Source organism: Ruminococcus sp., from assembly GCF_017650195.1.
Classification (GTDB): domain Bacteria; phylum Bacillota; class Clostridia; order Oscillospirales; family Ruminococcaceae; genus Ruminococcus.
Window position 1 is genome coordinate 1 of the sequence record NZ_JAGCFH010000102.1, and the last position, 57671, is coordinate 57671.

Below are 57671 nucleotides of genomic sequence, written 5' to 3' on the forward strand. Positions count from 1 at the left end.
CGGAGCAGCCAATAAAAATACTGTTCCCAATCTCTATGAATTCAAGTATGACAGTATACTCAATACCGTGAAGACCCATCAGCCAAAACGCTTCCGAGCAACAGTGGGACTTCCCCTTGCACTGGGATTCTACGAGCAGCTTCCCTTCTGGCATACTCTCTTCACCTCTCTTGGTTTCAGGACGGTCATTTCCGATGAGAGTTCAAGAGATATGTACTATCTTGGACAGCATACCATACCCTCAGATACGGTATGCTACCCTGCAAAGCTTGCTCATGGACATATAGAGGATCTACTCGACAAGAGAGTGGATTTCATATTCTACCCATGCATGAGCTACAACCTTGACGAGGGTGGCAGCGACAATCACTTCAACTGCCCTGTGGTCGCCTATTATCCTGAGCTTCTCAAAGCCAATAATCCCCGCCTCAGCAGTGAAAACTTTATACACCCATATCTTGACCTCAATATCAGAAAGAACGTCATAAAGGTACTGGGACAGGCTTTGGGCAGGTACAATATAAAGGGCAGGCTCCCAGAGGCTGTAGACAGGGCTTATGAAGCCCTTGAGACCTATCACAATACCGTGACTCGTAAAGCAATGGAGATAATAAATCAGGCAAGAGCAGAGGGGAGGAAGATAATAGTCATTGCCGGCAGGCCATATCACATCGACAAGGAAATAAACCACGGCATACACAAGCTTGTGTCAAGCCTCGGCATGGCTGTTATCACTGAGGACAGCATCGCAGGTCTTGCGGAAACCCCGAAGTTGGGAGTGCTCAATCAGTGGACCTATCATTCACGCCTTTACCGTGCAGCGAAGTACGTGACTACTCAGCCTGATATGCAGCTCATACAGCTGGTATCCTTCGGTTGCGGAATAGATGCCGTCACCGGAGACGAGGTGAGAAGTATACTGGAAAGTCGCGGAAAGCTCTATACACAGCTCAAAATAGACGAGATAAACAACCTCGGCGCAGCAAGGATAAGACTCAGGAGCCTTGTTGCAGCTATGGAGCAGACAGAGAAAAAGCCTGCCATGAAGCGCGAGGTGCAGCCTGTGTGATACCGCAGGCTCCAAGCATTTATTATACGGAGGTCACTATGCCCGAATATGCAAAGTTTACCGAGGATATGATAAAGACCCATACTATCCTCGTTCCAGATATGCTGCCTATACACTTCAAAATGCTCATATCCATATTTGAAGCCAAGGGCTATAAGCTGGAGTTGCTACGGAACGATTCACGAGCCGTAGTTGACGAAGGTCTTAAAAACGTACACAACGACGCCTGCTATCCTGCACTGCTGGTAATAGGCCAGTTCATGGACGCGCTGAAAAGTGGGAAATATGACCCTGACAGGACAGCACTGCTCATAACACAGACAGGCGGCGGCTGCCGTGCCTCGAACTATATCCACCTGCTGAGAAAGGCTGTGGCAAAGAACTATCCCCAGATACCCGTGGTGTCTCTCAATTTCAGTGGACTTGAAAAGGACAGTGCTTTCAGGATAACAGCATCCATGTTCCTGAAAATGCTGTACGCCGTGTTATACGGCGACCTTCTCATGACATGCTATAACAAGTGCAGAGCCTACGAGATAAACAAGGGCGATTCTAAGAAAATGCTGGACAAATGGCACAGGAGACTGTGCAATATCTTCCTTAAGGGCAGCAGGATGTTTCTGAAAACCAAGAAGATATACAGGGATATACTGGACGATTTCGCATCTATTCCTCTCAGCAGCGAAAAGAAAATTAGGGTCGGCATAGTGGGAGAGATATACGTAAAATATTCTCCCCTTGCAAACAATCATCTTGAGGATTTCCTCATTTCAGAGGGTTGTGAGCCAGTAGTGCCGTCCTTGTTGGAGTTCGTGATGTACTGCGCTGCAGGAACATTCAACGACGCGAAGATATATGACCATACCACAAAGCAGTCTATATTCAATAAGATAGGCTATGAGCTTATATACGCAAAGCAGAAGGAACTCATCAAGGTCATGAAGGAGCAGGGCAGCTTTGAGCCCCTCCACGATTTCGAGCACCTTAGAAAGCTTGCCGACAAGTACATAAATCAGGGCGTAGTAATGGGCGAGGGCTGGCTGATACCTGCAGAAATGGCAGCTCTTGCAAAGTCCGGCGTCGAGAACATAATCTGCACCCAGCCTTTCGGCTGTCTGCCGAACCATATAGTTGCAAAGGGCATGTCTAGAGCCATAAAGCAGGACAACCCTAATGCAAATATAGTTGCTATAGACTATGACCCCGGAGCAACAAGAGTAAATCAGGAGAACCGTATAAAGCTCATGCTTGCCAACGCACGCCTTTGATATCCAATATATACCGTAAAACAAGGAGCTTGATATGATAAAGACAAGAACAGGTCAGGTCGTGGTATCGAACGAAAAACAGAATATGCTGCTGAAAAGGCTTTACGGTAGCATATTCGGAAGGGCTTTGTTGAAAGCGCTTACCGCTCCTGTTGTCTCGCGGGCAGCTGGCTGCTTCATGGATTCGGCGCTTTCAAAGCCATTGATAAAGCCATTTATCAGGAAAAGCAGCATAGATACGTCTGAGTATATTATGAAAGGGATAAATTCCTATAACGACTTCTTCACGCGCATGATAAAGCCGGGAAAACGTCCCGTAGATACTATCCCGGAGCATCTTGTAAGCCCCTGTGACTCGAAGCTGACTGTTCACAAGATAAGCAGCCGGAGCTTTTTCTGCATAAAGGGCTCACGTTACCGGGTATCCGATCTGCTCAGCAACGAGTCCCTTGCAAAGCGCTTCTGCGGTGGGTACTGCTGCATATTCCGCCTTGAGGTGAACGACTATCACCGTTACTGCTATATAGACGACGGCGTGAAAAGTGAGAATACCTTTATCCCCGGAGAGCTCCACACGGTCAATCCCATAGCTCTTGAAAGATACAATATTTACAAGCGCAACAGCAGGGAGTACACCGTGCTCCATACCGAGAATTTCGGCGACGTTGTGCAGATAGAGGTGGGAGCTATGCTGGTGGGCAGGATAGTGAACCTTCACGGCGAGAGCACCTTCAAGAGGGGCGACGAAAAGGGAAGATTCGAGTTTGGCGGGTCTACAGTAGTGCTGCTCTTTGAAAAGGGCAGGATAGCTCCGGACATGGATATACTGAGGAATTCGGCGGAGAACATAGAGACTGTCGTTAAGTACGGTGAAAAAATAGGTATAAAAGCGTAATCTCAGGAGAAATGATATGAAAAAGCTATACATACTGCTGCTTTGCGTTGCAATGCTCACGGCTGTGGGCTGTCTTGAAAAGAAGGAGCCTATCCCTGTGAACAGACCGGCGGTGGAGGTGCCGCCTACAGTGGAGCCATATACTGTGGAGGACGGAGTGTTCGACGTAGAAGCTGTCAGAAGCAATATAAATATTAAGGGGCAGCATTTCAACATGCCGGTGAAGCTTTCAGCCCTTGGTGAAGGTTGGGAGTACCGCCTATACAACAGAAAGGAATACGGTCTGAAAGAGGGCAGCGGCTACGCAAAGCTGTACTATAAGGGTGTTGAAATGGGTACTGCCTCGCTGGAGAACTGCTATACCGGAGCGGAGGCTGAAAGCTTGATATACAGCATTTCCGTACAGTCCAGCGACTGCGATATCTACGGTATAGTGCCTTTTGTGTCCACGGCTGCGGACGTTGAAAGGCTTCTTGGCAAGCCCGATGACGAGCAATATATGCAGGAGCCCTTCATGCACTGCTATAACTACGGTATTCTTAACGGAGCTGACGCAAACGGCATAGAAAGAGCCCATTCCCTTACGGTGGATCTCGATCCGGATGGTGTTGTCGATTATCTCAGCATAACCTATTCTCAGCTAGAGGAATAAGCTCAGAGCTGTCTGTAAGGGCGGCTCTGAAATTTTTTCGTATTTTCCTATTGACAAAAGGAAAAAAGTATAGTATAATGTGTAAAGTGATTTTGCATTACACCCTGATGAGGTACGCGAAAAATGGCTAAGGAACTGAAATTTGTAATGCTCCTTGACTGCTATGGAGACTTGCTCACAGAGCACCAGCGCAGCATAATGGAGATGTATTACTGTGAGGACCTTTCTCTTGCGGAGATAGGTCAGCCGCTGGATATCACAAGACAGGCAGTGCGCAGTATAATAAAGCGTACAGAGGATATACTACTCAACTACGAGGAAAAGCTTGGTTTCGCTGAAAGGCTCGACAAAATGCGGGTATACTTCGGCAGGATAGAGTCTTCCGCTGAGCATATCACCGACGAGGACATAAAAAAAGAAATAACAGAAGATATAAAAAAGGTGAGGGAGCTCCTGTGAGCTGTCTGCCTATTCCATAAACAGGAGGCTTAACAATGGCATTCGAGGGACTTTCCGAAAAACTTAACAACGTCTTCAAAAAACTTAAATCAAGAGGAAAGCTCACAGAGTCCGATGTTAAAGAGGCTATGCGCGAGGTCCGACTTGCACTCCTTGAAGCCGACGTAAGCTATAAGGTAGTAAAGGACTTCGTAAAGAATGTTACGGAGCGTGCTGTGGGCGAAGAAGTGCTTTCCAGCCTTACTCCTGCTCAACAGGTAATAAAGATAGTTAACGATGAGCTAGTAGCTCTCATGGGCAATAGCAACGCCCGTATAAATATGGCTTCAAAGCCGCCAACGGTAGTTATGATGTGCGGTTTGCAGGGTTCAGGTAAGACCACCCATGCCGCAAAGCTTGCGAAGCTGCTCAAAAAAGAGGGGCACCGTCCCCTGTTAGCAGCCTGCGATATATATCGTCCTGCCGCTATAAATCAGTTACAAGTAGTTGGTGCAAAGGCTGATGTAAAGGTCTTTGAAATGGGTCAGACAGATCCTGTCATCATTGCAAAGAAGGCTCTTGCCTACGCTAAGGACTACGGTCACGATATCCTTATCATAGATACCGCAGGTCGTCTTCATATAGATGAGACCCTCATGGACGAGCTGGTAAACATCAAGAATGAGACCCAGCCTGATGAGATAATGCTGGTAGTTGACGCTATGACAGGTCAGGACGCAGTAAACGTTGCAAAGGCGTTTGACGACGCCGTAGGCATCACAGGCGTGCTCATGTCAAAGCTCGATTCAGATACAAGAGGCGGAGCGGCACTGTCCGTACTTTCCGTTACAGGCAAGCCTATCAAGTTCGTGGGTATGGGTGAAAAGCTCGACGATTTCGAACAGTTCCACCCCGAGAGAATGGCTTCGAGGATACTTGGCATGGGCGATGTGCTCACCCTTATCGAAAAGGCTGAGAATGTCATGTCCCAGAAAGATGCCGAAAAGCTTACAAAGAAGTTCAAGGAGAACAAGTTCGATATGGACGACCTCCTCGACCAGATGAAGCAGATAAAGCGTATGGGATCAATGAAGTCCATACTCGGAATGCTCCCAGGAGTTGGAGATAAAATCAAGGACGCTGATATCGATGAGAGCCAGCTTGGAAGAGTAGAGGCTATGATAACCTCTATGACGAAGGCTGAAAGAGCTAAGCCCTCTATCATCAATCCCTCCCGCAAAAAGCGTATCGCAAATGGCTCGGGAACAAAGGTGGAGGACGTGAACAGACTTCTAAAGCAGTTTGAGCAGATGCAGTCTGTAATGAAGAAGTTTACTGGCAAGGGTGGCAAGATGTCACTTCGCAAGGCAAGAAAGAACCTTGCAGGCATGAACTTTGACAAGTTCACAGGCAAGGGCGGCGGCAATCTGCCTTTCTGATGTGTTTTCAATGCGGTCTCCCGCCGCTTGAATATATTATTTCCAAATACGGAGGTGAATACAATGGCAGTAAAGATCAGACTCAGAAGAATGGGCGCTAAGAAGGCTCCTTTCTATCGTGTAGTTGTTGCTGACGCAAGATACCCCAGAGACGGTCGTTTCGTTGAGGAAATCGGTTTCTATGATCCTACAAAGGAGCCCTCTGTTGTTAAGATAGACGCAGATAAGGCTAAGGAGTGGATCGCAAAGGGTGCTCAGCCTACAGACACAGTAAAGGCTATCCTCAAGAAAGAGGGAGTTCTTTGATCATAAGCTAAATGGAAGAGGAGAGGCTTGAGCGTCTCTGCCTCTGTCCGTCAGCTTTACGGAGGTTTTTACAATGAAAGATTTACTTTATGCCATCGCAGCAGGTCTCGTAGAAGATAAAACTGCCATAAATATTACCGAGGACGCACCCGACGAGGAGGGCGTTATAGTTTTTCATCTTAACGTTGCTCCGGATGATATGGGTCGAGTTATAGGCAAACAGGGCAGGATAGCAAAGGCTCTCCGTACGATCATGCGTGCAGGTGCAGCTAAGAAAGACCAGAAGGTCTCTGTTACGATCGAATAAGTAGGAGCTCCCCTATCCGGGAGCTTTTTATTTATATATGTTTGTTTATATTTACAAAAAATATATTGACAAAAAACGTTAATTCTGATAGAATAATTCTATCATGATTAAGGAGGAAAAACCATGAAATGCAAATACTGCAATTATGAAAACAAGCCTGGAGACAAGTACTGTGAGAATTGCGGTGCTTCTCTCGAAACATCGTCAGGGGCAATGGACGATATTTCCATGGCTGCGATACCGACTGCGGCATCGTCGTCATCAGGCACACAGTCAAATACTTACGGACAGCCAAGCGGCTACGGTCAGTCAAGCAGTTACGGACAGACAGGCAGCAGCAACGCCCAGTCAAATACTTATGGACAGTCCGGCTACGGTCAGTCAAATAGCTACGGACAGACAGGCAGCAGCAATGCTCAGACTAATGCTTATGGACAGTCCGGCTACGGTCAGACAAACAGCTACGGACAGACAGGCAGCAGCAGTGCTCAGTCCAATTCTTATGGACAGACAAGCTACGGTCAGACAAACAGCTACGGACAGACAGGCAGCAGCAATGCTCAGTCCAATGCTTACGGACAGTCAGGCTATGGACAGTCAAATAGCTACGGACAGACAGGCAGCAGCAATGCTCAGTCCAACGCTTACGGACAGTCAGGCTACGGTCAGTCAAACAGCTACGGACAGCCTAGCGGTTACGGTCAGGCAGGCGGCTATAAACAGAACAATTCCTACGGTTCAGGCGGCTATGGAATGCCTTATGATACCGGTTCATACAATATGAGCGACGAAAGCCCCAAAAACGTTGATATGACGGGAGCTTTAAAGCTTTTCTTCAAGAACTATACAAATTTCAGCGGACGCTCAACACGAAGCGAATACTGGTATGTCTATCTGTGGACCTTCATATTCAATATGGTGGTAAGATTTATAGGCAATATCGGCGGAACAAGCCTTGCAAATACCCTGTCGATCGTCGTTGGTGTTGCTATTTTCGTACCCAGCTTAGCAGTATCAGTAAGAAGACTTCATGACGCAGGCAAAACAGGCTGGTGGGCAGGAATTCAGTATATTATCTTAGCTTTAATGCTCGTTTTTGTGATCATTGCCGGAATCAACGGATCATACCAAGGAATGATCGGAATCCTTGGTATAGGTTTAATAGCTTTGTTGGTCATTTCGATCATTATGCTTATTTTCCTTTGCAGACCGAGCGACGGACCTAATCAGTGGGGATTGCCCGCAGCTCCAAAATTCAGAAATTAAATTCAAAAAGGCTTCCGAAATGGAAGCCTTTTTTGAATTATTTATCCTCGTCACTGCTGCCGAAGTAGAGCTCTGTTATATGCTCTAAGCCGAACTTTTCCGCAAAGTGCTCAAAGTCCTTTTTAGCCATTATAAGGCTGTAGCCGTTATCATCAAAGAAATCATCGTCCATATCGCTGAGCTGGGCATAGAATTCAAGACCTATCATCAGGTTTTCCTTGGTGTTGTTATCAGAGAGCCGGTCAAGCTCCTCAACAGCACCTTTCGGCTCGCCGCTGCGCATTTGCTCTATAAGGGCGAACGCCTTCTGTCTTTCGACTTCCTGAAGCATTTCAAAGGATCTCTCGACCTTTGCACCAAAGACCACCTTTGCGATAACAGCGGTCATCTCTTTTATCTGCCGCATGATATAATCCTGTTCAAACATAAACAGCCTCCTTTCGGTATAAAAAGCGGACCTGCCGCTTATGGCACGACAGGTCTGTATTGGTTGTCAAAAATCAAGCTTTGAGCGGAGCTTCTCAAAGAAACTCTGGCGCTTTGCGTAGTTTTTTTCGTTGAGTGAAGCCTCGAACTCTTTCAGGAGATCCTTCTGCTTCTTTGTGAGATTCTTTGGTACTTCTACGTATATCTTTACGTACTGGTTTCCGCGGTCAGTGCGGTGAAGACGTGTAACACCCTTGCCCTTGAGGCGGAAAATAGTGCCTGTCTGAGTGCCCTCGCCGATTGTGTATTTTACGTCTCCGTCGATAGTGGGAACTGTTATCTCCGCGCCGAGAACAGCTTCCATATAAGTAACAGGGATATCGCAGTGTATGTCGTAGCCCTCACGTCTGAATATGGGGTGGGACTTTACGTTGATGCCAACGAGAAGATCGCCACTGGGACCGCCGTTAACGCCGCAGTCGCCCTGACCGCCGATACGCAGTGTCTGTCCGTCATCAATACCGGCCGGAATATCCACGGATACGGTCTTTTGCACTCTTATACGTCCTACGCCGCGGCACTTGCTGCACGGGTTCTTGATTATCTTGCCCTTGCCTCCGCAGTGTGGACATGGCTTTGTTGAGGAAATAGCGCCGAAGGGAGTGCGCTGAGTAGCCTTGATAGTACCTCTTCCTTGACAGTCCGGACAAATATCTGGAGTTGAGCCTGCCTCTGCGCCAGAGCCCTTACAGGATTCGCATACACACATGCGGTTTATTTTGAGATCCTGTTTTTTGCCATTGCAGGCGTCCATAAAGCTGATAGAAACAGTCTCCTGAATATCCGCGCCTCTTCTCGGAGCGTTTACGTTTGACCGCTTTGAGCCGCCGCCGAAGCCGAAGCCGCCGAAGATACTGCCGAGGATATCGTCCATATCGGCAAAGCCGCCGAAGCCGCCCATGCCGTCAGCGCCGCCGTAGCTCGGGTCAACTCCGGCATGACCGTACTGGTCGTAACGGGCACGCTTTTCCGGGTCTGAGAGCACCTCATTAGCCTCGTTTATCTCCTGAAACTTTTCAACATAGGAAGGATCGTCGGGGTGAAGGTCGGGGTGGTTCTCTCTTGCCTTTTTACGGAAGGCCTTTTTTATCTCATCCTCGGAAGCACCCTTCTGTATACCGAGGACTTCATAATAATCTCTTTTTTCAGCCATATCTATTCTCCTTATTAGTGAGTAGTGAAGTAGAGAGTAGAGAGTAGTATGAAGAAGCTGAAACTACTTTCTACTTACTACTTTCTACTTACTAATTTGCGTGTCTGTAAATACACCTTTAGGGCGAAGTAATTCCCCGCCCTAAAAGCCTTATCAACTGTTCTCAATTGAATCCTCAAATTTGCCTCTGCCGCCGTCGTAGCCCGAAAACTCGTCGTTCGCAAGTTTATAGAAGCCCTTAAAGCCAAGATAAGCCAATGCGATAAGTGCGGCAATTATCAAAACAGTCTTCAATTTTTTATTCATAGATCAAACCTCTGTGAAGTCTGCGTCAACTACTCCGTCATCATTTCCGCCCTGAGCACCTGCGTCAGCCGCACCGCCCATATTAGCAAACTGTGATGGGTCTATGCCCTGTCCGCCGTTGGGAGCTGCCTGCTGGTATATCTTAGCGGAGAGGTCGTAGAATGCCTTCTGGAGATCTTCCTTAAGTGACTTTATCTCATCGTTGTTGTCAGCTGCGATAGCGGACTTAAGAGCTGTGCATTTAGCCTCGATATTGGACTTCTCATCAGCGGATACCTTGTCACCGAAGTCTGTGAGAGCCTTCTCGCACTGGAATACAAGGTTTTCAGCCTCGTTCTTGTTGTCAACAGCTTCACGGCGCTTCTTGTCCTCAGCAGCGTACTGCTCAGCTTCCTTTACAGCCTTGTCGATGTCATCCTTGGACATATTTGTAGAAGCTGTGATAGAGATGTTCTGCTCCTTACCTGTGCCGAGGTCCTTAGCGGATACGTGAACGATGCCGTTCTGGTCGATATCGAAGGTAACCTCAATCTGAGGGATTCCTCTCGGAGCGGGAGCGATACCGTCAAGACGGAAGGTACCAAGCTGCTTGTTGTCTCTTGCAAATTCACGCTCACCCTGAAGTACGTTGATATCAACAGCAGGCTGGTTGTCAGCATAAGTTGAGAATACCTGTGACTTCTTTGTAGGGATAGTCGTATTTCTTTCAATCATTCTTGTGCATACTCCTCCTGCTGTCTCGATACCGAGTGAGAGAGGAGTAACATCGAGAAGGAGAAGACCGTTCTTGACATCGCCGCCGAGAACACCGCCCTGATATGCAGCACCGAGAGCTACACACTCGTCAGGATTGATGCCCTTGAAGGGCTCTTTGCCAATGAGCTTCTTTACTGCTTCCTGTACAGCAGGGATTCTTGAAGAACCGCCGACCATAAGCACCTTGTTGATCTCAGATATGCTCAGACCGCTGTCACTGAGAGCCTGTCTTACAGGTCCCATTGTGGATTCTACGAGGTCAGCTGTGAGCTCGTTGAACTTAGCCTGTGTAAGTGTGAGGTCGAGATGTTTAGGTGTGCCGCTTGCGTCAACAGTAATGAAGGGGATATTGATATTTGATGTTGTAGTAGAAGAAAGCTCGATCTTTGACTTTTCAGCTGCGTCCTTAAGTCTCTGAGCAGCCATTTTGTCCTGTGAAAGGTCGATGCCCTCAGTTTTCTTGAACTCATCAACTATCCAATTGATGATACGCTGGTCGAAGTCGTCGCCGCCGAGACGGTTGTTACCTGCTGTAGCAAGAACCTGCTGAACATCCTCACCCATTTCGATGATTGAAACATCGAAGGTACCGCCACCGAGGTCGTATACCATTACGGTCTGCTCTTCTTCCTTGTCAATACCGTATGAGAGAGCTGCTGCTGTAGGCTCGTTGATAATACGCTTAACAGTAAGACCTGCAATCTGACCTGCGTCCTTGGTTGCCTGTCTCTGTGAGTCTGTGAAGTAAGCAGGAACTGTGATTACAGCCTCTGTTACAGGCTCGCCGAGGTATGCCTCTGCGTCAGCCTTTAGCTTCTGGAGTATCATAGCTGATATCTCCTGAGGAGTATAGTTCTTGCCATCGATGCTTACTTTATAATCAGAACCCATGTGTCTCTTGATAGAAGAAACAGTTCTGTCATGGTTTGTGATAGCCTGTCTCTTAGCCACCTGACCAACGAGACGCTCGCCGTTGTTTGTGAAGGCAACGACGGAAGGAGTTGTTCTTGCACCCTCGCTGTTGGGGATAACTACGGCATTACCGCCCTCCATAACAGCTACGCAAGAGTTAGTTGTACCAAGATCGATACCAATGATTTTTCCCATAATATATTCCTCCTGATCTATAAGCCATCAGCTTTTAGCCAATGGAGTCCGCATTGCGGACGGATTTAATTGTTTTGATTGATATGAAGTCCTGCCAAAGTTAATGGCTAACGGCTAAACAGCCACTGCTACCATAGCAGGTCTTATCAGTTTATCCCCAAGCATATAGCCTTTCTGGAACACTGCGCACACGTAATTGCTTGCGTAGTCCGTTCCGTCCTGCTGCTGTATCGCATTGTGCAGGTTCGGGTCGAATTCAGTGCCGAGAGCTTCTATCTCGCTGACGTTCATCTGCGTCAGGAAGCTTTTGAACTGATTGTAGATCATGTTCATGCCGTTTTTGAAGTTCTCGTCGGAACATTCTGCTTCAAGTGACCTCTCGAAGCTGTCTAGCACGGGGAGAAGCTTCTCTACACACTGAACGGAAGCGTTCTGATAAGTCTCAGTTTTCTCCTTTGCGGTCCTTTTGCGATAGTTGTCGTACTCCGCGAACAACCTCAGGTATTTATCCTTTTCCTCTGCGAGGGCGTCTTCGAGGTCGGCAAACTGAGCAGCTGAATCATTGTATTCACTAGCAGCGTCTGCTTCATCGAGGTCGTCGGTACCTTCCTCTGCATCCTCGGTGATATCCTCGTCGAGCTCATCGAGAGGCTCTGAGATATTCTCGTTTTTCTCCATCGGTCATTGCTCCTTTCTACGGCTCCTGTATATCTGACGGAGCGTTTGTTATGTCATCGTCGCTGTCCATGAGAGCAGATATCTTCTGCGTCAAGTACTCGACGTAAGGAATTATCTTTTTGTAGTCCACACGCATGGGACCTATTATTCCCAGCGAACCGGCTTCCTTGCCGCCCTTGCGGTATTTTGATACTATAAGGCTTGAATTGCCTATTGCGAAGCTGTCGTTCTCCGAGCCGAACTTAACCTGAATGCCGCTGAAAGCGTTTTCAAGCATCTCGGAAAGTCCGTCCTTGTGCTCAATGAATTTTACGACCTCCATTTTGTCCAGCTCATCACAGGAGAGAAGCTTTTCACTTCCACTGACTGTCATCTCCTGCTGGCGAAGATCCTCAGAAAGCTCGCATATACCCTTTACAAGGGGGGAGAGCGATACCATATAGGCACTTACCGCGGCAACCATTTTGTCGAACATTTCCTCCGAGAGGTCATCGACTGATACACCGCTGAGGTTTTCTTCTATATAATGTGTAAAGAAATCGAGCTGTTCGTGGCTCAGGTCGAATTCCAGTCTGCAAGCCTTGTTTTTTATGCTTCCGTTTGAGGTTATCAGAAGGATAACATAAAGTCGCTTTCCTGTGGGAATGACCTCTACCTTTGATATTACTGAGAAACGCGGTACTGCGTTGGTAACTACTGCGGCGCACTGAGTTATCTCAGTGAGAGCGGTAGCGGCGTTCTGCACAAGGAGCTCCTCCGGAGTGTCCTTGCCGCCCAGCATTTCATCGAGTCTCAGCTTTTCCTCCTCTGGCAGATCGTGGGGAGTCATGAGCTCATCGATGTAAAGGCGATAGCCCTTGAAAGTTGGTACCCTTCCTGCTGAAGTGTGAGGCTGTTCGAGATAGCCGAGCTGCTCCAGCACTGCCATATCGTTTCGGATAGTAGCAGAAGAAACGTTTATATTTTCAAGCTGTGAGATTGATTTTGACCCAACAGGCTCACCTGTCCGGACGTATTCGTCAACCACGGCAGCAAGTATTTTCAGCTTTCTGTCGTCCAATGCACTCACGACCTTTCAGTCTCGTTAGCACTCTATCTCTTCGAGTGCTAATTATAATTTATCACTATTGTGATGTTTTGTCAAGGGGTTTATACATTTTCGGCTTTTTAACCTATTTTTACCACCTGTTTATGTGTATTTAGAGCAAATTGACAAAGAGTATAACAAAGCGGTTTTTCGTGATTCTTCCTATTGACAAAGGCGGTTTTTCACTGTATAATAAAGGTGCAGTAAGGTACTGCATCAAAATGTTTGAAGAGTAAAAATGCGTTCGTTATACCTACGGGTATTCCAGTGTTGACCGGACGGGGAGTTGTCGGTCAAACGAAAAGCTTTGGCTTACGGTTCGTATTTTGCATCCCGCTTCATAGGACAACTAAAAAGAGACTATGCCTTCTTTTCTTGTCGTATGAGTGAGGAAAAGGAGGATTTTTTTATGACTACAAACAACAGAGAAGCTGCGGTAAAGCAGAATATCAGACTTTTCGGCAGCACAAAGGTGCTCATCGTTGCGGCGCTTCTTGCGGCAATGAGCATCGTGTTGGGCAAATTAGGTTCTATCAACATCGGAAACAGTATCCGTATCGGCTTCGGCGGAATGCCTATACAGATGGCAGGTATCTTCTTCGGACCTGTTGTGGGAGCTGCTGTGGGACTTGTTGCGGACATCATAGGCTGTCTAATAAAGGGCTATGCCATAAATCCTATTATCACCATAGGCATGACCTGTATCGGACTTTTCTCAGGTCTGGTGTTCCACTATGCACTCCGTCCCATGAAGAACCGTCTTCTGCCGAGAATAGCCATTTCGACTGTTGCAGCTCACGCTGTAGGCTCAATGCTCATCACATCCTTCGGACTTTACGCCTACTATCATACTCCCTTTGAGACTCTTATACTTCGCGTGCCGATATACCTTATAACAGCGGCTCTGGAAACTGCCGTTATTTACCTTATGCTCAAAAACAAGGCATTTTCCGCAGAGCTTGAAAAGGTGAGAAGAAAATGAACTTCACGGAGGCGCTGGATTATCTGAAAAAGGCTGCCGAAAGGGGCAGCGTCCTCGGACTTTCCCGTATCACCAAGCTTCTCAGGCTCTTGGGAGACCCGCAGGATAAGGTCAGGACGGTACATATCGCAGGCACCAACGGAAAGGGCTCCTTCGGGGCTATGCTGACCTCTGTGCTGAAAAGCGCCGGCTACAGGGTCGGGGGATTTTCTTCCCCTGCACTGACCGGAGTTACGGACAGCTTCCGTATAGGCGGCGAGGAGATATCCGGTGAGGAGTTCGCGGAGCTTATCGGCGATATAGCGCCAGTCTGCGAGAGTATGGCGGAAAAGCCCACGGAGTTCGAGGTGCTGACGGCGGCTGCCTTTGAGCTCTTTATACGGAAAAAATGCGATATAGCGCTGGTAGAGTGCGGAATGGGTGGCGACCTCGATTCCACAAACGTGATAAAAGCTCCTGTATTATCGGTGATAACCAATGTTCAGAAGGATCATGCCGCTTTCCTCGGAGATACAATTGCGGAGATAGCCTCCCACAAAAGCGGTATCATAAAGCCCGGCAGACCCGTGTATTTCGGCGGCGACAGCGAGGAAGCCTACGAGATAGTAATGGATACTGCGGAGAAAATGGGGGCGGAGCTGTTCCTGCCTGACTATTCGCAGTTCTCGTGGTCTGACGAGAGCTGTACCGTAAACGGTACAGATATCGCTTATAAGGGCGAAAAGCTCCATATACCGCTCCTTGGCACCTATCAGTGCGAGAATGCGGTGAACGTGCTGAGCTGCGTTGAGATACTGAAGCGCGAGGGCTGGGATATACCTGCAAGCGCGGTCCGGGAGGGACTTGAAAACGTGAAATGGCACGGGCGCTTCGAGGTGATGCACCGAGAGCCCCTTATCATTTACGACGGCGCTCACAATCCCGACGGCATACGCTGCGCGGCGGACAGTATACGCCGGTATTTCGATAAAAGAGTGATACTGCTCATTGGTGTCATGGCTGACAAGGAGTACGGGCTCTATGCGGATATGCTCGAAGGGCTTGTAGATACGGTATTTACCGTAAAGCCCGATAATTCCCGTTCTCTGGACAGTACAGTCCTTGCGGAGACCTTCCGGGAAAAGGGCATCAGGGCAGTGCCTTACAAGGTCTATTCCGAGGGAGTAAGGGTTGCGTTTTCCTGTGCGGCGGAAAAGAAACTTCCTCTTATTGCCCTTGGTACTCTCTATATGTACAAGCAGTTCTCGGAGGAGCTTGAAGCTGTCATGAACTCATGACAGTTCCGAGCAATGAAAGCCCTCTCTGTAAAGGGGCTGGAATGGACTGAAATTCAACGTAAAACCATTGAATATTGAAAAAATTATTTTCGACTTTGTATATATGCACAAAAAAGGGCGGTACAAGACCGTCCTTTTTTATCTTTCGTTGGCTTTGTGCTTGCCTATGGTGAAGGTGCTCGCCTTCCACTTTCCGTCCTCGCTGACGGACTTTACCACCATGCTCTCAACTATTCCCATATTATTAACAGGGACCTTCGCTGTGAAGTGATCCTCGGCGGATTCAGTCATTTCCGGCTGACCGGTATACTCAAAGCCGCCGTTCCTGCCGGAGCTTATAAGGTAAAGGCTTCCGCTTACCTCCTTGAAGGAGGCATTGTCGCCCTCGTATAGACCCTTGTACTTTTCAAGGAGCTCGCCGCAGAAATGGTCGGCGATGAACTGCTTTACCTGTTCGAGACTCTTGAAGCGGCTGTCAGTTACAAGAAAATAGTCTGACGGGAAATCGCTGCCGTTTATTTTGATATTTACCTGCTTTACGACCTCCTCGTCGATCTCAACTCCTGTGCCTGCCTGCATCATATCCGCTGTGCTTATGGCTTCAAACAGCCTTACAGCATCGGCAAGGTGCTCGTCGGAGACCTCCTCCGCAGTTGTGACCTCAGTCGCAGCGGCTGTAGTAGTCGTTGAGGCTGCCGCAGTGGTCTCCGTGACCGCAGCTGTGGTAACGCTTGTTGTGACTGCTGTTTCAGCCGGGGAAGAGCCGGACGAAGACGTCTTATCGCCGCAGGAAGCCGCTGAAATGCACAGTACGGCTGCTGCTGCGAGATATATTATCTTCCTTTTGTTCATATTTATCCTTTCTTGTTACAGTTTCTATTTATATGCCTGTACATATTATGATACACATTTTTCGCGCATAATTCAAGATAAAAATTTCACAAACTTTATGGGAGCTTTACCGCTTTTTAGTGTAATTAGTGCAGACCGGAACGCTGTTTTTCCGCGGTGCTGCGCGGCTTTGAGATATATGTAATTTATATATAAATATATATAAGGATTATAGCAAACTTATGGTTGATTTCACGGGAATTATGTGATATTATTAAAATGACAAAGTGTCCGTGAAAAAATTTTAAAATCTGGGTGCGACAAAGCAGTACTTTTTTCGTCTAAGTAGTAAAGGATTCAACAATGCCCACTAAGTTATTTATGAGGAGTTGATACTATGCAAAAGAAGATACTTGCGTTTTTAACTGCGGCAATGTGCTTTGCAGGTGTTGTACCTGTAAATGCGACTGCCGAAGTGAAGGGACTTCAAGAAGCAGGCGGCAGCAGTCTTATCTCAGGTGAACAGTCTGTCGGCGTTTATGAGGGATATTATTATAAGCTCAGCGATATAAGCGAGACTGCTGAAGCCGATACTGCGAAGCTGATAATCGACGAAAGCTATTCCTCCGATACAGTCAGCAGCAGCTGTACTATAAAAAGTCTCGGCAGAGAACTTACTATAGATGCAGGAAATAATGATATCATCGTTCTTCTTGATGAAGCTGTCCTCGAAAAGACCATAACCGTAAAAGCTGATAAAGGCTCTGTTACATTTTTTATACAGGGAAGCCTTGTCTGCGGAAAAGAAAGCAAGGGCATTGTATGGCATGAGATATGTGACGGCTGTAAAATTACCTATGATAAGTATATGCCTATCTGTTTTTACGGCACTGAGGACTCTGTCATAACACTGAACGATGAAGCGATTTTATGCGGCAGTCTGAGACTTCCGTATACAGTTCTTGATGACAGGAGCAGCGGAGCTTTCAAGATAGAGTATATTTCTGAGTATGATAATATACCAACTTTCATGAAGCCTTCGATCATTGGCAATGTACTGTTAAAAAAGCTCGTGAACGCTGAAAAAACAGCTTTTGCTTATTGCGGCGGAAAAGCTGAAACAGGTGATGTTTCAGAGATCAAGGATATTGCTGTGTTTGAGGAAGGCGAAATGATGACGCTTGATGATGTTGTTGAGCTTTCCAAGAAGGGCAATGCTCTCACGTTGAATGATTTTGCTAAGTTCAAGGGCGTTATAGCAGGTTCGGGAATTTTTATCCTTGAATATGACCTCGGAAAAGGCTATACTCTCATGGTGGGAAGTGTAGCGCTCGATAAGATCGACTATGCAAGACTGCGCTATACAGGCAGCGAAAAATATATTGATATCCGTACAGACGATGTGGAAGAGTTTATAGCAGAAATGAATGCTAAAAACGACCCTACAGTGCTGAAAGGCACTGAGACCCTGACCCTTGATATCGTGAAGGAGCTTTCCAAAAAGGGCAGTGCTCTTGACTGGAAGGACTTCGAGGCATACAAGGGCAGAGACATCGGTTCGGGTCTCTATATATGGGAATTCGAGCTGGAGGACGGCTTCAAGCTCCTTGTGGGCGGAGTGACCGGCAGAACTCCCGATTATATAGTCCTTATGCGCGGCGATGAAAAAACCATTGATATCCGTACGGACGACGTTGAGGAGTTTATCGAAACGGCTCCGAAGAAAATATCCTACAGGATAGTAAAGGCTCCCGACAAGGTTGTATACAGGACAGGCGAACGCATTGACCTTACAGGAATACAGGTTGAGGTCACTGTCGGCTCCGGTGAGCCGGTGATCTATACCTACCCTGATGTTGCTTTTGACTATCAGTCTGATATACCCAAGTCGCCTTCGGTTGTTCTCAGCACTAATTTCCGCAGCGATATAGCAGGTACATATAAAGTAAAGGTCGTGGACGCGGATAACGTAAGCTTCGATGTTGAAGTCGTTAATGATGAAGAAACATCATCAAGTACCGCAATGGTAACGGTCCTTGAAATAAATAATGATATCATGCTGCTCAAGCCTGCGGAGGGCTCAGGCTTGATGAGGTCTGCCGATAGACTGACCATGGGAACACAGGTACTTGGCAGTGATATCACGCCTGCTGTCGGCATGAAGCTCAAAATCTCTTACAGCGATATCCTTGAGACCTATCCTGCAATGTTCGGCAGGATAGACAAGGTGGCTGCAGTTCAGGACGAAAACGGTTTTATCAGGGGCGACGCCAACTGCGACGAACAGGTGGATATGGCAGACGCTGTGCTTATCATGCAGGCTCTTGCAAATCCCGACAGGTACGGCAGGAACGGAAAGGATAACAGATATATTACCGAGCTTGGCGTACTCAACGGTGACATGGACGGCAACGGACTGACTGTGGGCGACGCACAGGCGATACAGCTCAAGCTGCTGGGACTGGATAAAGAAGATTCTCAGAGTATTACCGGCTCCATGATAGCAAATAAGCTGTTCAGGTATGAAAAATCAACTGATTTCGGCGTATATGCCATATCGACCCAAAGGAACGGAAGTTATTTATGTATTGAAGGCGATTTTGACGCTCCCCGTGACACCGGAACATGGAAAGTATCAGAAAATACGGTTGTTCTGACGGGTCAGTTCGGCACAAACCGTTTCAGATATGAGGACGGTACTCTGATATACATTGCAGAGGGTTCTGACGGCTTCGACATTAAGCCGAAGGACGGAGAAAAGTTTTATTCACTTTTCGACAACTCCGGCATAAGCTTTACTCAGCCCAAGCTCAGCGATATAGTAACTATAAAGACCGATTACAATCCTGCAATGAGCAACTGGTCTGGAATAGGCATACTGCTTGAATTTGCTTCTCCGGAATACGATATCTCACTGGAAGCAGCCGACGGTCATTTTGTGGACTGGGACATAAAAGCAGGCAGCGGACCTATCAGTAATGAAGGCAAGTCATGTGATATCGGCAAAAACGGCTATACATTCTGGGCTTCCGACAGCTTTGGCTATCCCGACGGCTATGAGACTGAGATAACAGTTAACGGCAAAAGCGGAGGCAGGCAGGTCGAGCTGGGCAAGATATATATAACTCAGGTGAACGGCATGACATTTGAGGCTTCACTTGAAAAGCCGAACAGCTCGGCTGTAGCAGGAAAGAAATTTGTATACGAAAAGGAAGGCTTCGGCGGAGACTGTTATATAGATTTTAAAGAGGACGGAATGTTTTTATATTCTCCCGGATATCTGAGCAGCTATCTCGGCGGCGGAACATGGGAAATATCAGGAGACAGAGTTATTCTGACTCAGGAAAATGACGGAATGTCGGGAAAGCGTGTCAACTGCTTCCGTATCGTGGGAAACGAGCTGATATATATTGAAGAGGATTCGGATAGTTTTATCGGCACCACTGTAAAAGACGGGGAGAAATTCTACGTAAAAACTGAGCTTGACGAGATCAGGCAGTAGCTGTCCGACTTCTTTGCCGCAGAAAAGATAGACTATACAGTTGTCCCCAAGGACAAAATGCCTGAGCAGTTTGCGGATAAGTATGTATTTATAGAGGTCAATACCGCTGATACAGACTATGCGGCACGTTACGGCGAGTTTTTGAAGGATTCCGGCATTGACAGAATTCTTATAAAGTCTATCCCCTACAGAACAGACAGCGACACAGAGCTTAACAAGATAAGAGCCCTGCTGTACTGCTATATACTTGAAAACAATATAAACGCAAGTGTTGATCCTACCGATGAAGAGGAAGACCTGAAAAACAAGACTGTTCTTGTAAAATACGCTGATTCCTCAGGAACACGCGCTCAGCTTGAAAAGTTCCTTAAAGAAAAGAACATTGACCTTGATTTGGTTGAATTTTTCGCAGTTGAATAAAACCAAAAGCTCCGCACATTGCGGAGCTTTTCATTATCCCGAATAATTACGAATTACGCATTAAAAAAGGACTGCCGAAGCAGTCCTTTTTTATCTATCAGCCGATCTTGGGAAGATTTGCAAGTGACTTTGCGATCTCCTCGTCTGTGGGGATATAATCGCTCATTGTACCGTCGTTGTATGCGCCGTAAGCGTACATATCAAAATATCCTGTACCTGTGAGACCAAAGAGGATAGTCTTCTCCTCGCCTGTCTCCTTGCACTTGAGAGCTTCGTCGATAGCAGCTCGGATAGCGTGGCTGCTCTCGGGAGCAGGGAGTATTCCCTCAACTCTTGCGAACATCTCAGCAGCCTCGAATACGGCTGTCTGCTCAACTGAGGTAGCCTCCATAAGACCCTGATCGTAGAGCTCTGAGAGTATGGAGCTCATGCCGTGATAGCGGAGACCGCCTGCGTGGTTGGGTGAAGGCATGAAGCCGCTGCCAAGTGTGTACATCTTCTGGAGAGGGCAAACCTTACCTGTGTCGCAGAAGTCGTAAGCGTAGGTACCTCTTGTGAAGCTGGGGCATGATGCAGGCTCAACAGCGATAATGCGGTAATCTGCTTCGCCGCGGAGCTTCTGACCCATGAAGGGTGAGATAAGTCCGCCGAGGTTGGAACCGCCGCCTGCGCAGCCGATGATGATATCGGGCTTGATGCCGTACTTGTCCATAGCAGCCTTTGATTCAAGACCTATGATAGACTGGTGGAGGAGTACCTGAGCGAGAACGCTTCCGAGAACGTAGCGGTAGCCTTCCTTTGTTGTGGCAGCCTCTACAGCCTCTGAGATAGCGCAGCCGAGGCTTCCGTTAGTGCCGGGAAAGTCCTCCAGTATCTTTCTGCCGATCTCTGTTGTATTTGAAGGCGAAGGAGTTACGTTTGCGCCGTAGGTACGCATTACCTCGCGGCGGAAGGGCTTCTGCTCGTAGCTTACCTTGACCATATAAACGTTGCAGTCCAGTCCGAAGTAAGCGCAGGCCATTGAAAGAGCTGTGCCCCACTGACCGGCTCCGGTCTCTGTGGTAACGCCCTTGAGGCCCTGCTTTTTTGCATAGTAAGCCTGAGCAATAGCAGAGTTGAGTTTGTGACTTCCGCTGGTGTTGTTGCCCTCGAACTTGTAGTATATCTTAGCAGGAGTTCCCAGCTTCTTTTCGAGGAAATAAGCTCTTACGAGAGGAGAGGGACGGAACATTTTGTAGAAGTCCTGTATCTCCTGTGGGATATCTATGAAAGGTGTAGTCTCGTCAAGCTCCTGCTTTACCAGCTCATCGCAGAAAACGTGGCTGAGCTCCTCTGCTGTACAGGGCTTGCCTGTGCCAGGATTTATAAGAGGTGCGGGCTTCTTTTTCATATCAGCGCGTACATTGTACCACTGCTTGGGAAGCTCTTTTTCTTCGAGATAGATCTTGTAAGGTATTTTTTCATTTGACATTGACATAGTAATTCTCCTTATTCATAATAATATATAGGTTCGTACTATGCTGAGACAGAAATATAAAAAGCTTCTGTCCCGGCATAAAATGCGGGGACAGAAGCTGTAAATCCTTCTGCGGTGCCACCCTGCTTGACGCTTTGCGTCCACTCAGTACGTACATAATATACGACGGTTTTGTTAACGCAGAGCCTCTGCGTCTCACCTACGCAGCACGTTGTTTCACGCGCCTTCAGCTTGCCCTCAGAAGTCCATTCACTCTGCCTCTCTTACCTGCTCGCACCTGCCGCAGGCTCTCTGAAAAGATAAAACAGGAGCTACTCACACTTCTTCAACGGTTTTGTACAACGAAATTATAACACAGACAGCTGGATATGTCAATAGCAGCGGCTGTTTTTTCATAAAAGCAACTAAGAAGATATTTCGTCTGAGGGTGAATTTGTAGTGAAATTTCAAAAAACACGGCTGTGCCTGAACAGATATACGGTCAATTGCATGATTTTTTACCGAAAAGCACAGCATAAAATCGGAAAAGGGCTTTTCAACAGCCGGCAAAAGTGATATAATATTACTTGATGTCGCTGCGGTACTTCGCACGGGTACGTGAGATACTTTCCTCGCTTCGCTTTATGAGGTTAAGGAGTGAGGACGAGTACTGTGCATAGTCCTTCTGGAGAGTGGCCGTAGTAACATATAGAGTATCGAAGTTGTCAACGCAGTCGTTGCCGTCTAGAGCGATACCGCTTGAAGCGGCTTTGATATTAGCCTCGCTCATGGATACAATGGCATTGGCGCTGTCGTTTGCGATGACCTTAGGGATACGGAAGAGCTTCTGGTCGTTGTGAGGGTTAGCGTTGTAAACGATACGGAAGAGCTTGTATACCGACAGCATGAGGTAAGAGGATACCTCTTTTATGAGGGTTATGCTGTTTGCCTTCTGTGCAAGGCTGAAGAGAAGACTGATAGAGTTGTTGATAATCCTTCTGTTGAAGTTGATGATTTCGGGAGAAGGCATTTTCATGCTGTTGTTTCCATCATCGTCGGGTATATCCTCAATAGTGATAGTCTTTCCTTCCGGTTCGGGAGTTCTGCCCAGCAGATAGTCGCAGGAAACATTATAATAATCTGCAATTTTTACAAGGAAGTTAAGTCCGCACTCTCGTATTCCCTTTTCGTAGTGCGAGAGAAGAGCCTGCGAGATACCTAAATCCGTTGCAGCCTGCTTCTGACTGATATGTCTTTCCTTACGCTGTAAAGTAATAATTCTTGCGAAATCCGAGTTCATTGAAATTCCTCCAAATCGTATAGTTTTGAAAAAAATCTTATACATATATTATAATACAAACTGTATAATTTGTAAATATGCAGAAATATGAAAGAATTTGTTGAAAAAAGTAGTGTTTTTCGTGAAAATTACTAAGAGTTAAAAAAACGAGCAGTATTTTTGTGCAAAATTATCCTATCTGTAGCACCTGCGTGAGAGCGGTGCTGAGATAAATATATATATATATAAGGAGAGTGCCATGAAAGGTTACAGGATAAGCGTGCTCCGTCACGGCATGACGGAGGCTAATGAAAAGGGAATATACATAGGTAGCACCGATCTACCCCTGTCTGACAAGGGCGCGGCAGACCTTGCAGCTAAAATGGACGAGTTCGACTACCCTACTGTACATAGAGTTTACTCGTCACCGCTGAAAAGATGCATAGAGACCGCCGAGATACTTTTCCCATATACTGAGCTTTGTCCCGTGGACGACCTGAGAGAGCTGAATTTCGGCGATTTTGAGAACAAGAGCATCGACGAGCTAGCAAAGAGAGCTGACTATAACCAATGGCTCCGCGGCGGTAAGGAGAGCCGGCCGCCTAACGGCGAAAGCCTTGAGGAGCTTACAGCCCGTACCTACAAAGCTCTCCATGCGGTTATAATGGATATGATGGAGTCAGGGCTCACCCACTGCGCCATGATAACCCACGGCGGTATCATATCAAATATGCTTAGCTGCTTTGGAATACCCAAATATCCACCCACACAGATAACTGCTGAGGCAGGTGGCGGCTTCGATATTATTGTTACCACTCAGATGTGGCTTAATTCACAGGCATTTGAAATTCTTGGATACTGCCCCTACGACAGGATACCCGACGAGGAATACTGATGTTTTTTCGTATATTTCTTAAAAAAACGCCGATAATATCTGCAAAACATTCTTCGGAGGCGCAGATATGAAGGTCAGGGAGCTGATAAGATATACGGACAGGCTGCTGAAAGGCAGACGAACAAGGACTATGCTTATATGCATACTTCCGGTGGCAGCGGAGCTGTTTTTTCGCTGTGCAGAAGCTACGGCATGCAGTCTGCTACTATATTTCGGGGATTCTGAGCCTATCAGCATATTCGGCAGTAGCGATCCCGTGAGACTTGCGGTAACGGCAGTAAGCACTGTAATGAGGTGGATCACAGCCGCCCCGCTGATGTATGCGGCGGTATACAGGCTTTACGGCATGACTGCGGAGCGCTCCGAAAAGCGCTGCCAGTCTTTTTCGCGGATACTGCTGAGAAAATGCACATTCAGGCGCAGTATATCTGCTGCCCTGTGGACGAGGACTGCTGGACTTCTTGCGCTTGTGCCGGCAGTATTCTTCGGAGTATCGACGTTTGGGCTGATACATGAAAAGATGTTTGCAGACGAATTCTTTGCTGCTGCGAACGCGGCCTTTCTCACGGTAGTATCGGTGGTTGTTTGGATGTCACTGAAATTGAGCTTTGCAGCGGTGCCTTACATTTTAGTGCATTGTCCCAAGCTCACTGCCTTTCACGCTATGCTGTACTCAGTAAGGCTCATGAGCGGACGGAAAAGAGTGCTTCTCAGGCTCATAATGGTTTATTTCCCCTATATGCTTACAGTGGTGATGCTGCCTTATGCCGTTACAAAGCTCATGACCGCTTTTTCGCTGAGTATCGACATTTTTATCAAGGAGGACGAGTACCTTGAAACGAATAGAGCTGATGGTGAATACCGCAAAGCCCGTAACGCTGGAAAAATTTCTCACAGGAGAAAAAGGCGTATCAAGGCGATTGCTGACAAGGCTTAAACGCCGGTTTGGGGGCATAACCCGTAATGGTGAGACCATACGCAGTATAGACGAGGTACGGCAGGGAGACATTATAGTTCTCAGTCTCGCCGACGACAGCTTCCTTGAACCCAACGGCAGACTGAACGTCCCAATAGCCTTTGAGAATGACAGCCTTGTGGTGTTCGACAAGCCCAACGGAATGCCTGTACACCCTTCCATACGTCATCAGGGCGACACTCTCGGGAATTACTTCGCTTACCTTTATCCTGAGCTGACCTTCCGCTCGGTGAACAGGCTCGACCGGGACACATCGGGGCTGTGCGTCATAGCCAAGGACGCTCTTGCGGCAAAGTTGCTGCAAGGGAGCTGCAAAAAGGTATACTATGCGGCTGTATACGGCACTATCCCTGAGAGCGGCACTATAGACGCTCCCATAGCCCGTGAGAGGGAGTCTATAATACTCAGGTGCGTCCGTGAGGACGGACAGCGTGCGGTAACGCACTATAAGCGTCTGCAATGCAATGGGAGGTACTCTCTTGCGGAGATAGATCTCGAAACGGGACGTACTCACCAGATAAGGGTACATTTTGCTCATATCGGAGCTCCTCTCGCGGGGGATGATCTCTACGGCGGACTTCGTGACGATATAAACAGACAGGCTCTTCACTGTGGCAGGATAACCTTCGATGATCCGATGACAGGAGAGAGCATAACAGTTTCCTCGGAAATACCAGAGGATATAAGATTGCTTTTCACACAGGAGGAAAAATAATGGAAAAGATAGCAAGTTTTCAGGTAGACCACACAAAATTCAGCGTGGGTATGTACATATCACGCATAGATGATGATATAGTAACTTACGACGTCCGCATGGTAAAGCCTAACGGCGGCGTATACCTTGCGACTCCATCAATGCATACCATAGAGCATTTATTTGCGACCTATGCGAGGAATTCCGAGTTTGGAAAGAGTATAGTATACGTGGGACCTATGGGCTGTCGCACCGGCTTTTATCTCCTCACAAGGGGACTTTCTCATGAGAACGCAATAAAACTGGTGCGTGAAGCATATACATTCATCAGGGACTACGAGGGCGAGATACCCGGCTGTACAGAGGTTGAGTGCGGGAACTACCGCGAGCATGACCTTGCCTCCGCAAAGAAGGACGTAGTTCTGCTGCTTGATAAGCTTGAAGGGTATACAGTGGAAATGCTAGATTATTCATGGCATTTTGACAAAAACTAATAGTCGATTTTGTGCATGATGATGAAATATCCCCTGAATAAGGAGATTTAGTGGATTATTACTTTTTATTGTCACAAAAAGTTGGTATAATTACTTTTGTGTGATATTATTACCGTGAAAGGAGGGTGCGCCATGGCAGGAAAACGGCACGAATACAGCTATGTATATACGCCGCATGAAAAGAAGCCAGAGATACAGCAGGAAAACGTAAATACTGTAAATACCAGACATTCGGTCATATCAGATTTCTTCCCAGGCTTTGGAAGATTTGCCGTTGATCTAGTGAAATCGCTGTTCATGGGGATTTTTTATGCGCTTAAGTTTATAGGCTCCGAGCTGCTCAGTCTTGGCGCGTCTATACTAAAAGGGCTGATATGGCTTTTCATGGAACTTACATCTCCTGTACGGGAGCGTTTCAACCTTAACAAAGGACTGCAAAAGCAGGTGCGCAAGGCAAAGAAGTTGGGTGAGGAAGAGTACAAAAAGGCTCTTTTCCATTTCTGGTGCTCTTACCTTTTCGGTGAGGACGGCGTTTTCTATACCGCCTTCAATTATATACTTCCTGTGCTGTCAATAGTTTTCCTTGTAGGCGTTGTACGTTACGGCTCGGGACTTGAATATGGCCTCAGCGTGGAATACAACGGCAGGGAGATAGGGGTAATAACTGCCGAAGCCGACTTCGAGGAAGCCGAGCGCGAGGCAAAGCAGAGGGTATCCTATATCGGCAATAATGAGAATATAGATCTTTCGGCAAATTATTCCATTAGGATAATCAATGAGAACGACAAAGTGTTCAACGCCTCTCAGCTTGCGAACGAGATGCTTGCTGCCTCCGACCACGCTCTCACGGAAGCATACGGTATATATATAGATGGCAGCTTCATTGGAGCGATCAGAAATAAGGAAAAGGTGCAGGACGCTCTTAACGAGAGGATACTCAATTTCCGTGCTGACGGCGTTATAAAGGATGTTTCCTACAAGAGCGACGTGGAGTACAAGAAGGGAATGTACCTTGCAGAAAGCGTTCTATCCGAGGACAAGGCTATAGAGCTACTGACGTCATCAAAAGAGAAAAAATCGGTATACATCGCTCAGAGAGATGATACAGCCGTTACTATTGCTCAGAAGTTCAATATGGACCTCGGCAAGCTGGAGGAGATGAATCCGGATATCTTGGCTAACTGCCGTAAGGGTATGCTGGTAAACGTCATAGAGACCGAAAGCTATCTGCCTATACAGTACGTCCGCGAGATATCTCCCGTCACTTTCATTGATTATGAGACCATAGAGGTTGAGACCAGCTCGTTGAACGCTGGCACAAGAGGTGTTATCGCTAAGGGTAGACAGGGCGAGAAGGTGAGCAATATCGAGGTAACCTACGTGGATGGCAAGGAGTACTCCCGAAAAACCATAAGCACCAAGATCACAAGGCAACCTGTTGTGGAAAAGATAGGAATAGGTATATACGCTGCAAGACCTGAAAGTCCGAACACCATTCTCACCGGCTCTGGAGAGTTCGGATGGCCTGTTGACGGCGGCTACGTCAGTGATCCGTTTATAAGCGACAGAAACCATAAGGGTATGGACATAGGCGCTTCTACCGGCACTGAGATATACGCGGCGGCTGACGGCGTGGTGGTATCTGCTGGCTGGAATTCTGGCGGCTACGGCTATTTTGTGCAACTCGGACACGTTGACGGCTATCAGACCGTATATGGACACATGAGCTCCGTACTCGTCGTCGAGGGACAGGAGGTCTCAAGAGGACAGCTAATAGGACTTGTAGGAAATACAGGTAATTCCTTTGGCTCGCACTGTCATTTCGAGGTGCGTCATAATGGAATATGTCTCGACCCTGCGCTCTTCATTAATACCGCAGACAGCTTCAATGATGAAAGAGACAAGAAGAGTAGTTGACAGTAATATAAAAGCGTAAGCCGCAGTATCCAATTTTCAAAAGAATTGGGAGCACTGCGGCTTTTTGTTTTATTTCTTGTTCTTCCTGTAAATAATTGCAAGGCCCTTTATGAGTAGGTTGTTATCGAGAATTATCTCTCGCTTGCACAGAGGCACTACGAGCTCCGAGAGACCGCCTGTGGCTACAACGGTACACTTCTCACCCAACTCCTCCTCCATGCGGTCTATGATGCCGTCAAGAGCACTGGCGTTGGAGTAGAGGATACCGCTTTTCAGGCAGTCGATAGTGTTTGTACCGATAACATGAGGGGGCACCTCAAAATTTATCTTTGGTAGCTGAGCTGTCCTTGCGGTAAGAGCGTCAGCGGAGACCTTCATGCCTGTGAGTATTACGCCTCCGCGGTAGTTCTTCTTGCTGTCAACTACGGAAAGAGTTGTAGCAGTACCCATGTCTATTATGATGAGTGGAGCAGGATACTGATTTATCGCCGCAACGGCGTCCACAGCCTGATCGCTTCCTAGCTGTGCAGGGTTGTCTATGAGTATATTCAGACCGGTTTTTACTCCTGGACCTGCCATCATGACCTCGACCTTGAACAGCTTTTTTATCGCTTCCTTTACAGTATTGGTCACTGACGGAACTACCGATGACATTATAGCGTCATCTATGTCTGAGATATTGAAGCTGTTCATTTCGAGGATAGTCTTTATGAGTACAGCGTATTCTGCAGCTGTGGCATTATGGTCTGTGCTTATGCGTTCGAAGAGCACTACCTCGTCTTTGTCGTCAACGCAGCCGAAAACAATGTTTGTGTTACCGATATCTACTGCTAAAAGCATAATGATCCTCCTGTATTATTTATCTGTGCGGAAGGGTGGCAGCGGCAGCTCGTTTATTCCGAAAAGTCCAACCTCCGCGTAATTTGTCCACTTAAAGCGAGCTGCGGCAGGAGACTTGACCTTGTCACTGCGGAGCTCTATATAGGGTATCCTTACCTTTGCCTCGGCAGGATAGTAAACACCGTCTGCGCCTGCTATCTCGAAGCCCTCGAGGCAGCGCTCGTCGGTACCGCAGAGCCCTCTTTCACAGTTGGTGAGGTATATTATCATGGTATTTCCCATGACCTCATAGCTTTCGTACATAGGTGGAAGGGTATCGCTGTCACTGAGTATGCCGTACACCACGTTCATAGCCTGAAGATAGAGTCTGTGACCTATCTGAGACTTGTCTGTCGGGTGGATATTGTTGAATTCGCCACAGTCGAGAGCTACAGCAAGACCGGTATTCTTCACAGTGCGGAAGACATTCTCCTGCGCTTCTCTGATATAAGCCCAGCTCTTTGTATCGGGATCGGCTTCATATCTGAACATAGGTAGCTGCACAATCATGAAGGGCAGCTCTGCGTCGTGCCAGTCGTGCCTCCAGTTCTCTATCATAGCCTTGAGGAGAACTTCGTAGGTATGAGGACGGCAGTCGTCAGCCTCTCCTTGATACCACAGCACGCCTGCAAGAGTATAGGGCGCTATATGACTAAGCATAGTCCCGTACAGGCCGCCAGGACGCAGGGGGTTCTTTATATTCAGCGGACCTGGATAGGGATTATCGCCGCATTCAGCTATGACCTCGTTCCATTTTGCATTGGGGTGAGCGGCAACGTATTCCTCTGTGGCACTGTTCCATTTCAACTGCCTTTCCGAATATGCGTCATATTCAGCTATCATCTGTTCATCGGTCTTGCCTTCAATCTCGTTGTCGTAGTCGTCAAGGTAAGGTCGCAGGCGGTTGTCATAGCTGAGATACTCGCGGCTCATCCATGCAGAAGCTGGGGTGCCGCCCCAGTTGCAACCTATGATACCGACGGTAACGCCAAGTCTGCGGCTGAGTTCCTTTGCAAAGTAGTATGCGGCTGCAGACCATGCACGGGAATTGTCGGGAGAGGGCAGCATCCAGCAGGACTTCTTCTCTAATGCGACTAGCTCCTCATTTGCCATTGAGCATTTGGGAGTATAATAGTATCTTATATTTTCGCCGCTGCAGCCTGCAAGAGCGGCAGCGCCCCTGCGGTCATAGCGGAGCTCGAACTCCATGTTGGACTGACCTCCGGCAAGCCACACCTCACCTATGGCAACGTTGTTGAATATCTTCTTTACTGCGCCGCAGGTCACTGTAAGAGTGCATGAGCCCAGCTCTCTTCTCGGTGGAAGTACAGCCTCCCATTTCCCATCCTTTATTACAGCTCTTGCGGAGCTGTCAAGCTCGGGTATGCTTACTGTTATAATCTTATCTCTGTTGGTGCAGGTGCCGAAAACACGTATCGGCTTATTGCGCTGAAGCACCATATTATCGCTGAAAACAGCTGCTATCTTCATTTGCTATCTCCTTTATTCATTTACTGTGATCACGTCGTTTGCGTTGCAGAAGTCAATGAGAGTATAACGCGCCTTGTCTGCAAATTCCGGTTTAGCCATATAGTATACGTAAGTCTCTATAAGGTTGAACAACCATGCTGTCCTGCCCTCTATCTTAAACTGGTTAAAGCCCATAGGCAGATACTTGTCCCATATATCACCTGGCTTTATGTTGGTGCTGAGTTCCCGGACGTCGAATATGTTCCTTGTGAAGAAGGGACAGTTCTGATTCTTTCCGTCTCCGAAAACTATCGGGTCGTAGGGTTTGTCCGGGTATTTCCTTATATGGTTGGCGTAATTTATCTGCTGCACTCCTACGTTGTAGTAATGCTGCGCTCTATCGGGACAGGCAGGGCGACAGTTAGAGTTCACGAGAAACTCGCACTTGTCTTTGTGAGGAAGCTTTTCGAGTATATCGAACTTATTGTTCAGGTCGTAGTCCACCACTACTATGCTGTAGTCCTTTTCAAGCTCTGCAGAGAGCCTTTCGGCGTCGTCGAGGCGCTTGCAGGTAGAGCTGGTTAGCTTGAAGCCTGGATAGTTGCTGCGGATATAGTCCTCAAGAAGGGGCGATACCACTATTACCTCGTTGAGCCCGTTATTTGCAAGGCTGAGCACCATATTGCAGAACTTGTCGTTCAGGTGCTTCTTTTCGAGAGCCGGATTGGTGAAAGTGAATCTTACGGGTATGCCCTTGTCATTGAAGGCTTTTAGCACCATTTTCACATAATGCTTGTCGCAGAGACCCTCCTGAGTACGTCCGCCGTTCCATATGGACTGAGGGAAAGCGCCGTACACCGAGGCTATCTCGATATCGCGGAAGTACTGCGGGAATTGTTCAAGAACAGTTGCGAATATCATATTGAACTTGAAATGGGTGTAAATACCCGGCAGGTGAAATCTTGCTTTCATGTCGGTACCCCTTACTTATCCACTCTTATTATGCCGTTGCGTTCGAGATTGAACAGGAGCATGAGCCTTGCCTCGTCACGGCATTCTGGCTTCGCCATATAGTAGAGATAATTCTCAGTGAGGAATATCCTTCCTGCTGTCCTGCCCTCTAGCTTGAACTGGCGGAATCCCATAGGCACGTACTTTTCCCATATATCGTCAGGACTTACATGGGTTGAGAGCTTTCTTATCTCATAGGCGTTTCTTTCGCGGCAGCTGCACTTTATAGCGTTCTCCTCGTTTATCTCGTAATAGTCATTGATATCGAAGGGCTCGGTTCTGCCACTCTTTACGTACTCGTTGTAAGCTATGGAGTATTCTCCTATAAGTCTGTAATGCTCCTTACGCATCTTACATTCTGCATTACAGAGGGTATTGCATAGTATCTCGCACCTTTCCCTGTCCTCTAGAGGTATCTTTTCGAGAAGGTCAAACTTGTTGTTCAGGTCGTAGTCGAGAACTACTATATTGTAGTCCTTTTTCAGCTCATTTATGGGACCGTCGATAGTGTCGAGGCGTTTGCAGGTAGAGCTTGTCAGTTTATATTTCGGGTACTTGTCCCGGATATAGTCCTCCAGCAAGGAGGAATTCACTATTATCTCGTTGAGGTCATTGTAGGCAAGCTCCAGTATTCTGTTGCAGAACTCGTCATGGAGGAGCTCCTCTGTGATGCATGGATTGGTGAAGGTAAAGCGGACAGGTATGCCAAGGTCGTTGAAGGTCTTTAGCACCTGTTTTACGTAGCTTTCGTCGCAGCGTCCTGTAACGCTCCTGCCGCCGTTCCATGCTGCAGGTGGGAATGTACCGTAGAATGAAGCTATATCAACACCGTCCCGGAAGTAGTAGGGACAGTTTTTCATCATGTGTGCGAATATCAGATTGAAAGAGAAATTTCTCGTAAGACCGGGAAGATGAAATTTAACGTTCATGAAGCCGCCTCCTTATTCGTACTGTATTACTCCGTGGTAATCGAGGTTGTAGAAGAACATCATTCTTGCCTCGTCACGGAATTCCGGCTTAGCCATATAATACATATAGTTGTCAATGAGGTAGAGATTGCCGGCTGTTCTTCCCTCTAGCTTGAACTGCTGAAAGCCCATTGGTACGTACTTTTCCCAGATATAGTCAGGGGAGATATGTGTGCTGAGCTTCTTTATGTCATACAGCGTTCTCTCGCGGCAGCGGCAGTTTATCTGATTAATGTTATCATCAGTATAGTCGCTGATATTGAAAGGCTTGTCCGGGTGCTCTTTTAAGTGCTGGTTGTAGTATATCATCTGATGACCGATGAGGTCGTATTCTCGCTTGCGGTTTTTGCATTTCGGCTCGCAGCATGCGTTGGACAGGAATTCTATACGCGGCCTGTCTTCCATTGGTATCTGTTCGAGGAGGTCGAACTGATTGTTCAGGTCGTAGTCCATGACAACTATATGGTAGTCCTTTTTCAGCTCTCCGAGGAGCCCTTCAATGGTATCAAGTCTCTTGCAGGTTGAGCTGGTCAGCTTGTAGTTAGGGTAAGTTTTGCGGATATAGTCCTCCAAGAGAGGAGAATTGACAATTACCTCGTTGAGCCCATTGTCTGCAAGACGCATTACCATATTGCAGAAGGGATCATAGAGATGCTCCTCCTTAAGCACCGGATTGGTGAAGGTGAAACGTAGGGGTATACCTAGGTCGTTGAAGGACTTCAGGACGTGTTTTATAAAGTTCTCGTCGCACTGACCACCGATAGTCCTTCCACCGTTCCACATAGACGGCGGAAATACGCCGTAGAAGGAAGCTATCTCCACATCATCACGGAAATAGTCGGGACGGCTTTTCAGCATATTTGCAAATACGAGGTTGAGCATATAGTGCTCGGCGAAATCCGGAAGATGAAATTTGATAGGCATGATATCCCTCCTTATTTGAAGCTGAGCGCACCCGTATTCTCCATTGCTTTCAGGAGAGTGAACCGCGCTTCGTCGCGGCATTCGGGCTTAGCCATGTAATACATATAGGTTTCGAGTACATTTATAGGGCTTGCAGTTCGACCCTCTATTTTGAACTGCTCAAATCCCATGGGAACATATTTCTCCCAGATATCGTCGGGGGAAATATGTGTGCGGAGCCCTCTTATCTCGAAGAGACCGCGCTTTGAATAGGGACAGTCGCGAAAGTGGTCCGGATCGTACTTGTCCGCATTGAACGGGAGATTCGGGTATTTTTTGATATGTTCATTGTAGGCTATTTGTTGAACGCCTATTGAGTGATAATGAGCGGATCGCCTTGGACATCCAGGCTCGCAGCAGGCATTGGACAGGAACTCTATACGCGGTCTGTCCTCCATTGGTATCTGTTCGAGAAGGTCGAAGCGGTTGTTGAGGTCGTAATCCATAACGACTATATGGTAATCTTTTTTCAGCTCTTCAAGGAGTCCCTCAATGGTATTTAGCCTCTTGCAGGTGGAGCTGGTGAGCTTGTAATCAGGATAATTGCGGCGAATATAATCCTCCAGCAGGGGGGACATAACTATAGCCTCATTGAGACCGTTGTTTGCCATAGCCATTACCATATTGCAGAACTGGTCGCTGAGGTGCTTCTTTTCCAGAGCCGGATTGGTGAAGGTAAAGCGTAGGGGGATGCCCTTGTCGTTGAAGGTTTTTATAGCGCCTCTGACGAAGGTCTTGTCGCATACTCCACCTTGAGTTCTTCCGCCGTTCCATATCGAAGGAGGAAATACGCCGTAGAATGACGCTATCTCAACGCCCTCGCGGAAGTATTCCGGGTTGCGTTCGAGAAGTTCGGAAAAGAGCAGATTTAGCTTGAAATTGCCTGAAAAGTCGGGAAGATGAAAACGTACTCGCATTTTTTACTCCTTATGATATCAGTATTTGGACGATTGCTGTGTTATATGCAGTCACCGCGCTCCGATACTATCTCGTAGCCTGCAGATTCTATTCTTCTTTGCAGGCAGCCGCGGCATTCAGCCGCCTCCTCGCCGGTGCATATTTTGTTGTCATACAGGTCATATTTTTTTCTTACCTTTACGGGGGAAAGGTTCGGCATGACCACGTTGCATCCCGTTTGCAGCCCCAACTCCCTTCCGTTGGGAGCTATAGTGCCGAGAGCTGTTGTAGCAGGCAGAAGTACCCTTGGGAACATGAGCCTCAGTATACCGAGGAGCCTCAGGGTAAGTTCAAGAGTGCCACCTTGTTCTTCTGAAAACGGTGTATTGTGGTGCGGTATGAAAGGACCTATACCTATCATCTGTGGCTGTAGTTCCTGCAAAAAGCGCAGGTCAGCAATTAAATGCTCAACAGTCTGGAAGGGAGCACCCACCATGAAGCCAGCGCCCACCTGATAGCCCAGCTCTTTCAGCTGAAACAGGCATTTCTTGCGGTTATCGAGGCACATTTCCTCTGGGTGGAGCTTTGAATACAGCTCCTGTGAAGCAGCCTCGTGGCGGAGTAAATATCTGTCCGCGCCTGCCTCTCTCAGATGTTTGTAGCTCCCATAGGATCGCTCACCAAGGGAGAGCGTCACCGCGCAGTCGGGGTATTTTTCCTTTATTTCTTCAATCAGTGGGCAGAGAAACTCGTCTGTAAAGAAGCTGTCCTCACCGCCCTGCATTACAAAGGTGCGGAAGCCCAGCTCGTAGCCGTTTTCGCAGCAGCTCAGTATTTCCTCACGGGACAGGCGGTAGCGGTCGGCTTCGGTATTGCCTCTTCGTATGCCGCAGTAGAGACAGTTGTTTTTGCAGTAGCTAGATATCTCTATAAGACCGCGGAGAAAGACCTTTTTTCCATAGCTCTTCAGCCTTGTCTCGTCTGCTCTTTTACGAAGCAACTCCGCAACGTCCTTATCATCAGTATTTATCAGCGCCCTCAGTTCGCTGTCAGTGAGGTTGCCTGTTCTGTACAGCTTTTCGATAATATCCGTCATATCAGCCGCCCAGCCTTATCATTTCGTCTATGCATTTTCTTGCCTGAGCGATAAGTTCGTCACTCATAAGTATCTCGCAGGCATCGCGGTCCTCACCACTTATTGCAAGGAGAGTGTTGTACACGTCCGGGAGAGTGGTGAGCTTCATATTGTGACAGACAAGGTCACGGCTCACAGGGTAGAAGCTTTTTTCTGGGCAGTCATACTGTAAATGCTCAACTATTGAATTTTCTGTACCAATTATGAACTCTTTACTTTCAGACTTCTTTGCATAGTCCATGATACCCGTCGTTGAACCCACATAATCCGCAAGCTCCACTACCTTGGGAGTACACTCAGGATGTACGAGGAAGAGAGCATTTGGGTGCTCTTCCTTAGCTTTCACGACTTCGTTGACGGTTATCCTTGCGTGGGTGGGGCAGCCTCCCTGCAAGAGCTTTATGTCCTTGTCGGGGCACTGCTTTTTAATATAGTCTCCGAGGTTGCAATCGGGGATAAAGAGTATCTTGTCGCTGTCGAGAGCCTTGACTATCTTCAAAGCGCTGGAGGAAGTAACACACACATCACATACTGTTTTGAGAGCAGCTGTGGTATTGATATACGCAACAACGGTACGGTCTGGCTCCTGAGCGCGTATAGCGCTTATCATGTCCCTGTCCATCTGCTCAGCCATAGGGCAGCCGGCGTGCTTGCTTGAGAGGTAAACGTGCTTCTGCGGCGAGAGCATTTTAGCGGTCTCAGCCATGAAGTGAACTCCACAGAAGATTATATTCTCCTCAGATACGCTTTTAGCGTCAACGCTGAGCTTATAACTGTCGCCGACGAAGTCAGCTATCTCGCATATCTCACGAGCCTGATAGCAGTGAGCGAGGACAGCGGTGTTTGTTTCCTTTTTGAGCTTTATAATCTTATCTTGTAATTCCCTTACGGTCATACTTATACTTCCTTTCGTTTTCAGCTCTTAACCTTTTGTATTTGATGCTTAATTCTTAACTTTTTTCATCAGCTTACAATTCACCTATTTTATCATTATACCACAAAGCAAGCATAATTTCAAGCAAAAAAGAAACTCCCCTGTCTGTAACGGACAGAGGAGCTGTTCATTTATCCCTGAAACTTTTTGAGCTGTATTTCTACCCATGCAACCGATAAAATGGAAGCAGCCGAGAGTAATATAAGTACAGCTAAATGTGCGGGGCTGTCAGCGGAGAACAGAAATACTGCAGCCACAGTCATAACAAAGCAGACTGCTCCGATGAGTATCCATGACATGCCGCATTTTTCGTTGGCGAACTGCCATGCTTCGTCGCTTGACAAGGATCTTGCGGTCCTAAAGCCTATTGAGTGATCCAAGGGCATTTTTGCATATTTTTTCATACATAAGCCGCCGAGCATTATACTGAGCGAAGTAATGATATTTACGATAATAACAACATTCATGATCTTTCTCCTGTACGTATGATTTGTAATATGTCGCCAAAGCTCAACAATCTGATTTGTAAATTGCTACAAAGTTGAAATAATTTTCAACATTCAATAGTTTGCGTTGAAATAAGCCCAATATCGCTCATTTACAGAGATGTTCAGAAAGAATAGTCAGAGACCTCAGCTATTACCTCGACCTCTGCGAGTACTCCCTTGGGGAGGGTTTTTACCGCAACACAGCTTCTTGCCGGGAGAGATGTGAAGTACTTACCGTATATTTCATTGAAAGCAGCGAAATCGTTCATATCCGCAAGGAAGCAGGTAGTTTTTACTGCCATTGCAAAGCTGGAGCCTGCCTCTGTGAGAACAGCTTCAAGGTTCTTCATTATCTGCTCTGTCTGTTCGCCGATAGTTTGGCCTTTGACGGTATTGGTAGCAGGGTCGATAGCTATCTGACCGCTCGTGTATACCATACCGTGTGAAACGATAGCCTGTGAATATGGCCCTACAGCTGCAGGGGCGTTTGCTGTGTTGATAGTGAGCATAAAAATACCTCCGTTATGAATAAATATTATTATTTGATAACTCAGTCCTTGCTGAACAATATGTAAGCAGAGCTTGATTCGTCGCCGGCTGCGGTAAGGCAGACCTTATATGTTTCATATGACGAATCCTCGTCATTGATTGTGAAGTGCTGAGTTTCCTTTGTGAAATATGCAGCACCGTCATAATCCTTGTTAACGCTTCCGTTTTTGGAAAAACTGCCGAAGTCGAATCCGCTTCCATCGATACTAAATATAACGGCTTCGTTTTTTGTACCTTCGGGAATGAGCTTGTAATCGGTACCGTGGAAGTGCATAGTACCGTCTGCTGATATAGTCATGGGATCATTTTCAAGATCGTTTTGTATCGTTTTGCAGTCGGGATACTTGCTTCCACCCCATGAGACGTAGCCGTTACATGTATAGCTACCGGTATAATATTTTATATCAGGCAGCTCGTCATTGCTCGCATTATTTCTGGAATTTTTCTTCTTTGCAGTATCTGTAGACTTGGTTGTAACACGTTCATCGTCCCCTTTCGAAACTGAAAAGCTGAAGGATGAAGTGCCGCTGCTGACAGTACAGCCTGTAAGAGCTGCCGCAAAGATGAATGATGATGCTGTTAACCCCAATAATCTCTTTTTCATAATATTACTCCTTATACAAAATGGTTTATTTAGCGATATACGACCGTATTACGTATCGTATTGTCATAATGATAATATAAAAGCATTTTGTTGTCAAGGAATAATTTATAAATATTTTATTAAGGTCATACGAACTTGTAATATATTTATATGACCTTTAATATCTTCTTTGTCATTTCCGAACAGCCAAGAGGCGTCCTGCTCTTGTCTGTACCTATGATATCTGCCGTTCTGTGACCCTCCTCCAGTACTCTGTCCACAGCCGCTTCTATGGCGTCAGCCTCCTTGTTGAGACCGAAGGAATAGCGGAGCATCATAGCGCCGGAAAGCACGGTGGCAATAGGATTTGCGATATCCTTTCCTGCAATGTCAGGAGCCGAGCCGTGGATAGGCTCATAAAGTCCACGCTTTGAAGCACCGAGGGAAGCCGAGGCGAGCATACCTATAGAGCCGGTTATCTGAGAGGCTTCATCTGAGAGTATATCTCCGAACATATTGGACGTAACGATGACATCGAACTGTTTCGGGTCGCGGACGAGCTGCATTGCGGCGTTGTCCACCAGCATATCCGTATAGTGTACCTCAGGGTACTGCTCCGAAAGCTCATGCATAGTCTTTCGCCAGAGCCGTGATGATTCGAGGACATTAGCCTTGTCGATGCTGCATACGTTTTTTCTGCGCTTCATGGCAGCTTCAAAGGCAGCCTTACCGATACGTTCTATCTCGGTTATGCTGTAAGCCTCGGTGTCGAAGGCTTCCGTGCCGAATCTGCCCTCCCGGAGACCTCTTTCGCCGAAGTATATACCGCCTGTGAGCTCCCTTACTATGAGGAGATCAAAGCCGTCGCCCACTATCTCATCCTTTAGGGGAGAAGCGTTCCTCAGTGCAGGATAGAGCTTTGCAGGGCGGAGATTGGTATAAAGTCCGAGAGCTGATCTTATGCCGAGAAGAGCCTTTTCCGGGCGGACATCTCCGCCGAGACTGTCCCATTTTGGACCGCCCACAGCTCCGAGGAGAACGCTGTCGGAAGCCATGCAGCCGTCAACAGTTTCCTGCGGCAGGGGCATACCTGTCTCGTCGATAGCGCAGCCGCCTATCAGGTAAGGCGTAAAGATGAAGGTATGTCCGAATTTTTTAGCGATCTTTTCGAGTACCATAACGGCGCTGTCCACTATTTCGGGGCCAATGCCGTCACCCTTTAACAATGCAATCTTCAGTTCCATAATATACTCCTTTCTGTTTTAGCCTTTAAAAATTAATTCTCCACTTTACACTTTTTGTAACGTAGAGGGGTTAGTGTTAACAAAATTCTTTAAATTGTATGAATCAAAAAGGATATTTTTTTCGTCACGGGAATCAATGCTGATTTCATGCATTTTGTTCAGCTCTTTTGTGATAATTGCAAAGCCTTTGGAATTCGGATTGGTCTTGTTCCACAAATTCGATACAGCTTTTTTTACGTCTGTTATTTGAAACTTTACAAGGAAGCTGTTGACCCATAAATACCATATTTGCCCTGTTTCAAGTTCTGCAAGTGAAAGTATCTGTTCAACGATTTCCGCTTCGGTGGAATGTAACGGTATTTTTGCGTCAGCAGCTTTGGTGCTGCTGTAAAATCCGATTCCTCGAAGATATTTTTCGTCAAATATGCTTTGTTCCTCATAACTCAGGACACAGATACCTTCAATTGTTGATATCTGATTTTTTGTTCTTTAAAGCTCCGCCTTTTTTTGAAGCAGTTCTCTGTTAACCATGATTCTATTATCCTCCTGAGCTGTTAGCAATTAGCGCAGAGCCTGCGCCCTTTGCAACGTTTTGTTTGTAAACTTACGGCACAATAATTCCGAATTAAATCCACTCTCAATTCTCAATTCTCAACTCTCACCTCTTAGCTTCAAAAAGCAGCGGTAAGCTGCATAGCAGATACCTGCGGTGATGACAGTGCTTTTTATTACGACTATGGGAGTGCTGAAGCTGTAGAGTGTGGTCGTTGCATTGCTTATAAAGTGCAGGAATATAGCAACCGGCAGCATGATTTTTGACCTGCCTGTCTGTATGCCGTAGAATATAAGTACCGTCAGCGCAATGGCAAATGCCGCACCTTCAACGGCTGTAAAGAGATTTACAGGTAAAATACCGGGAGCAGCCCTGCCTGTGCTGATAAGGTTTATACAGGCTATACCTCCGCTGAAGCTCTCAAATGCGCCGTGACCTATACCGTAGGTAACGGCGTCCCTGCGGTCGTCATAAGAGGACAGCAGAAAGCGCAGCGCCAGATATTTTGAGCCCTCCTCAAATATGCCGTAGAGAAGCCCCTGCTTCAGGCAGAACGAGAGCAGGTCATTCTGTGTAAAGCCTGTGCGTATCAGACCTGCTATCGTAAAAACAGGCAGGCATACGAGAAATGCAGCGATCGCAGGGAATATGCGTACGCCCGTCCTTTTGTGCCAGAATATGAGCAGGAGCACAGGTACGAGTAGCCGTGCAAGTCCTGCAAGAAGGCAGTTAATGTCTGTCATGATCATCTCCGTATCCCTGTCAGAAAACGCCGTTTTCGATAGCCTTCATAAGTCCGCCATTTTCGATTATATTCTGTACGAACTCCGGGAAGGGAGCCGTTCTGTACTCCTTACCCGTAGTTATATTGCGTATTATCCCGTTATCGAGGTCAGCCTCTACGGTATCTCCCTCGGATATCTCCTCCGCAGCCGCAGGGCACTCAACTATAGCAAGACCTATATTTATTGCGTTGCGGTAGAAGATACGTGCGAAGCTCTTTGCGATAACGAGAGATACTCCGCTTGCCTTTATGGCTATGGGAGCGTGTTCACGGGAGGAGCCGCAGCCGAAATTCATGCCGGCGGTTATGATATCCCCCGGCTTTACGCGGCTGATAAAGGTCCTGTCAAGGTCCTCCATGCAGTGGCTCGCAAGCTCCCTGTGGTTGCTGGTGTTGAGGTAACGGGCAGGGATAATAACGTCCGTATCCACATTGTCCCCGTATTTTATAACATCTCCGGTGTATTTCATATCTCAGCCACCTCCCACGGACTGGTTATCCTACCTGTTACTGCGCTTGCGGCAGCAGTTGCAGGACTTGCAAGATATACCTCTGACTCTGTATGTCCCATACGTCCCACGAAGTTGCGGTTTGTGGTGGTAACAGCTCTTTCGCCTGCTGCAAGTATGCCCATATATCCTCCGAGACAGGGACCGCAGGTGGGAGTTGACACAACAGCTCCGAACTCTATAAATGTCCTGAGAAGTCCCATTTCCATTGCTTCAAGGTATACCCTCTGAGTTGCGGGGATAATGATTACCCTCACGTTTTTGGCGGCTTTGCGTCCCTTCATTATCTCGGCGGCAGTTATAAGGTCCTCAAGTCTGCCGTTGGTGCAGGAGCCTATAACCACCTGGTCTATTTTTACGTTGCCTATATCGCTGAATACCTTTGTGTTTCCGGGAAGATGAGGGAATGCCACAGTGGGCTCTATCGTCGACAGGTCGATATTTATGACATCGTCGTACTCCGCGTTAGAGTCGGCTTTATATATCACAGGCTTTGCACCGCCATGCTCGCGAATATAATCGAGAGTTTTATCGTCGACCTCGAATATACCATTCTTCGCGCCTGCCTCTATAGCCATATTTGCAATGCAGAAGCGGTCTGCCATAGTAAGTGAGGAAAGTCCCTCTCCTTTGAATTCCATTGAGCGATAAAGCGCTCCGTCAACGCCTATCCTTCCGATTATATGAAGTATAACGTCTTTTCCGGAAACGTATTTCCGGAGATTTCCCGTAAGATCAAACTTTATCGCCGACGGCACCTTGAACCATGACTTGCCTGTAGCCATGCCGCAAGCCATATCCGTAGAACCTACGCCTGTTGAAAAAGCTCCAAGAGCTCCATAGGTACAGGTGTGGGAATCTGCTCCGATGACCAAATTTCCAGCGGTAACAAGTCCTTTTTCTGGGAGCAGGGCATGTTCTATACCCATTTCTCCCACATCGTAAAAATGTGTGATATCCTTTTCACTGCAGAAATCACGGCACATTTTGCACTGCTCCGCAGCTTTTATGTCCTTGTTCGGAACAAAATGGTCCATGACCATAGTGACTTTATTTTTGTCAAACACGCTGTTTCTGCCAAGCTTTGCGAACTCCTTTATAGCTACGGGAGAGGTGATATCGTTTCCGAGAACGAGATCAAGGTCTGCGAGGATAAGCTCTCCTGCGCTGATCGACTCCCTGCCACAATGAGCCGCAAGTATCTTCTGCGTCATTGTCATTGCCATTTTTATCATTCCTTTCGATAAGCCTTGCCTATCGTGTTTATTTAACTGTTTTCAAGCAGTTCTCTCCTCTTTCGATAGCTACTATTCCCGTGCGGCACATCTCCATTATACCAAAGGGCTTGAGAAGTTCAATAAATGCGTCTATCTTGGAGGTCTCACCTGTGAGCTCGCAGGTGAGGGAGGTTGGAGAATAGTCCACTATCTTTGAGCGGAATATCTCCACCGCAGTCATTATATCCTGTCGTATTTCAGCCTTGTTTCTTACCTTTATGAGCAGGAGCTCGCGTATTACCGTGTCCTTGCTATCTAGCACCTCTACCTCTCTGACATCATGGAGTTTCTGTAGCTGCTGGAGAATCCTCTCCTTGATATCTTCGTCGCCGTGGAAGGCGATAGTTATGCGTGAAAAGCCACTGGATTCGGTCTCACCCACGGTTAGACTGTCGATATTGAAGCCACGCCTCGTGAACATACCCGATACTCTCGAAAGTACTCCCGAAACATTGGCAACTATTACGCCTATTACGTATTGCTTATCCATAATGTCACCTCACTTTATCTCTGTGATTATATCATCTACTGAACCGTTGGGCGGAAGCATTGGGAGCACCAACTCATCGCTGTCCATCGCGCAGTCGATAACGAAGGGAGTACTGCAGGAAAGTGCTTCATCAGCGAGTTTTTCCAGCTCTGAGACTGAAATCGCATGGCCGCCCTTTGCGCCGAAGGCTTCTGCAAGCTTTGCAAAATCTGTCCTGCGATCGAGGGTGGTATTTGAATATCTCTTGTCATAGAAAATAGTTTGCAATTGTCTAACCATTCCGAGAACACCGTTATTCATTATTACAACTGTTATAGGAAGCTTCTGCGATACCGCAGTTGCAAGCTCACAGAGGTCCATGCCGAAACTGCCGTCGCCTGTGAAGAGTATACAGCGCTTCCCTGTTGCGGAAGCCGCTCCTACGGCTGCTCCGAGACCGAAGCCCATAGTTCCCAGACCACCGCTGGAAATGAAGGTACGCGGCTTTTTCAGCGGATAGCGCTGGGCTGTCCACATTTGATGTTGACCAACGTCGGTAACTATTACCGTGTCATCCTCAGCACGGGAGCTGATAACGTCTATTATATCGTAAGGACTGAGCATTCTGCTGCCTGTTTTCTCCTTTGCTATACTCAGTGCTGAGGCTGTGTGTCTAAGCTCCTCGGTTCTTAGCTCTTCGATACGCTCAGTCCACTTAGTTCTCTTTTTCACCTCAGTCATTGCGATGAGACGTTCGAGAGAGTCATGGAGGTCGCCCTTTATGGCAACGTCTGCAGATATATTCTTGTGCAGCTCTGCTCCATCGATATCTATGTGTATTATGTTGAAGTGCTTGGAATAGCGTGATTCGTCGCCTGTGCCTCTGTCGCTGAATCTTACCCCGAGAGCAATGACGAGGTCGGCTTCGTCCTGGGCAACAGAAGAAGCGAAATGTCCGTGCATACCCTGCATACCGAGAAAACGGGGGTGGTCGTAGGGAACGGCTGAAAGTCCCATGAGTGAGCATCCGAGAGGAGCGTCAATCTTATCTGCAAGAGACATTATCTGCTGTGAAGCCTTTCCGCTTATAACGCCGCCGCCAAAGTAGATATAGGGTCTTTCGCTGCTGTTTATCAGAGCAGCTGCCTTTTGCAGCTGTTCCTCCGGAGCGAAGGTAAGAGGATAGGGTATTACGGGCTGAGCGTTGGGCTCGAATTCGCAGAGAGCCTCTTGTACGTCCTTGGGTATATCAACGAGTACAGGACCCTGCCTTCCTGATTTGGCTATTTTAAAGGCTGTACGGAGTGTATCCGCAAGCTCATTTATGTCCTTTACTATGAAATTATGCTTGGTGATAGGCATGGTTATACCTACGATATCGACTTCCTGAAAGCTGTCCCGTCCTATGAGGCTGCAAGCTACGTTGCCTGTGATAGCAACCATTGGTACAGAGTCGAGATATGCCGTAGCTATGCCTGTTACGAGGTTAGTTGCCCCGGGACCCGATGTTGCTATGACAACTCCTACTTTGCCTGTTGAACGGGCATATCCGTCCGCAGCATGGGCAGCTCCCTGCTCATGAGCGGCAAGTATGTGCTTTATGCGACTCTGCGCGGAATAAAGCTCGTCGAAGAGATCTATTACCTGTCCGCCGGGATAGCCGAAAACAGTGTCGCAGCCCTGCTCTATTAGTGTTTCAACAACTATTTTTGCACCTGATATTTTCATAGTATCATGTCCTTTACTCTTGTGTTCGCAGTGCTCAGCCTGCGCTCAGCATATTGTTCACCGCGCTTATGAGCGCCTTTACAGATGATGTGATGATATCGTTGTCTATGCCTGTTCCCCAGAAGCTCTTTCCGCTTCCGGTTACTATCTCAACGTAGGATACAGCCTTTGAAGCCGAGCCCACCTCAAGGGCGTGTTCAGAGTAGCTGTTGAGGCTGTAGTCTGCATTAGTATACGACTTAACAGCGTTACTGACCGCGTCAAGACGTCCATTTCCGGTATCGGTCACAGTGACCTTCCTGCCGTTGTAGTCAAAACTGATGGTAGCTTCGATGCCGTCACGCTGAACGAAATGTGTTTCGCCTATATTTATGGGAGATGTTATATCCACGTAATTGGTCTTGAATATCTCATAGACCTCGTCGGGAAGGAGTTCCTTGTGCTTGCGGTCGGATACTCCCTTGACAAGATAGCCCACGCTTTCACGCATCTTTTTCGGCAGATTATAGCCGAAGCGTGTTTCGAGTATATACCCGATACCGCCCTTGCCGGACTGGCTGTTGATGCGGATAACGTCTGCGGAGTACTCTCTGCCGATATCCTCCGGATCTATGGGAAGATAAGGCACTGTCCAGTACTGAGCATTGCTTTCTTCACGCCATTTCATGCCCTTTGCGATAGCGTCCTGATGAGAGCCGCTGAAAGCCGCGAATACTAGCTTTCCGGAATAGGGTTGGCGCTCGTATATATTCATTCTCGTTACTCTTGTGTAGAGTTCGGATATCGATGGAATATCACTGAAATTCAGATTCGGATCAACGCCCTGGGAGTACATATTCATAGCTAGTACTATTATATCCACATTTCCCGTGCGCTCGCCGTTGCCGAAAAGTGTTCCCTCAACGCGCTCGGCACCTGCAAGTAACCCCATTTCAGTGTCAGCAACTGCGCTGCCGCGGTCGTTGTGGGGGTGAAGTGAAACTATGACGTTTTCACGGTATTTCAGGTTATCGCACATATACTCTACCTGATTGGCATATACGTGGGGCATTGACAGCTGTACGGTCACGGGGAGGTTGATTATCACCTTATCTTCGGAAGTGGGCTGCCATACGTCAAGTACGGCGTTGCATACTTCAAGAGCGAATTCCGGCTCTGTTCCCGTGAAACTCTCGGGGGAATACTCAAAGCGGTAATTTCCCTCATATCTTTTGCGGTACTCCTTGCAGAGCCTTGCTCCGCTGACAGCTATATCCTTTATCTCCTCCATGCTCTTGCGGAAGACCTGCTCACGCTGAGCTACTGAGGTTGAGTTGTATAGATGGACGATAGCGTTTTTGCAGCCCTTGAGAGCTTCAAAGGTCTTTTCTATTATATGCTCTCTCGACTGGGTGAGCACCTGTATTGTCACGTCATCAGGTATGAGGTTCTGCTCGATGAGAGTGCGGCAGAAGTCGTATTCCGTTTCAGAAGCAGCAGGAAAGCCTATCTCTATCTCCTTGAAGCCGATATCCACCAGCTGCTGGAAAAATTCCAGCTTTTCACCAAGGCTCATTGGTATGATAAGAGCCTGATTTCCGTCCCTCAAATCGACGCTACACCACTTAGGAGCCTTCTCAATGTAGGACTTTTTTGTCCATTTCATGGACGTTTCCGGCGCTTCAAAGAACTGCCGTGTGTACTTGCTGACATTATTCATTGTATTACCTCCATTCTGATCCGTTATGCCATTGCGGAGGGTATAAAAAATCTCCTCCATGCATGGCATGGAAGAGACGAAGTTGCAATAATACTTCGTGGTACCACTCTTCTTGATGTAAGAATACACCCACTCGTCTGCGTCGGATCAACGCATATCTCTGTAACGGGAGAACCCGTTCAAGCCTAATCGCTACAATTTACAGCTTTCAGCCGACTGCTCAGGGATGAGTTATGGCTCGTACTTGTCTGCCGTCTTGCACCCACCGTCGGCTCTCTGTGAAAAACTTGTACGGGCTTTGTTTCCCTTCATAGCATTTTTGATTTGATATTATGTATTATACACTGAAAGGCAGTGTTTGTCAAGCCCCCCCTGTTGTAATTATGCAGGGATTTATCGTCATATAGGGGCTTTTGCGCCACAGTCTGGGCAGAAATTGGTACCGCAATCTCTGCCGCAGGAGCATTTCCACGGTCTGACGGGAGCCTTTGTGCCGCATTCGGGACAGAAGTTGGTGCTGTTTTCCATACCGCAGATACAGCGCCATTTATTGCCTTGCCATGCAAAAGCAGCCTTATTTTCGGCAGCCATGCGAAAAAGCGCGTCTCCGCTCGCCATGTACTGCATACCCATAAGTGGAATACCATAAATAAACATGCTCTCACCTCATTTTATTGCTGAGACTTTATATAGTCGGCTATTCTGTATATAGCGTAGAATACCCATATTATCCATGATATTGCCCACAGTCCCGTGAATATGCTGAAAAGCAGGTATATCACGGCAACTGCGGCGGTTATGAACCAGTTTTTCATAGCTTAGCGCTTCGGAGCGAGGGCAAGTATCTTGCTTGCGAAGTCGTTGAAGTTTTGAGTCTGGAGTATTATTTTTCCGGGACCTGTCAGCTTTGTGAGGAAGAGACCCTCGCCGCCGAAGAATATGTTTCCGAGGCCCTTTACCGTTTCTATCTCGTACTGTACCGTAGGCTCGAAGGCAACTACATTTCCTGTATCAACTTTAAGTATCTCACCAGGGTTGAGGTAGCGCTCCACCATATCTCCGTCGACTTCAAGGAAAGCCATGCCGTTTCCGAAGAGCTGCTGGAGTATGAAGCCCTCGCCACCGAAAAGTCCGGATAGAATCTTCTTTGTGAAGACAGCCTTTAGGTCAACCGTCTGCTCAGCGCAGAGGAAAGCGCCCTTCTGACAAATCAGTCCACCGTTGGAAATGTTTACCGGTACTATAGAGCCAGGAACAGTGGCTCCGAAGGCAATTCTAGCACCTGCGATGTCAGCTCTGTAATTAGCCATGAATAATGATTCGCCTGTGAAAAGTCTTCCAAGGCTCCTTCCCACGCCGCCTCTTGCATTTGTTGTCATGGTAAAGCCCTGTGTCTGCCATATCATTCCGCCTGACTGTGTGAACATTGACTCGCCTGCATTGAGTTCACACTCAACTGCTGGTACGGTCTGGCCGATTATAGTATATCTCATATTGAAATACCTCCTGACAATAATTATATATTATGCGTCATATCCGCATTCTGACATTAGTTTACTATCCTGCACAGATTTGCCTCGCCTGAGCTAAGATACTTTATCTCGCCGTAGGGGAGCCGTATTATAAGGTTTGCATTGTCGTCTATGCCGAGAGCCTCGCCGATGAGCTTTTCCGTGCCGACAACGGCAGTTATCATATTTCCCGTGAGAAGTTCGCGCTCTCTGTATTCGCGAAGGAAGCTCCTGTCGGATATTTTTCCGAGATAGATCTCAAGACGGTTGAGTATACCTGCACAGAGCCTGTTCCTGTCAAGTCTGATACCTGTTTCGTCTTCGATGGAAGTTGCAGTCTTTTTTAGCTCCGCGTCGAAGAGGTCGCCGATACTGTGTACATTTATGCCAATACCGATAGTAGCGCAGTCAAGGACGCGCATTTCCAGTCCTAGGGAAGCCTCTGTAAGTATGCCGCATATCTTTTTGCCATTCATATAGAGGTCGTTGACCCATTTTATCATTACATTGCTACCGCATAGCTCTTCTATGGCTTCCGCAGCTGCACAGGCTGTAGCGGCGGTTATCATAGGCGCGAAATGAAGATCAAAATTAGGACGGACAAGAACGCTGAGATACAGACCAACTCCTGGAGGAGAAACGAAATGCCTGCCTATACGTCCCTTGCCTGCGGTCTGACGGTTTGCCACAACAGACGTGCCGTGGGGAGCCTTTTCAGTCTCGAGTTCACGTACCACGTTGTTTGTGGAATCTACCTCGTCAAAGACTTTTATATTCCTGCCTATCTCCTTTGTATTCAGGAGAGGCAGTATTAGGTCAGCCGAAAGTCTATTGTTGTCTTCGTTCAGTTTATAGCCCTTTGAAGTTATCGAGCTTATTGAAAAGCCCTCGGCTTCAAGGGATTTTACAGCCTTCCACACAGCGTTGCGGCTCACGCCGAGCTTTTCTGCGAGAGCAGCGCCAGATATGTAGTCTCCGCCTGCGCCGGCAAGAGTGGCTAGCAATGCAGATCTTACGTTCATGGTAAAATGTTCCTTTCGGTAATATTGATAACATTGTACCACAAAAAGATAAAAATTTCAAGATAAAAAGTATAAAATAGCGCCTAAAAGTGTGAATTTTTTTGCTGATACGCAAAAAAGGACGGTTTTTCCGTCCTTTCCGTTGTATAATATTTACCGTGCCTCTGTAAAGATTAAAAACAGCTCATTGCTGTTACAGTTTTTTGTTCACTAATGGGCAGTATCGTTGAATTGTTTCTGTTTTGCAGCTTTTTCTACAGGTTTCTGCTCACTGTGTTTGTAAGAGTAGAGCTGTACTGCCGCTATAGTTGTCGCCATAACCACGGGAGCGATACAGGGTAGTATCCGGCGTATGTACATATCGCTCACTGGTAGGAGGGAGTATTTGTCTGTCCAGCCAGCTTTGTCGGCATGAGTGGCAAGATGGTACAGCATGGTCAGACAGAGAACAAGCCCTGGAACTGAAAGAATTATTGAAAGTATATCTGTCATTTTTTTTCTAAAAAGACATAAAAAGGCTCCAGCAGTCATCATAATGGCCGAGATAACGAGGAATATACCCGTTTTTGCAAGACCTTCCCCGTAGTTGCTGCGGTTGTATATAAGTCCTGCGCCGCTAAGAGCAGTCATTGCGCATGAGAACCACAGACTGAGCGCTAGCATTACAACTTTCAGAGCGGTTATGAGATGTGAGCGCTGTGTTGGTGAATTTTTCATATTTTTACGGTCCATATTTAATATTTACTCCATAAGTACATTCCGGCTGTGTGTATTTCACATTAATAATATTACAAAGCCGAAGCATAATAATTATGTTCCTCTGGGAACATGAAAGGAAAAAAATAAAAATGTTGCTGAAAAGAAAAATAATAAGATCAGCCGCAGCCTTATTATCTGCCGGATTTGTCGGATTATTCGGAACGGCAGGGTATTATTCGCTGCGGCTCCCGTCGGCTGTAACGGTCGAAACGGGAAAAGCCTTTAAAATAGCTGAATATCCCGAGTTGAGCTGTTCGGCGTCTTTTGATGGAGCAGTTCCAGCATCAGGGAGATGTGCAGGATCAGAGCAGGTAACTCTCTCCCTCTTTGGCGTTATACCGGTAAAGAATGTGGAGGTGCGCCGAGCTGAGGCTCCTGTATTTGCAGTGGGCGGAAGGCCATTTGGTATAAAGCTCCTTATGGAAGGAGTAATGGTCACAGATCTTGGCGATGTTGAGGACGAAATTGGTGTTATGAGCTGCCCAGCGAAGAAGGCAGGGATATGCACTGGAGATATAATACGTCTTGCAGACGGTGAAACACTAACCTCAAACGACGATTTGCAGGCAATCATCTCTTCTTCTGGCGGAAAAGCAGTGGAGCTTTCCGTAGAGCGGGGGGGAAGAATCTTTTCCGCGCTGCTCCAGCCTATATTCTCCCGAAAGAGTGGTTGCTACAAGGGGGGGATGTGGGTGCGCGACAGCATCGCAGGCATAGGGACCATGTCGTTTTTTGACAAGAGCACCGGCTGCTTTGCAGGGCTCGGTCATCCAGTATGCGATTCCGACACTGGGGGGATAGTTCCCGTCCACAGCGGAGAAGCAGTGCCTATTGAGATAACCGATGTACGTCGCGGAGCAAAGGGCTCTCCCGGAGAGCTTCGCGGTAGCTTTGCCGTCGGGGAGAGCTTAGGCGTCCTAGATGGCAATAAGACCAGCGGCATCTACGGTAAGCTCGCGCCGGAGGCACTTGAAGAGCTTTCCACAGAATGTGAGGAGTTCGTAATGGCATACAGTCAAGATATAAGGGAGGGCCCTGCGGAGATATATACCACTGTATCCGGCGAAAAGCCTCAGAGGTACTCCGCTATGATAGAGCGTGTGGACTACGGCAGCTCAGACTCGAAGAATATGGTGATAAAGATAACTGACAAAAGGCTTCTTGAAGCTGCTGGCGGTATAGTTCAAGGCATGAGCGGAAGTCCTGTGATACAGGATGGCAGGCTAGCTGGAGCAGTCACTCATGTGTTCGTAGCCGACCCATCACGGGGATATGGAATATTTGCCGAAAATATGGCAAAGGGGCTATATTAGGCTATAAAATGTGTGCCTCCGGCAGCCTTGCCGGCAGGCACTAAATAAAAGCGGGCGTTACTAAATGTAACGCCCCAAAATATAGTCTTTTTAATTATCTGTTCTCTTCGCTAAAGCCGCTATCAACAAGCTCGATAAGTGCGTCAACTGCTGCCTTCTCGTCAGCTCCGTCTGCGATAACCTTTACATTTGTACCGCCAACGATGCCGAGGGAAAGAATTCCAAGTAAGCTCTTTGCATTGACTCTGCGCTCTTCCTTTTCAATCCAGATTGATGACTTGAACTCATTTGCCTTCTGAATAAAGAAAGTAGCTGGTCTTGCGTGGAGACCGACCTGATTCTTTACCATTACTTCTCTAACAAACATAAACAACTCTCCTATTCTCTGTGGTTACAGCCCCTCTCATTTTTATGCAGGACTGTGTTGTCGTTTGCAATTGTTTTCTTGCTGACTTTATTATACATTCTATTTTTTTCTTCGTCAACGGATTTTTTCGATTATACTTCATCTTTTCTCTAAATTCTACATTTAGATTAAATGTGAACGAATTTTTATCAACTTGCTTGTTTATTATCACCACAAAAAAATGTTGATTCTAATTGTTGAAAATGCATATTATTCAACGCGAGATTATGTTGATTTCTTCTAAAGGGAAAATGTTTTTTTGTATATACAGCCAGTTAATATGTGGAACAGCAATAAATGTTAAACTTAAACCCAAAAGCGCAAAAAACGCTCAGTCATTATTTAACTTGTATTTAGCTAAAAGATCTGGTCGCCTTTCAGCGGTGAGTCGGAGACTTTGTTCATGTCTCCATGCTTCTATATTCTTGTGATGACCGGTGAGGAGAACTGGTGGAACAGACTCTCCCTCCCATACCTCGGGACGGGTATACTGGGGATATTCGAGTAGACCGCTGTATATGCTCTCGTCTGTGAAACACACCTCGTCCGATAGCACTCCCTCGCACATACGGGCAACTGTGTCCGCAACTACCATAGCTGGGAGCTCGCCTCCTGTGAGTACATAATCGCCTATGGACAGCTCCTCGTCTACTATTTTGTCAATGACGCGCTGATCAACGCCCTCGTAGTGGCCGCATATAATAAGGATATTGTCCTGCTTGGAAAGCTCTATGGCGCGTTTCTGGTCGAAGATTCTGCCCTTTGGGGACATATATATAGTATGGGGCTTTGTACCAAGTTCCTCGCAGACAGCCTTATAGCAGTTGTATATCGGCTCGCACTGCATTACCATTCCCATGCCACCACCATAGGGAGTATCGTCTACCCTGCGGTGCTTGTCGAGGGTATACTCTCTTATTTGACGGCAGTGAAGACTTATTTTTTCGGCTTTTCGAGCCCTTCCGACAATGCTTTCTCCGAGTACAGCTTCGCACATCTCGGGAAACAGTGTGGCGATCTCAATATGCATAATTTTCTCCTTTATAGTTAGAAACTGCATTCAATTGCAGTTCCTGCATTGCTGTCATATAAGCTGTACGCTTTCGGCGATAGCGATAACCTCGTTCCAGTCAGTTACGCTCATGGAAAGGATATAGCGGTGACGCTTGTCCCTTTCGGGGTAAATATTTATAAAAGCAGTTTGTCCTTCGGGGGTGTCTTGAGTAAGCAGAAAGCCCTGGAAGCCTACGCCGTCAACGGGATAGAACCTGATCTGGTCCATTTTGTCTGGTATCATGTCGTTCTTACAATTCATGATTTTATATACTGTCTTAGAGTTTTTTCTGCTGTGGAGGTCGAAGTCGTCCATAGTCAGCATAGCAGCAAGGCGGACGAATTCGTATTTATTTTCAGGAGGCGTTTTCTGCATTTTCTTGCAGTAAGTGTCGAGATCCTCGTGATCTATGCCCGTCATATCGAGAAAGTCATAATTCTCGCCGAGAGTGTCCACGCATACGGATACAAAAAGGTTATCGTCCTTGTTGCCCCACATTACAGCATCCTTTTCATCAGTGCGGACGGGCTCCATGCCCTTCCATGCAGTTATCCGCACGCCGAGGGAGGAGTAGAGGTCGTAGCCGTCGGACAACTCCGGCAACTCCTTGGGGACATCGTACCATATACTTCCAGTCTCGTCAAATTCGTGCTTTGTCTTGTAGTAGTAGGGAAGTCCGGGGAAGAAGTATGCGCATACTCCGATAGCGGCGATGATGAGAAAAAACAATACGCCAAAGATCTTTTTCATGATAAATGCCTCCTTTTGGGCTGCGTTGAGCCTGTTTTCTTTTGTTCTTTTTATTTTTCTGTTTCTTTTTTATGCATAAGGTGTATGCCGATGTGTCCGATGCCAAGTATTATCGCCGCTGCGATAAGAAAGGCATTGCAGGCATAAACACCCAGCAGGAATGTGGCAAATACGGGCAGTGAAGCCCCTGCCAGTGGAAATCCGCAGTAATCTGAGTACATATCTGCAAGGGTACGACTGCTTCGGAAATACTTTATCCAGTATAGCTCGTAAATAATCATGAGCACAAGTGCAAGTATGATATAGCCAAGTCGCGGTGAAAATGAATAGCGGTCAAGCCGTCGGTCGGTAAGCAAAAGTGCGCTTACAAGAGCCTCGCCTGCACGTTCAAGTGTGAGGAGCACTTTGTTTTCATGTTTTGCGGAATCCTCATAGCCTGCGGGCTGTCTTTTGCTCCATAAAATATTGGGTATGAAGAGCATGAGCAGGAATGCTATGCCCACAACAGATATGCCCCATTCTGGGAGCTGTCCCCAGCCTCGGTAACACTTTGTCGGGAGCAGAGTAAAGCTTATATTATTGCCGTAATGCTCTTTAAGTGCTCCTGCCATTCTGTCCACAGATAAGTCTGTATGATATGTGCCATAGATACCCATTATTTTAGGCTGACCGATATTGTCATACTCGCGGATAAAGTTTGATATCATATAGGGCTCGCGTAAAGCATAGAATTCTGATGAGTTAACACTGTATGCCGTTTTTGCCTGCTCGATGTTTTCGAGAGCTATGCGTTGGTTCTCAGAATGTGTAAGATCGCCTGAGTTCATGTCTGAAATATATTCAAGATATCTTGCACCCGTGGTCTTATACTGGTGACCAATATCGGTGCCATGGAAAATGGTTTCCGGATAATACCGCTTGATAGTGTGGAAAAACTCCTTATAATCAGGCGTATCGCTTGCCGTGCCTTGAATCTCTTCAAGCATCTTGTCAAGTAGCTCATCATTATCGGACTGCATCCAGATATTAAGGAATTCTCCGTCATAGTAGGGAAGCTCCAGAAAAAGGTGGCGTATACCTTTTTTTTCGTAGCAATCCTTCCAGTATTCAATCTCCATATTGTAGTATCGCTTCACACCGTGCTCTTCACCAATCAGTATTATATCGGCGTTTTTGTTCCTGTAGTGAGACGGAAAAAACAGCACAGACCAGACTGCAAGCCCAGCGAATAACACTGCAAGTACAGTGATAGATATGATATTGCTATTCTTCATATCTCAGTCGAAAAGCCCGTCAAGGGGACGAATAGTCATTATGTTTTCGTCGGTATTGGTAGATATCACTACGTCGGCAATGGCAGGAACGAGATATTCCCTATCCTGTCCCTTTATGACGTAGACGTCGTTTGCGCCGGTCTGCATTACGTCGGCGATAGTGCCGTAGACCTCCGCGGTGTCCGCGTCTCGGACCTCCATACCGATAAGGTCCTGTATGAAATAGGTATCCTCATCAAGTTCAAGGTCGTCGCGGTGCATATAGAGCACCTTGTTGCGGAGCTTTTCCGCAGCTTCTGGAGTATCCACGCCTTCTATCTTGGCAATGACCGTATTTTTGAACACACGGGAGCGCTCGATGAACACTTCCTCGTGCCCTTTTCCTATGAATAACCTGTCGAACTCTGCAAGAAGCTCGGGGCTGTCGGTGTAGGGCATTATCTTCACCTCTCCCCGTATGCCGTGGGTGGTGACTATCTTGCCCGCTTCGAGGTATTGTTTTTTCATAGCTTATCCTTTGTTATTCAAGCTCTATAGAGCTGATTATCTGCTTTGCAGTTGTTTCGTCGCCGCATTTTATCGTGACTAAATATGAGTTCAGGTCATCTCCGTCAGGAAAAATTGACAGATTCCATATATCTTCATATCCGTTGCGATGTATTCTGCCGATATATTCTGTGAAGTTGCTGCTTTTGAGCTTCTGCATATCTTCGGCTTCCATTGTTTTTTCCTTTAGATCGGCAAGCTCGAAAAAGATATCCTTATTTTTTCCGCGGATCCTTATACAGTCTGCAGAGGTGATATATTCCCTTATGTAAAACAGAATCTTTGAACTGAAGCCGTACTGTGGCGGTTCTGTCCCTATTGATCTGAAAAAATCTTTGTAATCTTCTTGCTCATATTTATATATGTCCCACGGGTCGTAATCCTGAAATGAAGCAAGGGTTTCATCTTGTTCTTTGTTGTTGGTTTGCAGTACAACGAGCTCCACTTCTCCAGATGCCGATTTCAGACCGTTGCCGTCGAGCTTCAAACTGCAATCGGCTGGTGCTTTAAGTTTAATGCCATCCAGTGTGAATTCTTTAAAATCGGCTCTGACAGATACGAGTTCAAAAGCATTTGGCTTTTCATTGATATGCTTGTATTGGTATTTCACCTTGAAAAAGGAGGGAAGTCCCGGGAAAAATACAAATATTACAAGTGAAGCAGTGAGCAGAAAAACGAGAACAGCTCCGCCGATAATGAGTGCTTTTTTCATTGTATCTCCAGTATTTAGTGTTTGTGTAGGTGGAGATATTATCCCCCCGATAATACTACATTATGACGGACGCACAATGTGCGTTCCTACAAGTTAATGACTTATTGAGCTGACTAATTTTTCATTTCAAAGCTTTCGCCAAGAATGTCTTTGTTTGCGTCGAGTATAGGCTTTATGCACTCGGTAAGAAATTCGTCTACCTGCTGTGAGCTTCTGCCTGTATAGTTCTCTGGTTTGAGAACTGCGTCAAGCTCCTCTTTTGTTACCATGAACATAGGATCAGCTTCGATGAGCTCGCAGAGATTGTTGTCAAGACCCTTGACCTTTACATTAGCGCCTGCCTCCATTGAGTAATCCATGATACGGTCGTGGAGCTCCTGACGGTTACCGCCCTTCTTTACAGCGTCCATCATGATGTTCTCACTTGCCATGAATGGAAGCTCTGCCATAACGCGGCGACGTATCATCTCGGGATATACTACAATACCATTAGTAACGTTGAGCATTATATTGAGTATAGCGTCAATGCCGAGGAATGCTTCTGCTACGCTGATACGCTTGTTTGCAGAGTCGTCGAGAGTCCTCTCGAACCACTGTGTGCCTGCTGTGAATGCAGGGTTGAGACTGTCTATCATCACGTAACGTGCGAGAGAAGTTATTCTCTCACAACGCATAGGATTGCGCTTGTAAGCCATTGCGGACGAGCCTATCTGCTTCTTTTCACGTGGCTCCTCCATTTCCTTGAAGGACTGGAGTATACGCATATCGTTGGAGAATTTGCTTGCGGACTGTGCTATATCGCTGAGGAGCTCTAGCACCTTTGAGTCCACCTTACGTGAGTAGGTCTGACCTGATACAGGAACTACCGCGTCGAAGCCCATTTCCTCTGCAATCATCTGTTCCAACTTCTTTATCTTGTTGGTATCACCCTCGAAAAGCTCCATAAATGAAGCCTGAGTACCTGTTGTACCCTTAGAGCCGAGAAGTTTAAGTGTGGACATACGGTATTCGAGGTCCTGAAAGTCCATGAGGAGCTCGTTGAGCCAGAGAGTAGCCCTCTTGCCAACTGTGGTGAGCTGAGCGGGCTGCAAATGGGTATAAGCAAGGCAGGGGAGGTTCTTGTACTCGTCTGCGAACTTTGCAAGGTTGTTCATTACGTGTAGAAGCTTCCTGCGCACTACCTTAAGAGCGTCGCGCATTATGATAACGTCGGTGTTGTCGCCTACGTAGCAGGAGGTTGCGCCGAGGTGTATGATGCCTGCCGCATCGGGACAAGCCTGTCCGTAAGTGAATACATGAGCCATAACGTCATGGCGTGTTATTTTTTCGCGCTCAGCTGCCATTTCGTAGTCAACGTCGTTTATATGCTCCTCGAGCTGCTTCACCTGTGCCTCAGTAACTGGCAGTCCCAGTTTCATTTCGGCTCTTGCTAGAGCCACCCAGAGTTTTCTCCATGTAGTGAATTTTTTATCCGCAGAGAAAATATACTGCATTTCCTCGCTTGCATAACGTGTGCAGAAGGGGCTTTCATAGCTGTTGATATTACTGCTCATGTTGATCTTACTCCTTTAGAATAAAAATTGATGTGCGCTTTAAGCGCAAAGAATATCACCTTAATTATATCATTATAAATCTTTCGTGTCAATAAAAAAGGCGGCTGAGAGCCGCCTTAGTTTTGATGAAATTATGCCTGATTTCTGTATAATTTACACATCATCCATATAGTTATTTTTGTAATTGTCAACATGTTCGTCCAGCTTTTCGTTTTTTAATGTAAGCTCTGTCATTTGATCTGTGGCTGCCTGCTTAAGCTTGTCGAAATGTTGCTTATAGGGATCCTGTATCGTAATTTGTTTGCTGTTCATATCCTGTTCAAAGAATCTTTCGTTGAAATGTGGATAGTTGTCCTCCTTTTCGAGCTTATGGAAGGTATAGTTGGTCTTCATGTTTACCGCTGCTATTAAGAGTATTATCACAAGAAGGAACAGATGTATCCTTGATGTATAGCCGATAGAGTCAAATTTGAAGTATTTCAGATATTCTCCGTTGGCATATTTTTTGAAGACGTAGAGTATGATCTGGTTTAATATGGCTATGGCGCCAGTAAATACGACGAAGAGGTCGCGCCTTCTGTATGCCGCCTGCCATGCGCAATATATACCTACCGAATAGACTATAAAACTTTCAAACGTCAGGAATATGGTATCATCCGCAAAAACGCTACCGAGCATTAGAAAGAATGAAAGCA

Annotated in this window: 59 protein-coding genes, 1 riboswitch and 1 other annotated feature (1 of these 61 running past the window's edge); of the genes, 19 read left to right on the top strand and 40 right to left on the bottom strand. The window is 47.0% G+C overall.

Going from position 1 to position 57671, the window contains the following annotated elements:
• From J6U00_RS04300 to J6U00_RS04340, 9 genes are all read left to right on the top strand, one after another.
• Positions 1-1069 (top strand): acyl-CoA dehydratase activase-related protein (locus tag J6U00_RS04300; protein WP_296579368.1); only part of this gene is annotated, 1069 nt, incomplete at its 5' end.
• A 38-nt stretch (positions 1070-1107) separates the two neighbouring features.
• A complete protein-coding gene (locus tag J6U00_RS04305; RefSeq protein ID WP_296579372.1) occupies positions 1108-2337 on the top strand; it encodes a 2-hydroxyacyl-CoA dehydratase in 1230 nt (409 codons plus the stop codon).
• A 34-nt stretch (positions 2338-2371) separates the two neighbouring features.
• Positions 2372-3232, top strand: coding sequence for a phosphatidylserine decarboxylase (locus J6U00_RS04310; RefSeq protein WP_296579375.1), 861 nt, complete (start codon positions 2372-2374; stop codon positions 3230-3232).
• 16 nt (positions 3233-3248) lie between these two features.
• A complete protein-coding gene (locus J6U00_RS04315; RefSeq protein ID WP_296579380.1) occupies positions 3249-3884 on the top strand; it encodes a hypothetical protein in 636 nt (211 codons plus the stop codon).
• A 123-nt stretch (positions 3885-4007) separates the two neighbouring features.
• On the top strand, positions 4008-4343 hold the full coding sequence (ylxM, locus tag J6U00_RS04320) for a YlxM family DNA-binding protein (RefSeq protein ID WP_296579384.1): 336 nt from the start codon (positions 4008-4010) through the stop codon (positions 4341-4343).
• Positions 4344-4378: 35 nt separating this feature from the next.
• Positions 4379-5761, top strand: coding sequence for a signal recognition particle protein (gene ffh / locus J6U00_RS04325; protein WP_296579386.1), 1383 nt, complete (start codon positions 4379-4381; stop codon positions 5759-5761).
• A 63-nt stretch (positions 5762-5824) separates the two neighbouring features.
• Positions 5825-6067 (top strand): 30S ribosomal protein S16, encoded by a 243-nt coding sequence (rpsP, locus tag J6U00_RS04330; protein ID WP_296579388.1) that lies wholly within the window; start codon positions 5825-5827, stop codon positions 6065-6067.
• A 73-nt stretch (positions 6068-6140) separates the two neighbouring features.
• Positions 6141-6374, top strand: coding sequence for a KH domain-containing protein (locus J6U00_RS04335; RefSeq protein ID WP_295075757.1), 234 nt, complete (start codon positions 6141-6143; stop codon positions 6372-6374).
• Between the two features lie 123 nt (positions 6375-6497).
• Positions 6498-7640 carry a DUF805 domain-containing protein gene (locus tag J6U00_RS04340; protein ID WP_296579391.1) on the top strand — a complete coding sequence of 381 codons (1143 nt, stop codon included), beginning with the start codon at positions 6498-6500 and terminating at the stop codon, positions 7638-7640.
• A 37-nt stretch (positions 7641-7677) separates the two neighbouring features.
• Here J6U00_RS04340 and J6U00_RS04345 read toward each other — a convergent pair whose 3' ends face one another.
• From J6U00_RS04345 to hrcA, 6 genes are all read right to left on the bottom strand, one after another.
• Positions 7678-8067 (bottom strand): DUF6483 family protein, encoded by a 390-nt coding sequence (locus tag J6U00_RS04345; protein ID WP_296579394.1) that lies wholly within the window; start codon positions 8065-8067, stop codon positions 7678-7680.
• A gap of 66 nt (positions 8068-8133) precedes the next feature.
• Complete coding sequence (gene dnaJ / locus J6U00_RS04350; RefSeq protein ID WP_296579397.1) at positions 8134-9279, bottom strand: molecular chaperone DnaJ; 1146 nt, start codon at positions 9277-9279, stop codon at positions 8134-8136.
• Positions 9280-9432: 153 nt separating this feature from the next.
• A complete protein-coding gene (locus J6U00_RS04355) occupies positions 9433-9585 on the bottom strand; it encodes a hypothetical protein (protein WP_296579401.1) in 153 nt (50 codons plus the stop codon).
• Between the two features lie 3 nt (positions 9586-9588).
• Entirely contained in the window at positions 9589-11448 is a 1860-nt protein-coding gene (gene dnaK, locus J6U00_RS04360; RefSeq protein WP_296579404.1) for a molecular chaperone DnaK, read from the bottom strand.
• A 114-nt stretch (positions 11449-11562) separates the two neighbouring features.
• On the bottom strand, positions 11563-12126 hold the full coding sequence (gene grpE / locus J6U00_RS04365) for a nucleotide exchange factor GrpE (protein ID WP_296579407.1): 564 nt from the start codon (positions 12124-12126) through the stop codon (positions 11563-11565).
• A 16-nt stretch (positions 12127-12142) separates the two neighbouring features.
• Positions 12143-13186: a heat-inducible transcriptional repressor HrcA gene (gene hrcA, locus J6U00_RS04370; RefSeq protein WP_296579410.1), complete on the bottom strand. Its 1044-nt coding sequence runs from the start codon at positions 13184-13186 to the stop codon at positions 12143-12145.
• Positions 13187-13439: 253 nt separating this feature from the next.
• A riboswitch (THF riboswitch) is annotated at positions 13440-13554 on the top strand.
• 68 nt (positions 13555-13622) lie between these two features.
• Here hrcA and J6U00_RS04375 point away from each other — a divergent pair.
• Together J6U00_RS04375 and J6U00_RS04380 are read left to right on the top strand one after the other, a co-directional pair.
• Positions 13623-14195 (top strand): folate family ECF transporter S component, encoded by a 573-nt coding sequence (locus J6U00_RS04375; protein ID WP_296579412.1) that lies wholly within the window; start codon positions 13623-13625, stop codon positions 14193-14195.
• Positions 14192-15472: a folylpolyglutamate synthase/dihydrofolate synthase family protein gene (locus tag J6U00_RS04380; RefSeq protein WP_296579414.1), complete on the top strand. Its 1281-nt coding sequence runs from the start codon at positions 14192-14194 to the stop codon at positions 15470-15472. Before J6U00_RS04375 ends, J6U00_RS04380 begins: the two co-directional genes overlap by 4 nt.
• 138 nt (positions 15473-15610) lie before the next feature.
• Here the strand turns inward: J6U00_RS04380 and J6U00_RS04385 are convergent, their stop codons facing one another.
• Entirely contained in the window at positions 15611-16324 is a 714-nt protein-coding gene (locus J6U00_RS04385) for a hypothetical protein (RefSeq protein WP_296579418.1), read from the bottom strand.
• Positions 16325-16700: 376 nt separating this feature from the next.
• On the opposite strand from J6U00_RS04385, the gene J6U00_RS04390 reads away from it, so the two are divergent.
• On the top strand, positions 16701-19805 hold the full coding sequence (locus J6U00_RS04390) for a hypothetical protein (protein WP_296579420.1): 3105 nt from the start codon (positions 16701-16703) through the stop codon (positions 19803-19805).
• 57 nt (positions 19806-19862) lie between these two features.
• Positions 19863-20225: a hypothetical protein gene (locus J6U00_RS04395; RefSeq protein WP_296579423.1), complete on the top strand. Its 363-nt coding sequence runs from the start codon at positions 19863-19865 to the stop codon at positions 20223-20225.
• A 97-nt stretch (positions 20226-20322) separates the two neighbouring features.
• Here J6U00_RS04395 and J6U00_RS04400 read toward each other — a convergent pair whose 3' ends face one another.
• Positions 20323-21696 (bottom strand): TrpB-like pyridoxal phosphate-dependent enzyme, encoded by a 1374-nt coding sequence (locus tag J6U00_RS04400; RefSeq protein WP_296579426.1) that lies wholly within the window; start codon positions 21694-21696, stop codon positions 20323-20325.
• Positions 21697-22264: 568 nt separating this feature from the next.
• A complete protein-coding gene (locus J6U00_RS04405; RefSeq protein ID WP_024861164.1) occupies positions 22265-22981 on the bottom strand; it encodes a helix-turn-helix domain-containing protein in 717 nt (238 codons plus the stop codon).
• A 238-nt stretch (positions 22982-23219) separates the two neighbouring features.
• Between J6U00_RS04405 and J6U00_RS04410 the strand changes: the two genes are divergently transcribed.
• The 5 genes from J6U00_RS04410 (at position 23220) to J6U00_RS04430 (ending at position 27936) form a co-directional block, all read left to right on the top strand.
• Positions 23220-23855, top strand: a complete 636-nt coding sequence (locus J6U00_RS04410; RefSeq protein ID WP_296579429.1) for a histidine phosphatase family protein — start codon at positions 23220-23222, stop codon at positions 23853-23855.
• Positions 23856-23922: 67 nt separating this feature from the next.
• Positions 23923-24792 (top strand): hypothetical protein, encoded by an 870-nt coding sequence (locus J6U00_RS04415; RefSeq protein WP_296579432.1) that lies wholly within the window; start codon positions 23923-23925, stop codon positions 24790-24792.
• Positions 24689-25546 carry an RluA family pseudouridine synthase gene (locus J6U00_RS04420; RefSeq protein ID WP_296579436.1) on the top strand — a complete coding sequence of 286 codons (858 nt, stop codon included), beginning with the start codon at positions 24689-24691 and terminating at the stop codon, positions 25544-25546. Before J6U00_RS04415 ends, J6U00_RS04420 begins: the two co-directional genes overlap by 104 nt.
• Positions 25546-26019, top strand: a complete 474-nt coding sequence (locus J6U00_RS04425) for an S-ribosylhomocysteine lyase (RefSeq protein ID WP_296579439.1) — start codon at positions 25546-25548, stop codon at positions 26017-26019. The genes J6U00_RS04420 and J6U00_RS04425 overlap by 1 nt, the downstream gene beginning before the upstream one ends.
• 132 nt (positions 26020-26151) lie before the next feature.
• Entirely contained in the window at positions 26152-27936 is a 1785-nt protein-coding gene (locus tag J6U00_RS04430; protein ID WP_296579441.1) for a M23 family metallopeptidase, read from the top strand.
• Between the two features lie 69 nt (positions 27937-28005).
• Here J6U00_RS04430 and J6U00_RS04435 read toward each other — a convergent pair whose 3' ends face one another.
• From J6U00_RS04435 to J6U00_RS04545, 23 genes are all read right to left on the bottom strand, one after another.
• Complete coding sequence (locus J6U00_RS04435) at positions 28006-28776, bottom strand: type III pantothenate kinase (RefSeq protein WP_296579443.1); 771 nt, start codon at positions 28774-28776, stop codon at positions 28006-28008.
• A gap of 15 nt (positions 28777-28791) precedes the next feature.
• Positions 28792-30306 (bottom strand): sialate O-acetylesterase, encoded by a 1515-nt coding sequence (locus J6U00_RS04440; protein WP_296579445.1) that lies wholly within the window; start codon positions 30304-30306, stop codon positions 28792-28794.
• A gap of 12 nt (positions 30307-30318) precedes the next feature.
• Positions 30319-31257 carry a hypothetical protein gene (locus tag J6U00_RS04445; RefSeq protein ID WP_296579447.1) on the bottom strand — a complete coding sequence of 313 codons (939 nt, stop codon included), beginning with the start codon at positions 31255-31257 and terminating at the stop codon, positions 30319-30321.
• Between the two features lie 11 nt (positions 31258-31268).
• The gene (locus J6U00_RS04450; RefSeq protein ID WP_296579450.1) at positions 31269-32225 is read right to left on the bottom strand and encodes a hypothetical protein; all 957 of its coding nucleotides are present in this window, start codon (positions 32223-32225) and stop codon (positions 31269-31271) included.
• Between the two features lie 12 nt (positions 32226-32237).
• Positions 32238-33188: a hypothetical protein gene (locus J6U00_RS04455; protein ID WP_296579453.1), complete on the bottom strand. Its 951-nt coding sequence runs from the start codon at positions 33186-33188 to the stop codon at positions 32238-32240.
• Positions 33189-33199: 11 nt separating this feature from the next.
• Positions 33200-34144, bottom strand: a complete 945-nt coding sequence (locus J6U00_RS04460) for a hypothetical protein (protein ID WP_296579455.1) — start codon at positions 34142-34144, stop codon at positions 33200-33202.
• Positions 34145-34185: 41 nt separating this feature from the next.
• Positions 34186-35220, bottom strand: coding sequence for a [FeFe] hydrogenase H-cluster radical SAM maturase HydE (gene hydE, locus J6U00_RS04465; RefSeq protein ID WP_296579459.1), 1035 nt, complete (start codon positions 35218-35220; stop codon positions 34186-34188).
• 1 nt (position 35221) lies between these two features.
• Entirely contained in the window at positions 35222-36154 is a 933-nt protein-coding gene (nadA, locus tag J6U00_RS04470; RefSeq protein WP_296579461.1) for a quinolinate synthase NadA, read from the bottom strand.
• Between the two features lie 170 nt (positions 36155-36324).
• Complete coding sequence (locus tag J6U00_RS04475; protein WP_296579464.1) at positions 36325-36660, bottom strand: SdpI family protein; 336 nt, start codon at positions 36658-36660, stop codon at positions 36325-36327.
• Positions 36661-36803: 143 nt separating this feature from the next.
• A complete protein-coding gene (locus tag J6U00_RS04480) occupies positions 36804-37190 on the bottom strand; it encodes a RidA family protein (RefSeq protein WP_296579467.1) in 387 nt (128 codons plus the stop codon).
• A 41-nt stretch (positions 37191-37231) separates the two neighbouring features.
• The gene (locus J6U00_RS04485; protein ID WP_296579470.1) at positions 37232-37834 is read right to left on the bottom strand and encodes a hypothetical protein; all 603 of its coding nucleotides are present in this window, start codon (positions 37832-37834) and stop codon (positions 37232-37234) included.
• Between the two features lie 146 nt (positions 37835-37980).
• Positions 37981-39057, bottom strand: coding sequence for a 3-isopropylmalate dehydrogenase (leuB, locus tag J6U00_RS04490; protein ID WP_296579473.1), 1077 nt, complete (start codon positions 39055-39057; stop codon positions 37981-37983).
• 651 nt (positions 39058-39708) lie between these two features.
• Positions 39709-40353 carry a YhfC family glutamic-type intramembrane protease gene (locus J6U00_RS04495; protein WP_296579475.1) on the bottom strand — a complete coding sequence of 215 codons (645 nt, stop codon included), beginning with the start codon at positions 40351-40353 and terminating at the stop codon, positions 39709-39711.
• A 19-nt stretch (positions 40354-40372) separates the two neighbouring features.
• On the bottom strand, positions 40373-40864 hold the full coding sequence (leuD, locus tag J6U00_RS04500; RefSeq protein WP_296579478.1) for a 3-isopropylmalate dehydratase small subunit: 492 nt from the start codon (positions 40862-40864) through the stop codon (positions 40373-40375).
• Positions 40861-42129, bottom strand: a complete 1269-nt coding sequence (leuC, locus tag J6U00_RS04505) for a 3-isopropylmalate dehydratase large subunit (protein WP_296579480.1) — start codon at positions 42127-42129, stop codon at positions 40861-40863. The genes leuD and leuC overlap by 4 nt, the downstream gene beginning before the upstream one ends.
• A 37-nt stretch (positions 42130-42166) precedes the next feature.
• The gene (gene ilvN, locus J6U00_RS04510; RefSeq protein ID WP_295075834.1) at positions 42167-42670 is read right to left on the bottom strand and encodes an acetolactate synthase small subunit; all 504 of its coding nucleotides are present in this window, start codon (positions 42668-42670) and stop codon (positions 42167-42169) included.
• 9 nt (positions 42671-42679) lie between these two features.
• Complete coding sequence (gene ilvB / locus J6U00_RS04515; protein WP_296579484.1) at positions 42680-44377, bottom strand: biosynthetic-type acetolactate synthase large subunit; 1698 nt, start codon at positions 44375-44377, stop codon at positions 42680-42682.
• 34 nt (positions 44378-44411) lie between these two features.
• Complete coding sequence (locus J6U00_RS04520; RefSeq protein ID WP_296579486.1) at positions 44412-46076, bottom strand: 2-isopropylmalate synthase; 1665 nt, start codon at positions 46074-46076, stop codon at positions 44412-44414.
• Between the two features lie 69 nt (positions 46077-46145).
• Positions 46146-46397: a binding site (T-box leader), on the bottom strand.
• Between the two features lie 78 nt (positions 46398-46475).
• The gene (locus tag J6U00_RS04525; RefSeq protein WP_296579489.1) at positions 46476-46733 is read right to left on the bottom strand and encodes a hypothetical protein; all 258 of its coding nucleotides are present in this window, start codon (positions 46731-46733) and stop codon (positions 46476-46478) included.
• Between the two features lie 14 nt (positions 46734-46747).
• Positions 46748-46891: a hypothetical protein gene (locus J6U00_RS04530; RefSeq protein WP_296579491.1), complete on the bottom strand. Its 144-nt coding sequence runs from the start codon at positions 46889-46891 to the stop codon at positions 46748-46750.
• Positions 46892-46894: 3 nt separating this feature from the next.
• Positions 46895-47569 (bottom strand): TIGR00266 family protein, encoded by a 675-nt coding sequence (locus J6U00_RS04535; protein ID WP_296579492.1) that lies wholly within the window; start codon positions 47567-47569, stop codon positions 46895-46897.
• A 56-nt stretch (positions 47570-47625) separates the two neighbouring features.
• Positions 47626-48609 carry a biotin--[acetyl-CoA-carboxylase] ligase gene (locus J6U00_RS04540; RefSeq protein WP_296579495.1) on the bottom strand — a complete coding sequence of 328 codons (984 nt, stop codon included), beginning with the start codon at positions 48607-48609 and terminating at the stop codon, positions 47626-47628.
• A gap of 210 nt (positions 48610-48819) precedes the next feature.
• A complete protein-coding gene (locus J6U00_RS04545; protein WP_296579498.1) occupies positions 48820-49341 on the bottom strand; it encodes a hypothetical protein in 522 nt (173 codons plus the stop codon).
• 116 nt (positions 49342-49457) lie between these two features.
• Between J6U00_RS04545 and spoIVB the strand changes: the two genes are divergently transcribed.
• Positions 49458-50681 carry a SpoIVB peptidase gene (gene spoIVB / locus J6U00_RS04550; protein WP_296579501.1) on the top strand — a complete coding sequence of 408 codons (1224 nt, stop codon included), beginning with the start codon at positions 49458-49460 and terminating at the stop codon, positions 50679-50681.
• A 94-nt stretch (positions 50682-50775) separates the two neighbouring features.
• On the opposite strand, the gene J6U00_RS04555 is transcribed toward spoIVB, so the two are convergent.
• The 8 genes from J6U00_RS04555 to J6U00_RS04590 all read right to left on the bottom strand — a co-directional run.
• Positions 50776-51048, bottom strand: coding sequence for an HPr family phosphocarrier protein (locus tag J6U00_RS04555; RefSeq protein ID WP_019679940.1), 273 nt, complete (start codon positions 51046-51048; stop codon positions 50776-50778).
• 370 nt (positions 51049-51418) lie between these two features.
• Entirely contained in the window at positions 51419-52117 is a 699-nt protein-coding gene (gene trmD / locus J6U00_RS04560) for a tRNA (guanosine(37)-N1)-methyltransferase TrmD (RefSeq protein WP_296579504.1), read from the bottom strand.
• Between the two features lie 54 nt (positions 52118-52171).
• Positions 52172-52891: a hypothetical protein gene (locus J6U00_RS04565; RefSeq protein ID WP_296579505.1), complete on the bottom strand. Its 720-nt coding sequence runs from the start codon at positions 52889-52891 to the stop codon at positions 52172-52174.
• 50 nt (positions 52892-52941) lie between these two features.
• Entirely contained in the window at positions 52942-54165 is a 1224-nt protein-coding gene (locus J6U00_RS04570) for a hypothetical protein (RefSeq protein WP_296579507.1), read from the bottom strand.
• Positions 54166-54168: 3 nt separating this feature from the next.
• Positions 54169-54672, bottom strand: coding sequence for a ribosome maturation factor RimM (gene rimM / locus J6U00_RS04575; protein ID WP_296579510.1), 504 nt, complete (start codon positions 54670-54672; stop codon positions 54169-54171).
• 13 nt (positions 54673-54685) lie between these two features.
• Positions 54686-55423, bottom strand: coding sequence for a hypothetical protein (locus J6U00_RS04580; RefSeq protein ID WP_296579512.1), 738 nt, complete (start codon positions 55421-55423; stop codon positions 54686-54688).
• Positions 55424-55536: 113 nt separating this feature from the next.
• Entirely contained in the window at positions 55537-56976 is a 1440-nt protein-coding gene (purB, locus tag J6U00_RS04585; RefSeq protein WP_296579515.1) for an adenylosuccinate lyase, read from the bottom strand.
• 153 nt (positions 56977-57129) lie between these two features.
• On the bottom strand, positions 57130-57671 hold the 3' portion of the coding sequence (locus J6U00_RS04590; protein WP_296579517.1) for a hypothetical protein. The gene runs 139 nt beyond the window's last position; only the last 542 of its 681 coding nucleotides appear in the window; the start codon falls outside the window, past its right edge; the stop codon is at positions 57130-57132.

What these genes read in the sequence shown, in the direction of transcription:
- dnaJ (WP_296579397.1), bottom strand. Translation starts at nt 9,279, where the DNA reads ATGGCTGAAAAAAGAGATTATTATGAAGTCCTCGGTATACAGAAGGGT.
- J6U00_RS04445 (WP_296579447.1), bottom strand. Translation starts at nt 31,257, where the DNA reads ATGAAAGCAAGATTTCACCTGCCGGGTATTTACACCCATTTCAAGTTC.
- J6U00_RS04415 (WP_296579432.1), top strand. Translation starts at nt 23,923, where the DNA reads ATGAAGGTCAGGGAGCTGATAAGATATACGGACAGGCTGCTGAAAGGC.
- ilvN (WP_295075834.1), bottom strand. Translation starts at nt 42,670, where the DNA reads ATGGATAAGCAATACGTAATAGGCGTAATAGTTGCCAATGTTTCGGGA.
- J6U00_RS04440 (WP_296579445.1), bottom strand. Translation starts at nt 30,306, where the DNA reads ATGAAGATAGCAGCTGTTTTCAGCGATAATATGGTGCTTCAGCGCAAT.
- J6U00_RS04315 (WP_296579380.1), top strand. Translation starts at nt 3,249, where the DNA reads ATGAAAAAGCTATACATACTGCTGCTTTGCGTTGCAATGCTCACGGCT.
- J6U00_RS04400 (WP_296579426.1), bottom strand. Translation starts at nt 21,696, where the DNA reads ATGTCAAATGAAAAAATACCTTACAAGATCTATCTCGAAGAAAAAGAG.
- J6U00_RS04475 (WP_296579464.1), bottom strand. Translation starts at nt 36,660, where the DNA reads ATGAATGTTGTTATTATCGTAAATATCATTACTTCGCTCAGTATAATG.
- hydE (WP_296579459.1), bottom strand. Translation starts at nt 35,220, where the DNA reads ATGACGGATATTATCGAAAAGCTGTACAGAACAGGCAACCTCACTGAC.
- dnaK (WP_296579404.1), bottom strand. Translation starts at nt 11,448, where the DNA reads ATGGGAAAAATCATTGGTATCGATCTTGGTACAACTAACTCTTGCGTA.
- J6U00_RS04570 (WP_296579507.1), bottom strand. Translation starts at nt 54,165, where the DNA reads ATGAAGAATAGCAATATCATATCTATCACTGTACTTGCAGTGTTATTC.
- nadA (WP_296579461.1), bottom strand. Translation starts at nt 36,154, where the DNA reads ATGACCGTAAGGGAATTACAAGATAAGATTATAAAGCTCAAAAAGGAA.
- J6U00_RS04480 (WP_296579467.1), bottom strand. Translation starts at nt 37,190, where the DNA reads ATGCTCACTATCAACACAGCAAACGCCCCTGCAGCTGTAGGGCCATAT.
- J6U00_RS04310 (WP_296579375.1), top strand. Translation starts at nt 2,372, where the DNA reads ATGATAAAGACAAGAACAGGTCAGGTCGTGGTATCGAACGAAAAACAG.
- J6U00_RS04375 (WP_296579412.1), top strand. Translation starts at nt 13,623, where the DNA reads ATGACTACAAACAACAGAGAAGCTGCGGTAAAGCAGAATATCAGACTT.
- J6U00_RS04495 (WP_296579475.1), bottom strand. Translation starts at nt 40,353, where the DNA reads ATGACAGACATTAACTGCCTTCTTGCAGGACTTGCACGGCTACTCGTA.
- J6U00_RS04545 (WP_296579498.1), bottom strand. Translation starts at nt 49,341, where the DNA reads ATGGACCGTAAAAATATGAAAAATTCACCAACACAGCGCTCACATCTC.
- J6U00_RS04305 (WP_296579372.1), top strand. Translation starts at nt 1,108, where the DNA reads ATGCCCGAATATGCAAAGTTTACCGAGGATATGATAAAGACCCATACT.
- J6U00_RS04410 (WP_296579429.1), top strand. Translation starts at nt 23,220, where the DNA reads ATGAAAGGTTACAGGATAAGCGTGCTCCGTCACGGCATGACGGAGGCT.
- J6U00_RS04530 (WP_296579491.1), bottom strand. Translation starts at nt 46,891, where the DNA reads ATGAAAAACTGGTTCATAACCGCCGCAGTTGCCGTGATATACCTGCTT.
- J6U00_RS04395 (WP_296579423.1), top strand. Translation starts at nt 19,863, where the DNA reads ATGCCTGAGCAGTTTGCGGATAAGTATGTATTTATAGAGGTCAATACC.
- grpE (WP_296579407.1), bottom strand. Translation starts at nt 12,126, where the DNA reads ATGGAGAAAAACGAGAATATCTCAGAGCCTCTCGATGAGCTCGACGAG.
- J6U00_RS04525 (WP_296579489.1), bottom strand. Translation starts at nt 46,733, where the DNA reads ATGTTTATTTATGGTATTCCACTTATGGGTATGCAGTACATGGCGAGC.
- J6U00_RS04520 (WP_296579486.1), bottom strand. Translation starts at nt 46,076, where the DNA reads ATGAATAATGTCAGCAAGTACACACGGCAGTTCTTTGAAGCGCCGGAA.
- spoIVB (WP_296579501.1), top strand. Translation starts at nt 49,458, where the DNA reads ATGTTGCTGAAAAGAAAAATAATAAGATCAGCCGCAGCCTTATTATCT.
- J6U00_RS04450 (WP_296579450.1), bottom strand. Translation starts at nt 32,225, where the DNA reads ATGAACGTTAAATTTCATCTTCCCGGTCTTACGAGAAATTTCTCTTTC.
- leuC (WP_296579480.1), bottom strand. Translation starts at nt 42,129, where the DNA reads ATGGCAATGACAATGACGCAGAAGATACTTGCGGCTCATTGTGGCAGG.
- J6U00_RS04425 (WP_296579439.1), top strand. Translation starts at nt 25,546, where the DNA reads ATGGAAAAGATAGCAAGTTTTCAGGTAGACCACACAAAATTCAGCGTG.
- J6U00_RS04455 (WP_296579453.1), bottom strand. Translation starts at nt 33,188, where the DNA reads ATGCCTATCAAATTTCATCTTCCGGATTTCGCCGAGCACTATATGCTC.
- J6U00_RS04340 (WP_296579391.1), top strand. Translation starts at nt 6,498, where the DNA reads ATGAAATGCAAATACTGCAATTATGAAAACAAGCCTGGAGACAAGTAC.
- J6U00_RS04430 (WP_296579441.1), top strand. Translation starts at nt 26,152, where the DNA reads ATGGCAGGAAAACGGCACGAATACAGCTATGTATATACGCCGCATGAA.
- J6U00_RS04540 (WP_296579495.1), bottom strand. Translation starts at nt 48,609, where the DNA reads ATGAACGTAAGATCTGCATTGCTAGCCACTCTTGCCGGCGCAGGCGGA.
- J6U00_RS04405 (WP_024861164.1), bottom strand. Translation starts at nt 22,981, where the DNA reads ATGAACTCGGATTTCGCAAGAATTATTACTTTACAGCGTAAGGAAAGA.
- leuD (WP_296579478.1), bottom strand. Translation starts at nt 40,864, where the DNA reads ATGAAATACACCGGAGATGTTATAAAATACGGGGACAATGTGGATACG.
- leuB (WP_296579473.1), bottom strand. Translation starts at nt 39,057, where the DNA reads ATGGAACTGAAGATTGCATTGTTAAAGGGTGACGGCATTGGCCCCGAA.
- J6U00_RS04580 (WP_296579512.1), bottom strand. Translation starts at nt 55,423, where the DNA reads ATGAAAAAAGCACTCATTATCGGCGGAGCTGTTCTCGTTTTTCTGCTC.
- J6U00_RS04345 (WP_296579394.1), bottom strand. Translation starts at nt 8,067, where the DNA reads ATGTTTGAACAGGATTATATCATGCGGCAGATAAAAGAGATGACCGCT.
- J6U00_RS04535 (WP_296579492.1), bottom strand. Translation starts at nt 47,569, where the DNA reads ATGAGATATACTATAATCGGCCAGACCGTACCAGCAGTTGAGTGTGAA.
- J6U00_RS04435 (WP_296579443.1), bottom strand. Translation starts at nt 28,776, where the DNA reads ATGCTTTTAGCAGTAGATATCGGTAACACAAACATTGTTTTCGGCTGC.
- J6U00_RS04555 (WP_019679940.1), bottom strand. Translation starts at nt 51,048, where the DNA reads ATGTTTGTTAGAGAAGTAATGGTAAAGAATCAGGTCGGTCTCCACGCA.
- rimM (WP_296579510.1), bottom strand. Translation starts at nt 54,672, where the DNA reads ATGAAAAAACAATACCTCGAAGCGGGCAAGATAGTCACCACCCACGGC.
- J6U00_RS04355 (WP_296579401.1), bottom strand. Translation starts at nt 9,585, where the DNA reads ATGAATAAAAAATTGAAGACTGTTTTGATAATTGCCGCACTTATCGCA.
- ffh (WP_296579386.1), top strand. Translation starts at nt 4,379, where the DNA reads ATGGCATTCGAGGGACTTTCCGAAAAACTTAACAACGTCTTCAAAAAA.
- purB (WP_296579515.1), bottom strand. Translation starts at nt 56,976, where the DNA reads ATGAGCAGTAATATCAACAGCTATGAAAGCCCCTTCTGCACACGTTAT.
- J6U00_RS04390 (WP_296579420.1), top strand. Translation starts at nt 16,701, where the DNA reads ATGCAAAAGAAGATACTTGCGTTTTTAACTGCGGCAATGTGCTTTGCA.
- J6U00_RS04380 (WP_296579414.1), top strand. Translation starts at nt 14,192, where the DNA reads ATGAACTTCACGGAGGCGCTGGATTATCTGAAAAAGGCTGCCGAAAGG.
- J6U00_RS04335 (WP_295075757.1), top strand. Translation starts at nt 6,141, where the DNA reads ATGAAAGATTTACTTTATGCCATCGCAGCAGGTCTCGTAGAAGATAAA.
- ilvB (WP_296579484.1), bottom strand. Translation starts at nt 44,377, where the DNA reads ATGAAAATATCAGGTGCAAAAATAGTTGTTGAAACACTAATAGAGCAG.
- rpsP (WP_296579388.1), top strand. Translation starts at nt 5,825, where the DNA reads ATGGCAGTAAAGATCAGACTCAGAAGAATGGGCGCTAAGAAGGCTCCT.
- trmD (WP_296579504.1), bottom strand. Translation starts at nt 52,117, where the DNA reads ATGCATATTGAGATCGCCACACTGTTTCCCGAGATGTGCGAAGCTGTA.
- J6U00_RS04565 (WP_296579505.1), bottom strand. Translation starts at nt 52,891, where the DNA reads ATGAAAAAGATCTTTGGCGTATTGTTTTTTCTCATCATCGCCGCTATC.
- J6U00_RS04485 (WP_296579470.1), bottom strand. Translation starts at nt 37,834, where the DNA reads ATGAAAAAGAGATTATTGGGGTTAACAGCATCATCATTCATCTTTGCG.
- J6U00_RS04385 (WP_296579418.1), bottom strand. Translation starts at nt 16,324, where the DNA reads ATGAACAAAAGGAAGATAATATATCTCGCAGCAGCAGCCGTACTGTGC.
- J6U00_RS04460 (WP_296579455.1), bottom strand. Translation starts at nt 34,144, where the DNA reads ATGCGAGTACGTTTTCATCTTCCCGACTTTTCAGGCAATTTCAAGCTA.
- ylxM (WP_296579384.1), top strand. Translation starts at nt 4,008, where the DNA reads ATGGCTAAGGAACTGAAATTTGTAATGCTCCTTGACTGCTATGGAGAC.